The following is a 49,933-nucleotide window of genomic DNA, read 5'->3' as shown; positions in this document are numbered from 1 at the left end:
GGTTCGGAACGACGGCCGCCACACCGGGCGTGGCCGGGGCCACGGCAAGGCTCGGCGGCGCAAAGGGATTCGCCGACGGTGGAGTGGGGACGAACCGGTTGCCGCCGCCGGGGTTGGCGATGAAGTTCTGCGGCGCCTGCACCGGTGCGGCCGGAGCCGGCGCGGGAGGCGGTGCGGGCGCAACCGGATCGGCGGACGCCGTGCCGCTGGCAAAAATGGTGACGCCGATCGCGCCGGCGGCGAAGCCGCCTACGAATACACGCCACGGAACGGTGATCTCAATCATCTCCGTCGGTCCTTCCGAATGGCTGGGAGACCAGCACCCGTCGTACAGAGGCTGACTGTAACCACGGGTCAAAGCCGGTGGACAGGCTCGAAACCGACCTGGGATGAAGCTCTGATCGGCGCGCAACTCAACCTTTATCAACCTGTGGCCGACAAACCCGGCGAGGCGGTCCTTATACCCTGGTCACGTGACCGAACCCCCGACCACCGCGTCTCGGAGCAACTCCCCGGCCGCCCCGACGGACTCCGACGCTCCGCCGTACCGCTACACCGCGGAATTGGCCGGCCGTATCGAGGCCGATTGGCAGCAGAACTGGGCGCGGCTCGGGACGTTCAACGTGCCCAACCCGGTCGGGTCACTGGCTCCCGCGGACGGGGGCGCGGTCCCCGACGACAAGTTGTTCGTGCAGGACATGTTCCCGTACCCGTCGGGCGACGGCCTGCACGTCGGGCACCCGCTGGGCTACATCGCCACCGATGTCTATGCGCGTTACTTCCGCATGAACGGCCGGAACGTCTTGCATGCGCTCGGCTTTGATTCGTTCGGCCTGCCCGCCGAGCAGTATGCGGTGCAAACCGGCACCCACCCGCGCATCAGGACCGACGCCAACATCGTCAACTTCCGTCGGCAGCTGGGCCGGCTGGGCCTCGGGCACGACAGCCGGCGCAGCTTCTCGACCACCGATGTCGAGTTCTACAAATGGACGCAATGGATCTTCCTGCAGATCTACAACGCCTGGTTCGACACCGCGGCCTCCAAGGCGCGCCCGATCGCCGAGCTGATCGCCGAATTCGATTCCGGGCAGCGCCGAGTCGACGACGGCCGGGACTGGGCGACGTTGTCGGCGGGGGAGCGCGCCGACGTTATCGACGGTTTCCGCCTGGTGTACCGGGCCGACTCGATGGTGAACTGGTGTCCCGGGCTGGGCACGGTGCTGGCCAACGAAGAGGTCACCTCCGACGGCCGCAGCGATCGCGGCAACTTCCCGGTATTCCGAAAGCGGTTGCGGCAGTGGATGATGCGGATCACCCTCTACTCCGACCGGCTGCTCGACGACCTCGACCTGCTGGACTGGCCGGAGAAGGTCAAGACCATGCAGCGCAATTGGATCGGGCGTTCGACCGGTGCCGAGGCGTTGTTCTCGGCGCCACTGACCAACGGCGACCGGGCAGGTTCGACGGCCGACATCGAGGTGTTCACCACGCGCCCCGACACCCTGTTCGGCGCGACCTACCTGGTGCTGGCACCCGAACACGACCTGGTCGACGAGCTGGTCGCCGCGGCGTGGCCCGGCGACGTCGACTCCAGCTGGACCTATGGCGCGGCGACCCCCGCGGAAGCCGTCGCGGCCTACCGGGGCGCGATCGCGGCGAAGTCCGATTTGGAGCGCCAGGAGAGCAAGCAGAAGACCGGCGTCTTCCTGGGCAGCTACGCGATCAACCCGGCCAACGGGAAGCCGGTGCCGATCTTCATCGCCGACTACGTGTTGGCGGGATATGGCACCGGGGCGATCATGGCGGTGCCCGGCCATGATCAGCGGGACTGGGATTTCGCGACGGAATTCCACCTGCCCATCCTGGAAGTCATTGCCGGCGGCGATATTTCGGAGGCCGCCTACGCTGGCGACGGCGTCCTGGTGAACTCCGGATACCTCGACGGAATGGACGTGGCCGCGGCCAAGGAGGCGATCACCGCCCGCCTGGAGTCAGAGGGCCGGGGCCGGGCGCGCATCGAATTCAGGTTGCGCGACTGGCTTTTCGCCCGTCAGCGGTATTGGGGTGAGCCGTTCCCGATCGTCTACGACAGCGACGGCCGGGCGCGCGCCCTCGACGACGCCGCGCTGCCCGTCGAGCTGCCCGATGTGCGCGACTACTCGCCGGTGTCGTTCGACCCCGACGACGCGAGCAGCGAGCCGTCGCCTCCGCTGGCCAAGGCCACCGAGTGGGTGCACGTCGACCTGGACCTGGGCGACGGCCTGAAGCCCTACACGCGCGACACCAACGTGATGCCGCAATGGGCCGGCAGCTCCTGGTACGAACTGCGCTACACCGATCCGCACAACTCAGAACGGTTCTGCGCCAAGGAAAACGAGGCCTACTGGATGGGCCCGCGGCCCGCCGAGCACGGCCCACAGGACCCGGGCGGCGTCGACCTGTACGTCGGCGGTGCCGAACACGCGGTGCTACACCTGCTGTATTGCCGGTTCTGGCACAAGGTCCTGTACGACCTGGGTCATGTCACGTCGCGGGAGCCGTATCGCAAGCTGGTCAACCAGGGCTACATTCAGGCCTTCGCGTACACCGATGCGCGGGGTTCCTATGTGCCGGCCGAGGAAGTGGTCGAGCGCGGCGACGGATTCGTCTATCCGGGCCCCGACGGCGAGATCGAGGTCTTCCAGGAATTCGGGAAAATCGGTAAGAGCCTGAAGAATTCGATCTCGCCCGACACGATCTGCGACGAATATGGCGCGGACACGCTGCGGGTGTACGAGATGTCGATGGGACCGATGGAGGCGTCCCGCCCCTGGGCCACCAAAGACGTCGTCGGCGCGTATCGCTTCCTGCAGCGCGTGTGGCGGCTGGTGGTCGACGAGAACACCGGCGATCCCCGGGTGCAAGACGCCGGCGAGCAGGAACTGGACACCGAGACGCTGCGGGTGCTGCATCGCACTATCGCGGGAGCATCGGAAGACTATGCGGCGCTGCGCAATAACACCGCGGCGGCCAAGCTGATCGAGTACACCAACCATCTCACCAAGGCGCATCGCGACGCGGTGCCCCGCGCGGCGGTCGAGCCGCTGGTGCTGCTGCTGGCGCCGCTGGCCCCGCACCTGGCGGAGGAGTTGTGGCTGCGGCTGGGCCACAGCACGCCGTTGGCGCACGGCCCGTTCCCGAAGTCCGACCCCGCCTACCTCGTCGAGGACACCGTCGAGTTCCCGGTTCAGGTCAACGGCAAGGTGCGTGGCCGGGTGGTGGTGGCCGCCGACGCCGATGAGGAAACGGTGAAAGCCGCGGCGCTGGCGGACGTAAAGGTCCAGGCCTTCCTGGCCGGCGCCGCCCCGCGCAAGGTGATCGTGGTCGCGGGCCGGCTGGTCAACCTGGTCGTCTGAACACCAGGAGGCTAGCGCTTCCCGGGGCGGAGCATCACCTCGTGCACATGCCCGTCGCGGGGCGTGGCCACCACATTGGCGACCGCGGCCGCTACGGTTTCGGCTCGCAGGAAATTGTGCGGGTCGTATTCGCCGCCTTCGAACGCGACGAGTTCGCGCTGCATCTCGGTGTCGGTGCGGCCAGGGTAAACCGTGGTCACCCGCAGCCCCGGCTCGTCGCCGCGCAGCGAATCGGCGAACGCGCGCAACGCGAATTTGCTCGCCGAGTAGGAGGCCATGCCGGGGGAGGCGTTGCGCCCCGCCCCGGAATTGATGAATACCACTTGACCGCGGGCGGCCCGCAGGGCCGGCAGCAGTGCCAGTGTAAGAGCCACCGGCCCAAACACATTCACGCTGAAGGTGGCCCGCCACTCCTCGACGCTCGTCTCCTCGACCCGGCCGGGAATGGACAGCCCCGCGTTGTGCACCAGCACATCGAGTTCGTCGACGATTTCGCACGCGGACTCGATCGCTTCGGTGTCGGTGAGGTCCATCGGAAAGGTCGTGGCATCGAGCTCCAGCGCAACGGCGTCGAGCCGGGCGGAGGGCCGCCCGGCCAGCAACAGGTCGTGGGTCGGGGCCAGCGCCCTGGCGATGGCGGAGCCGATGCCGCCGCTGGCGCCCGTGATGAGTGCAGTTGGCATGCACCTAGTCTACGAGCATCACCAATGTCGTTGGAATCGAGCCGGTTTCACGCTTGCTTGCGCGCGGCCGACTCTCCGTTGGGGCCGGAGGCCGGTTTGTCCGACAGGCGTTCCAGCGGGGCCAGCGCCTCGGTCAGGGTCGCCAGGTCGGATCCGGACAGCTGGCTGAGCATCGCGGCCAGCGCGGCGTAGCGGTTGGCCAGCGACTCGGAATGAACCGCCCGGCCGCGCGGCGTGATGTCGACCAGCACGGCCCGCAGGTCGGACGGGTCGCGCGAGCGCTTCACCAGTCCGACCTTCTCCAGCCGGCGAATCGCCACCGTAGTAGTAGGGGTGCGCACCCGTTCGTGGGCGGCCAGGTCGGTCATCCGGATCGGCCCCTGATCGAGCAGGGTGATCAAGATCGACAGCTGCGCCAGGGTCAGTTCTCCGGCCACCACCCCGCTGGTGGGATCGCCACGACGCAGGATCGAAAACAGTTTGGACAGCGCACGGTGCAACCCTTCCGCAAGCTCGGTCACATCGGTTGCGGTGGAATCGCTGTCCGCCATAAGTCGGCAGTCTAACCCGATATGCGGGCCGTACAAGGGAGCTATCGGGGACTAGTTATTGGCCGTCACAGCACCTGGGACAGAAATCGCTGCAGGCGCTCGGTTTTAGCGGCTTCGAATATCTGCTCGGGGGGACCGCATTCCACGACTTTGCCTTGATCCATGAATACCACCGCGTCCGACGCCGACCGCGCGAATCCCATTTCATGCGTGACAACAACCATCGTCATGCCGCCCGCGCCGAGGTCCGCGATGAGTTCCAGCGCGCCTTTGACCATTTCCGGATCCAGCGCGGAGGTCGCCTCGTCGAAGAACATCACCTGCGGGGCCATGGCCAGGGCCCGGGCGATCGCGACCCGCTGTTGTTGGCCGCCGGACAGCATGCTGGGCCGGGCATCTGCCTTGTGTTTCAGCCCAACTCGGTCCAGCTGCCGCAGCGCGAGGTCGCGGGCCTCGTCGGTTGACAGGCCGCGCAGCTTGCGCGGCGCGAGCGCGACATTCTTGAGGATGCTCAGATGCGGGAACAGATTGAAATGCTGGAAGACCATGCCGATCCGCTGGCGGAGTTCGGCGGGATCGTCGTCCAGCACGGACCGTCCGTCGAGCAGAATGTCCCCGCTATCCGGCTCGTGCAAGCGGTTCAGGGTGCGCAGCAGTGTGGACTTCCCGGAGCCCGACGGTCCGATCACGGCCGCCGTCGTACCCGCGGGTACCTCGATATCCACCCCGCGCAGCACCTTCGTTCCGCCGAGGATCTGGTGGATGTCCTTGGCCTGCAACGAGACTGACGGTCGCGCGATACGGCTGTCCGTCACGTCATCCCCTGGCCCAGGGTGGAAGTGGTGATCTCGGCGGATTTGTCCGAATGCTCCGTCGGGCTGCCGCGGCGCAGTCGGTTGTCGATGTAATTCACCAAATGCGTTAACGGGATGGTCAATAACAGATAGAAGAGCCCCGCCGCGACGAGTGGTGACAGGTTACCGGTCTGCGCGTTGAGGTCGCGGCCCACTTGAAACAGCTCCCGCTCTTGGGCGACCAGCCCCAGGAAGTACACCAGGGCGGAGCCCTTCAGCAGGGCGATGAATTGGTTGACCAGCGCGGGCAGGACGCGCCGTATTCCCTGCGGTACCACCACCAGCCGCATCGCGGCCGGGTAGCTGAACCCGAGCGCGCGGGAGGCTTCCAGTTGGCCGGCGTCGACACTTTGAATTCCCGAGCGCAGAATCTCGCCGATGTAGGCGGCGGCCATCAATCCCAGCGCGGCGATGCCCAGCGGGTAGGGATTGTTATCCGTCAGCCCGCCCACCAGCGGCCCGATCCCCATCCCGATGATGAGGATGATCACCACCTCAGGAAGGCCGCGGAAGATGTCGGTATAGACGCGCGCCGGCCAGCGCAGCCAACGCGAATTCGACATTCCTGCCATCGCCAGCACCATGCCCAGCAGCAGCCCGATCACGATCGCGCTGTTGGTCAGGATCAACGTGTTGGGTAGGCCCGTCTTCAACAGAGTGGGAATGGCTTCGCGATAGAGATCCCAGTTGAAAAACTGGTCACGCAATTGCGCCAGAGTGGATTTCGGCGCGGCCGGTCCCAGCGAATGATGGTGGCGGCTCGCGGCGATCGCGGCGAAGTCCGGCAACGTCGGGGCCGGAGCGGCTTTCGATCCGGGCTTCCAGCCGGGTGGCAACGGCCGCGGGACCCACTCGCTGTACAGCCGCGCCCAGGTGCCGTCGGCGATTACCGCGTCCAGCCCGGAGTTCAGCACCGCGATCAACGGCCCGTTGTCCTTGGCGACCGCATACGCGACGAAGTCACCCGGGGTGAAGGCGTGCGCAACCACCACCGCCGGATCTCCCGGCTTCATCAGGTTGGCCGCCAAGGCCGCCGGCGCCACCCACGCGTCGAGCTGGTGTGTCTTGAGGCTGCCGTACACCGTGGAAAAGCCGGGGTACTTCACCGGTTGCAGGTGCAGGTCGTCGACGACGTAGGACTCCTCGACCGTGCCCTGCACGACCCCGATGCGCTGCCCCTGGGCCAGATCGCTGAAGTTCTTGATCGGCGACCCGGGCGGCACCACCAGCGAGTAGTAGCCGAAGTCGTAGCCGTTGGTGAACCCGACGGTGCGACGCCTGGGCTCGGTGGCTTTCACCGACGCCGAGCCGACGTCGAAACGATGCGAGGCAACCTGGGCGAGCAGCGCCGAGAAATCGGTGCTCATGAAACGGACTTGCAGCCCCAGCTTTTTCGCGATGGCCATCAGCAGCTGGTTGTCGAATCCGCTGAATTGGCCGGTGGTGTCGACGCAGATCGACGGCGGCGCATCCGACAGGGTGCCGACGGTCAGGACGCCACCCGTTCCAAGCCCCAGCGCGTTGACGTCGACGGCGCTGAGCGGCTCGACGGTCGGCGTCGTGTCGTCGTCGTCTCGACCGATGCCGCCGACGGTGGTCAGGTCTTTGGGCATAGCGCTCGCGCTGTCCGGGCCGCCCGGCGCGCATTGGTTTCGGTCGGCGCGCGCGGGCGCCGGGGGAGCAGCAAGAGTCAGGCCGCACACGATCAACATCGTCGCGGCCAGTCCGAGTAGCTTCGCCCCGCGGGTACCGCGCGGGCTGTTGCGCAAACTCATCACCGATACCGTATCGGCTCACCGGCGGCTCGGCTTGGTGAGAACTTTCCTCAGAGCGCGATCGCGGGCTCGCCGCGCGCGGCGTCGGCACCGGCGATTGCGTGCAGCGGGGGGACCACGTTGCGCGTGTCCGCGGGCGCGCTGAACACCCTGCGCCGGAACAGCTCGGCCAGCATGGTCTGGGCCATCAGCTCCGAGCGGCCCACGCACGCGGCCCGCGCCGCCTCCGGGTCGCGCCGGTGTATTGCGGACGTCTCGTCTTCGTAGAACGGCAACATGTCGTCGAGGCTGTGCTGGTAGGTCATCCAGAACATGCGAGGAATGAGGTTCTGCGATGCGCGCAGCAGGGCGTGCAGCCGCGGCCCCGCATACTCCTCGGTCACGGTGCGCCGGTATTCACCGGCGATCTCGGCGAAGGCCCGCGAGTCCTTCGCTGCCCGCAGCGAGCGCATCAGCGTATCGAGTTGACCCAGGATTCGTGGCGTCGGACTGGCGGCCGCACGCGCCGAGGCGACGCCGTTGAACATCCCGTCGAGCTCGTGGTGTTCGCGCACGGTGGCGGCGTCGAACCGCTCGACGAACGCGCCGCGGTGATAGCGGGTCGACACGATGCCGTCGTGTTCCAGCTGGACCAGCGCCTCTTGAATCGGGACGCGGCTGACGCCCAGGCCGATCGCAATCTCATTCCGGTCGACGCGGTCGCCGCTGCGCAGTTTGCCGGTCAGCACCAGGTTGAGAATGTGCGAAACAACCAGGTCCTTTTCCTTGACCCCGTATTTCTTGGGCATCTGCTCTTCAGTCTCTTTCAAAAACCGCTGCGGCCGGTTAGCGGTGTGAAGCCTCTCATGACTTCGGGCCTGCGTTCAGGTGTTTGACCGATGAAGCAAAGACTAACGCGAATTGACCGCCTCAGCGCCCGTCGCGCCATTTGCACAGAGCTTCGGCGGCGCTCAGGTCGTAGTTCGGACCGTTGACCCCGATGGTCAGCAGCGTGACGCCCAGTGCGGTGAGGCCTTCGGCGTTCGCGAGCAGGGCCTTGACGCCTTCGCCGCGCCGCACGCCGCTGTTGTCCTCGACACCGGCGGACCGTTCGATGGTGGCCGGGTCGCGCCCCACGGCGGCGCAGTGCTCGTCGAGCACGGCGGCCGCTTCCGGATAGGTGTCGACGGTGGTGAAACCGTGCCAGATGTCGCCGTACTCGGCGACCATGCGCAGCGTCTTGCGCGGGCCCTTGCCGCCGATCAGAATCGGGATGTCGCGGGTGGGCGCCGGGTTGAGCTTGGCCAGCCGCGAGGTGATCCGGGGGAACGCCGCGGCCAGGTCGTCCAGCCGGCTGCCCACCGTTCCGAACTCGTAGCCGTATTCGTCGTAGTCCTTGTGTTTCCAGCCGGATCCGATGCCCAGGATCAGCCGGCCGTCGGAGATGTGGTCGACGGTGCGGGCCATGTCGGCGAGCAATTCGGGGTTCCGGTACGAGTTGCACGTCACCAGCGCACCGATCTCGATGCGTGACGTCTGCTCGGCCCAGGCCGCCAGCACCGTCCAGCATTCGAAGTGCGGGCCGTCCGGATCGCCGTAGAGCGGAAAGAAGTGGTCCCAGGTGAAGGCGACGTCCACGCCGATGTCCTCGCAGCGGCGGACGGCGTCGCGGAGTTGGCGGTAGTGCGGGGCGTGCTGGGGCTGTAGCTGCACGCCGATGCGCACGGGAAAGTCGGGACGCGCTGGTGAGGTCATACACACACCGTAAGGCCGGGAACCGGTCGTCGAATCAGTGGCCGTGCAACTCGCCGCAGCAGTCAACGAAAAGGCCTCTGCCGCATCCGAAGTGCGCCCGGTTCAACCCGAGCGGCGCTCGGCGACCGCCGCGGTCAGTATCTGCCTGATTCGGTTGAGCAGCACCTCGGCGTCGTCCTCCACGGCGATCGTCGTCATCAGCCACGCGGCGCCCGCGGCCATCGCCAACGACGCCCGGGCGTCGATATCGGCTCGGCGTCGTTCGTCCGGTGTCGTCGCGTTGACGTCTTCGCCGAAGAGTTGCACCGCCGGGCCGGCGAACTCCTCCCACAAACTAATGCGCAGGTCCTCGTTTTCGCGCAGGGCAATCAGCAGCCCCGGCAAGGCCGCCCTGACGTCCGGCCTGCTGAACAGCTCATGACTGCCGCCGACGATAAATTCGATCCAGCCGGCCGCGTCGGTCACGGAAAGCGTTGACATATCGGGGGTTTCACCGAGGATGGCGTGCAGCACCAGATCGGCCTTCGACGACCAACGGCGATTCAGGCTGGACCGGCCGACCCCGGCGCGCGCCGCGACCAGCCGCACACTCAGCTCGTCCCAGCCGACCTCGACGAGCACCTCGCGCGTGACGGCCAGCACCCGGTCGTCGATCGAGTTGTCGCGCGGCCGCCCGGCGGGCCTGCCGGGGCGCTCGTCTGCCGTCATGTCCGACCGGGATGTCAGCGTGCCCGCAGCACGCCGCGCAGCAGCTCGGTCAGCACCAGCGGCTGGTCGCTTTGCACCGAATGCCCGGAATTCTCGACGATGTTCGCGCCGCGGAATTGCGTTGCGCGCTGGGCGAGTTCGGCCGCGTCCTCGTCGCTGACGAACGGCGACGAGCCGCCGCGGACCAGCGTGACGGGTGCGGTCAGCGCGTCGACGTCCTCCCACAGGTCACCGAATTCGGGGACCTTGCGGATGTTGTCGTAACGCCACGACCAGTTGCCGTTGTCCAGCCGGCGCGAGTTGTGGAACACCCCGCGGCGCAGCGCCTTGACCTCGCGATGCGGTGCCGCCGCGACGGTCAGGTCGAGCATGGCCTGGAAACTGGGGAATTCGCGCTCGCCGGAGACCAGCGCCACTGTGCCCTGCTGCTCGGTGGTCATCTCGGCATAGCGGTGCAGCGCCGACGGGGTGACGTCGACGAGCACGAGTTCGCGCACGAGTTCGGGCGCGATCGCGCCCACCCGGATGCCGGTCAGCCCGCCCAGCGACATGCCGACGATGAGTTCGGCTTCCGGGGCCAGCGCCCGGAGCACCGGCGCCACCGCGTCGGCGTTGTGTCGCGGCGAGTAGTCACCGTCCTCGCGCCAGCTCGAATGGCCGTGGCCCGGGAGGTCGACGGCCAGGGCCGGCTCGCCGAGGCCGACGATGACGGTGTCCCAGGTGTGCGCGTTCTGCCCGCCGCCGTGGAAAAACACGATCCGCGGGGGAGTTTGGAGGGAGGGTGCGCCCCAGCGCAGCGCGCTGATTCGGCCGTTCGGTATGTCGGTCTCGATGCGCTCGACCTCTGGCAGCGGGCCCGTGAAACCGGCCTGCTCGGCGTTCTCGGCCAGCAGCGAGAACTCGGATAACTCCGCCAGCCCGTCCTCAGATATCTCGGTCACGATCTTTGACACTAGAGGACGTAGCGGCGCCGAATACCGTGAAATCGTGCCCACATGGCGTCGCTGCGTTCCGCTGCGCTCACGGTGGCAGTGTCCGCGGGCAGCGCGCGCATGAGCTCGTCGTGCTTGACCACCCGGGTGTCGAGCACGGCGGGCTCGCCCTCGAGCATGTGGCGGTAGGTCAGGTTGCCGCGCGAAAAGCCCTGGGTGTCCAGCCAGTTGTGGACATTCGGATCACGATGCGCCATGACCAGGCGGATGCGGCCGTCGCGGTCGGCTTTGGTGCGGCTCGGCGTGTAGCTCACCGGCCGGTAGAGGTAGTCCATGCTGTTGAAGAAGACCCCCATGTTGGTGAACATCCACAGACCGTCATGGGCATCGAATTCGACGATCAGCGCCTCGTCTGGCGCCAGCTCCCAATACATGTTGGCAGCGGCACGTCCGCGCTTGCTGTCCGCCTCGGTCGCCCCTACTTGCGGAAAGGTGTTCGGATGCCCGGCATCGACACCGCCGTAGGTGAAGGGAAACTCCGGCCAATCCGACATCAGACCGGTGACGAACTCGCCGGCCCAGCCCATCGCCTCGACCAGGGTCTCCGGCGTGGGAAGCGGTTTCGGGTCGGACATGTCCACCCGCTCGATGCGCAGTTGTGCCGGCAGTTCGTCCCATCGGTCGAATCCCTGGCGGATGAACAACTTTCGCGACTGCGCGGTGGTGGGCAGCCAGTTTGGCCCACGCTCGGGGCCGCCGATGTAGATCTCGAAGCTCCCGTCGTCGTTGACGCTGAGCTGCTGGCCGAACAGGTTGGCCTCGGGCGTGTCGCCGAAGGGCTCGTGCAGCACGCCCGGCCCGGGCACCCGTGCGCCCTGCACCGTGACGTTGAAAAACCTTGCGGCGCCGCGGTTCCCGGCCAGCCGGTAGCTCGACTGCCCGTCGATCCAGGCCTGTTGGTAGGTGAAGTCGGCGCAGTCGCCGCCGAGCTTGCGGGTCGGCCCACAGAAGGTGTGCACCGCCGGGTAGCGGGTGTCGCGGGTCTCCAGCGACAGGTCGAACACCTGGCCCAGGTTCTGGGTCAGGAAGCGGAAGGCGTCGACCCGCTGCGCCCCGGAGGTGGCGTTGGCATCCTTGAAGACCCGATCGCCCGCGCTCTGAAGCTGCGCGCAGAAATCGGCCCACGCCGCGCGCAGCGCCGCGTCGTCCGCGCCGTCGCCGAAAGCCATTGTCAGCCGCCCAATCTGGCCAGCATCGCGCCGGCGACGTCGCATGCGCGCCGCGCGGCGGCCAGGCGGCCCTCCGCCTCGATGCGGGGGCCGATCAGCTCCAGGTCGAATCCGTGCGCATAGCCCCCGGCCAGCGCCTGGGCGACGAAGGGTTCGAGCGGAATCGCGCCGTCCCCGGGCACCGCCCGGCCCGGCAGCGCCCGGTCGCCCAGCACGTAGTCGCTGAGCTGGATGAGCTCCGTTCGTGGCAACGCACGCTGCACCATCGCTTCGAAATCGCCCTCCGCCCAACAGTGGAAAAGCTCAATGCAGACACCGAGCCCACTCATCTCCGCCAGCGTGATGGTATCGCGCAGGGTGTGGGCGAGATGAATGTCCACGTACAGGCTCGAGGCGTTTTCGATCGCCAGCGCCACGCCGGCCCGCTTCGCGTGCTCCACGCAGGGCGCGATCATGCCGGCGAACCGGTCGGCGGCCTGCGGCCAAGCGAGCGTGTCCCGGCCACCGGTGAGCATGTAGACCACTCGTGCGCCCACCCCGGCCGCCGCGTCGATGACGGCCAACAGCGCGTCCCGCGCCGCCTGCGTGTCGGTGGTCAGCCGCCCGCCGGCGAAGACGTGAGTAACCGCCTCGACGGTGTAGTCGTTGCGCTGCAACAGCTTTGGAAACTCCGGATCGAGAACCTGATCGTCGAGGATGCTCAGCCGCGATACGCCCAGGTCGGCCCAGTGCCCTTCCAGCTCGGCCAGCGCTGCGCCGTAGAAGGTGACGTTGTGCACGGACAGGCGCTGGTGGACCGGCATGGGATCAGCCACGGTTCTCGATCTCGACGCCGAATCGCTCACGGAAGGGCCGGAATTCGGCGTGCAGCGCGTCGAGGTCTTCGCCGATGTCGACGAGCAGCTGGGTGGAGTAGCGGAACTTGCCGTAGCGGTCACCACGGTTGTTGACCAGGTAGTCGCGCATGGCCGACTCGGCCTCGGGCGTGACCCGGCGGCCGGCGAATTCGTAGTAGCGCCGCACCGTGTCCACCTGGTCGGCAATGAAATCGGTGTAGCGGACGTGCAGGATGCGCGGGTCGTCCACCATGGGGTTGCTCATCGTGTTGGCGACGCCGGCGCGGGTCAACTCCAGATGCATCTTCGCCAGGGCGTGCAGGTCGACATCGCCGACCATGCCCTCGGCGATGTCGGCCATCATCATGGTGCGTGACGCGGCGACCTGCACCGGGTCGCGGTGCAGCCAGACCAGGGTGGCATCGGGGTAGGCGCCGAACATCTCCTTGAGCCGGAAGCCGTGAAAGCCCTTCAGTACCCAGTACTTTCGTGGCCGCTGGTATTGCAGCTGCTGCAGCATGGCCCTGTGCAAGCGGTACTGCGCCGCCGAGTCGGTGGCCAGGCCGCCGACCAGCGACTGCATCGGCACCCGCCACCACGCCGTCGGCGTCATCACGCGGAAATCGAACGCCCAGGTGCGTTCGTCCTCGGGCAGGCCGTCGCCCAGCATGTCGTTGTACGGATGGCTGTGCAGCCACTTGGGCATCTTCTGGTTGATCTCACGCCAGTCCGCGTCGGCCCGCTCGCGCCGGTCGTCGTCGGGGCCGGCCAGTCCCGGCGGCGGCGAGGGGTACATCACCTCCCAGAAACGCAGCGCGCGTCCGTGCGGATCGACCGACATCAGCGCGTGCATAAGCGTTGTGCCCGAACGTGGTTCGCCGGTGACGAACATCGGTGCGTCGACGACCTCGTCGCCGATGGGGTAGCGGTTGCGGTCCTCGATGAATTCCAGCCGCGACGTCAGCAACCAGCGGCATACCTGTTCGGCCTCGAATATGCCGTCGGCGTCCATGCCGAGGGAATTGAGGTGGTCGACGGCGATGGCGAAGCGCTCCGGCAACGTCGGGTCGCCGTAGTCGCGCAAGCCGGTCTCGGCCTGGGCGGCGGCCAGCATCTCCTCGGCGTCCAACCGCGTGCTCACGAGAGATCCCCGCACAGCCGCATCAGCTCGTCCTCTGTGGCAAGGACATTGGCGGCCGACGCCGCGGCGTACGACAGCCCGGCCATGGCGCCGTAGTCGAGGATCTTCGGCACCCGCAAGCCCGCGTCAACATAGCTCTTGATGATCTTGGCGACCTCTCGGGGTGTGCCGTGCGGGACGACGGCCAGCAGCATTTCGGGTTGGGCGTCGTCGAGGAACGCCAGTATTCGCTCGCGGGTGAGCACCGCCGGGTCGATGTCCTGGAAGCCGCGCCAATTCTCGCCCATGGGGTGCTCAAAGCCGAAGCCGCGTAACGTCTCCGCCGACACCTGCAGCAGGAATGCCTTGACCAGCGGGGCCCGCAGGATCTCGGCCAGGGCGCCCTCGTTCTCGCCGATCAGGCAGACCTGGATGAAGCAGGGCGTGATCGCCTGCGGATCGCGTCCGGCGCGCTCGGCCGAAGCCCTTACCGCAGAGAGCATTTCGGCGTAGTGCTCCGGGGTCCACGCGCCGGCGGGCCACCAGCCGTCGGCGTGCCGGCCGGCGATGTCGAGCATCCGGGGACCGCTGGCGCCGATCCAGATCGGCGGCGTGCTGCCCTGGTAGGGCTCGGTGTCCAGTCGCGCGTGATGCAGCGAGTAGAACTGGCCCTCGAAATCGACCGGCCCGTCGCTCTCCCACAACAGCCGGATCACCGTCAGCGCTTCCTCGAAACGGGCGACCGGCCGGGCGAAGTCGAAGCCGTACGGCAGGGTGTTCTCGCTCTCGCCGCTGCCCAGGCCGAGGATGAAACGCCCCTTCGCGAGGTGGTCGATCGTCAGCGCGGTCTGGGCGAGCAGCGACGGGTGGCGCCGCACGGTATCGACGACGGCGCTGACGAGCGGGACGCGTTCGGTCAGCACGGCGGCCGCGGCCGCGACGGCCAGCCCGTCGAGGTGGCGATGCGGCGAGGGCGAGGCGGTGGCCAGGTCGGTGAATTCCGGCGTCCAGATCGAGTCCGGCCAGAAGCTGACCATGTGATCGGGGAGCCAGATCGAGTGATAGCGACCGCTGTCGAGCTCAGGGAGCCGGGACAGGTCGAGGGGGAGCGTCGTTCGGAAGAACGCGGCGGGCTGAACCTTCATCAGTTAGTGATGCTAAGCGACTGCACAGCATCGTGTCGACGCGTTGTCCAGACAAAAAATCCGCGGACGTAACGCTGCGGCAAATTCCGGCCCTGGAATGGCCCCGAAGTCGCCCTGGCGTTACGCCCGCGGATCTGAAAGAGAGTGGATCAGCCTTCGATAATGAACTCTTCGAGCTGTGCCCGCGCGATGTCGTCGGGCAGCTGCTTCGGGGGGCTCTTCATCAGGTAGGCCGACGCCGGCACGACGGGCCCGCCGATGCCGCGGTCCTTGGCGATCTTGGCCGCGCGCACCGCGTCGATGATGACGCCGGCGGAGTTCGGCGAGTCCCAGACCTCGAGCTTGTACTCGAGATTCAGCGGCACGTCACCGAACGCACGACCTTCCAGCCGGACGTAGGCCCACTTGCGGTCGTCGAGCCAGCCGACGTGGTCGGACGGGCCGATGTGCACGTCGCGGGTCTTGAACTCGCGCTGCACGTTGGAGGTGACGGCCTGCGTCTTGGAGATCTTCTTGGACTCCAGCCGCTCGCGCTCGAGCATGTTGAGGAAGTCCATGTTGCCGCCGACGTTGAGCTGCATGGTGCGGTCCAGCTGCACGCCGCGGTCCTCGAACAGCTTGGCCATCACGCGATGCGTGATCGTCGCGCCGACCTGGCTCTTGATGTCGTCACCGACGATCGGCACGCCCGCGTCGACGAACTTCTTTGCCCACACCGGGTCCGAGGCGATGAACACCGGCAGCGCGTTGACGAACGCCACGCCGGCGTCGATCGCGCACTGGGCGTAGAACTTGTCGGCCTCTTCGGAGCCCACCGGTAGGTAGGACACCAGCACGTCGACGCTCGCGTCCTTGAGCGCCTGGACCACGTCGACGGCCTCGGTGTCGGAGATCTCGATCGTCTCGGCGTAGTACTTGCCGATGCCGTCGAGGGTCGGGCCGCGCTGCACGGTGACGTTGGTCGGCGGCACGTCGGCGATCTTGATCGTGTTGTTCTCCGACGCGAAGATCGCCTCCGAAAGGTCGAAGCCGACCTTCTTGGCGTCCACGTCGAACGCGGCGACGAACTTCACATCGCGGACGTGGTACTGACCGAACTTCACGTGCATCAGGCCGGGCACCGTGCTGTTCGCGTCGGCGTCGTAGTAATACTGAACGCCCTGAACCAGCGAGGACGCGCAGTTACCGACGCCGACAATGGCGACTCGTACTTCCGTCGACGCCTGCGGCGCGATCTGCTCACTCATAGGGCGTTCTCCTACTCTCATAACCTTTTTCGCGATGTCTGGCGACTGGTTGGGTGGTGCTGAACTTCGTGCGAGGGGGTCTACGTCTGCTCGGATAAGCCGGGCGCGGCCCGTTCCGCGGCGATGAGCTCGTTGAGCCATTTCACTTCTCGCTCGCTGGACTCGAGCCCAAGTTGATGGAGCTGGCGGGTGTAGCGGTCGAACGAATTGCTGGCCCGCGCTACTGCTTCACGCAGACCTTCCCGGCGTTCCTCCACCTGACGGCGGCGGCCCTCCAAAATGCGCATCCTGGCCTCGGCCGGAGTGCGATTGAAGAACGCCAGGTGAACCCCGAAGCCGTCGTCGGTGTAGTTGTGCGGGCCGGTGTCGGCCACCAACTCACCGAAACGGCGACGGCCGGAGTCGGTCAGTTCGTAGACCCGACGGGCCCGGCGAACTGGCGTACCGGCTGGCGCGGCGTTCTCGGCGATCAACCCGTCCGCCTGCATACGGCGCAACGCTGGGTACAGCGAGCCGTATGAAAACGCGCGGAACGCGCCGAGGAGGCCGGTCAGCCGCTTACGCAATTCGTAGCCATGCATTGGCGACTCGATCAGAAGACCCAGGATGGCGAGCTCCAGCATCGAGTGCACCTCCTTAAAAAGCTTTGCACGACTGGTTACGACGGTCCGACGCCTCGCGCAATCGTATCGTCCCGATATATTCGCCACAACACCACCAGTTGTTGGGCAAGTATTAGCTACGCCCGCCGATCGCCGCGCCGAGACCGGTTAACCGGCCTTGAGCTGCGGTTTCAGGACGGCAGGTTCAGGCGTTTGATGGTGCCGTCGCCCGCGAAGGCGATGTAGCCGCCGCCGTAGTCGCTGGAGACGTACACCGAGAGCGTCACGGCGTCCGGTGTGGTCGGATCAGTGGCCGGTTCCACCACCAGGTAGGTGGTTTTCACGTCGGCCGGCTTCATCCGCAGGGTCTGCGGGGCGCCGCGCAGGATGCCGACGGTCTTCGCGACGTCGAACTTGCTGAGATCGACGGCGACCGCCCCGTCGGCGGAGCTTTTGGCCGAGCTGGTCGGGTCGCCCCAGCCGCCGCGGTACGAGTAGGAGAGCACCCGCCGGTCGTCGGACGGGTCCGGGCGGTCGAGCACCGCGTAGTCCGGGTAGATCACCAGCCGGTACCCCACGACGTTTCCGAACTTCTTGCGGGTCTGCTCGATGAGGCCGGTGAGCCCGCCCAGCGAGTGCAGCTGGGTCGGCGGGGTCAGCACCACCGGGGCGATGCCGTCGGCCTCGGCGCCCGGGTCCGAGGTGAAGTCGATCGGCGAACTGGTGTTGCCGTAGACACCCCAACCGATCGCGACACCGATCAGCAGCGGCGCCAGGACCGCCGCGAGCCCGAAAAGCCAGCCCCGTGACTTCGCCGGTGGGTGGACCGTGGCCAGTTGCACGGTCGCGTTGTCGGTTTGCAGATCGGACACCAGGGAGTGCAGATCGCCCAGTGTGACGGCAGTGGTCGCGGTGCCGATCCGTTGCCGGTGCTCTTCCATCGACAGCTGTCCGTCGTTGAAGGCGCCGTCGAGAATTTGGCAGGCGTCCTGCCGATCACTGTCCTTGGCGCGGGTCGTCGTTGTCGTCCCACCACCGACAGGTGCCCCGAGCCACTTCGCCACGAAGATGATCGTAGAAGTCCGGCGTTGCGCGACGGCGACGGCCTTGCTTGCGTATCGACAGCGCGGATGGCGACGTACTCTGGTGAACGTGCGACTGCAGCGACAGGTAGTGGATTACGCGCTTCGGCGGCGCTCACTGCTGGCCCAGGTGTACTCGGGCCGCACGGGTGTGTCCGAAGTGTGTGACGCGAACCCGTATCTGCTGCGCGCAGCGAAGTTTCACGGGAAACCCAGCCAGGTGATGTGCCCGATCTGCCGAAAGGAACAGCTCACGCTGGTGTCCTGGGTGTTCGGCGATCACCTGGGCGCGGTCTCGGGGTCGGCGCGCACGGCCGAGGAACTGGTCCTGCTCGCCACCCGGTTCGCCGAGTTCTCCGTCCACGTGGTCGAGGTGTGCCGAACCTGCAGCTGGAACCACCTGGTCAAGTCGTATGTGCTCGGCGCGGCGCGCCCGGCACCTCCGCCCAGGGGCACCCGAGGCACGCGGACGGCGCGCAACGGCGCCCGCACGGCCATTGAATAACGAAGGGCGCCACGACCAGTCGCCTGATGACCGGAGCGGGTCCTCGACTGAGCGTAGGGGCGAGCACGCACGCGATGACCGCCCGGAAGGCACCGACCGATCGGACGACGGCCCGCGCCCGGAATCGCGCCCCGGCCATCGTCGTGAGGTTCGTCCCGACGACCGGATGACGACGATCCTGCCGCCGGTCGTCGACGATCGTTCCCCGCGGCGCTCCGACCCCATCGACGAGGTCAAGGCCGCCCTGGACGGCGCGTCGTCGGGACCGCAGCAGCGCGACGCGATCGAGGAGGTCCGGGCCGCGCTCGACAGCCGGTCGACCACCTCGCGGCGCCAGGCCCCGGGACGACGCCCACCGGACGAGCCGCCCCCGCCTCCACCGCCGCGTCCACCCGGCGGCGGCGACGGGCCGAGCCACCGCGCCCCGGGGTCGGGGCCGGACTGGCAGCGCTGGGTCGAGCAGATCAACTGGCGCTGGGTCCGGCGCGCGGCGTATCTGGGCGCGGCCGTGCTGGTGCTGCTGCCGATCGTCACGTTCGCGATGGCGTATTTCATCGTCGACATCCCCAAGCCGGGCAACATCCGGACCAACCAGGTGTCGACGATCCTGGCCAGCGACGGCTCGGAGCTGAGCAAAATCATTCCGCCCGAAGGCAATCGGGTCGACATCAACATCAGCCAGGTGCCGGTGCACGTGCGCCAGGCGGTGATCGCCGCCGAGGACCGCAACTTCTATTCCAACCCTGGGTTCGACTTCGGGGGCTTCGCGCGGGCGGTCGGCAACAACCTGTTCGGCAGCGGCGACCTGCAGGGCGGATCGACGATCACGCAGCAGTACGTGAAGAACGCGCTGGTGGGTTCGGCCCAGCACGGGTTCAGCGGGTTGATGCGCAAGGCCAAGGAACTGGTCATCGCCACCAAGATGTCGGGGGAGTGGTCGAAAGACGAAGTGCTGCAGGCCTATCTGAACATCATCTATTTCGGCCGCGGGGCCTATGGGATTTCGGCGGCGTCCAAGGCGTACTTCAACAAACCCGTCGAGCAACTGAACGTGTCCGAGGGCGCGCTGTTGGCGGCGCTGATCCGGCGCCCCTCGTCGCTGGACCCGGCGGTAGACCCTAAGGGCGCCGAGGCGCGGTGGAACTGGGTGCTCGACGGCATGGTGGAAACCAAGGCGCTGTCGTCCGGCGACCGTTCGGCCCAGGTGTTTCCCCCGACGGTCCCGCCCGATCAGGCCCGCGCGCAGAACCAGACGTCGGGCCCTAGCGGCCTGATCCAGCGCCAGGTCACCAAAGAGCTGATGGAGCTGTTCAACATCGACGAGCAGGCCCTCAACACGCAGGGCCTGCAGATCACCACCACGATCGACCCGAAGGCCCAGCAGGCCGCCGAGAAGGGCGTCTCGAAATACCTTGACGGCCAAGACCCCGACATGCGCGCCGCCGTGGTCTCGGTCGATCCGCACGACGGCGCGATACGCGCCTACTACGGCGGTTCGGATGCCAACGGTTTCGACTTCGCTCAGGCGGGCCTGCAGACGGGGTCGTCGTTCAAGGTGTTCGCGTTGGTAGCCGCCCTGCAGCAGGGCATCGGCCTGGGGTATCAGGTCGACAGCTCGCCGTTGACCGTCGACGGCATCAAGATCACCAACGTCGACGGCGAAAACTGCGGCACCTGCAATATCGCGCAGGCCCTCAAGATGTCGCTGAACACCGCCTACTACCGGCTGATGCTCAAGCTCAAGAACGGGCCGCAGGCCGTCGCCGACGCGGCGCACCAGGCCGGCATCGCGTCCAGCTTCCCCGGCGTCCCGCACACGCTGTCCGAGGACGGCAAGGGCGGACCGCCCAACAACGGAATTGTGCTGGGGCAGTACCAAACCCGGCCCATCGACATGGCCTCGGCATATGCCACGCTGGCCGCCTCCGGCGTCTACCACCCACCGCACCTGGTGCAGAAGGTCGTCAACGCGGACGGCCAGGTGCTCTTCGACGCCGCCAACTCGGACAAGGAAAAGGGCGAGCAGCGCATCGACAAGGGCGTCGCGGACAACACCACCGCGGCCATGGAGCCCATCGCCTCCTACTCGCGCGGCCACGCCCTGTCCGGTGGCCGGCAGTCGGCGTCCAAAACCGGCACTGTGCAACTGGGGGACACCCAAGCCAACAAGGACGCCTGGATGGTCGGCTACACGCCGTCGCTGTCGACGGCGGTGTGGGTGGGAACCGTTCAGGACAACGTTCCGCTGGTAACCGCTTCGGGCGCTGAGGTTTACGGGTCGGGCCTGCCGTCGGACATCTGGAAGTCGACGATGGACGGCGCGCTGAAGGGCAGCAGCAACGAGACCTTCCCCAAGCCGTCCGAGATCGGCGGCTACGCGGGTGTGCCCCCGCCGCCGCCGCCCCCGCCGCCGTCGGAGACCGTCATCCAGCCGTCCATCGAGGTGGCGCCGGGCATCACCATTCCCGTTGGCCCGCCGACGACGATCACCAACGCGCCGCCCCCGCCGCCGGGAGCTCCGCCGGGACAGTTCGGGGCGCCGCCCGCACCGCCGTTCGGTCAACCGCCACCGTGACCGGCGACGAGCAGAGCGGCCCCACCATTTCACCGCGGCCCCTGGCCGCCGACTTACGCAGCGTCGCCAACCGCGATTGCCCCAGCCACACCGACTCTTTGGGTGCCGCGTTCGCCGACGCCATCGGCGGACCGGTGGGACGGCACGCGCTGATCGGTCGGGCCCGGCTGCTGACGCCGCTGCGGGTGATGTTCATGATCGCGCTGGTGTTCATGGCACTGGGCTGGTCGACCAAGGCGGCCTGCCTGCAGAGCACCGGCAAGGGAACGGCCGATCAGCGGGTCGCCAACTGGGACAACCAGCGCGCCTACTACGAATTGTGCTACTCCGACACGGTGCCGCTGTACGGCGCGGAGTTGTTGAGCCAGGGGAAGTTTCCGTACAAGTCCAGCTGGATCGAGAGCGATTCCAGTGGGACACCGCAGCTGCGCTACGACGGCAAGCCCGCGGTGCGCTACATGGAGTATCCGGTGCTGACCGGCGTCTACCAGTACGCGTCGATGGCGGTGGCCAAGACCTACACCGCGCTGAGCAAGCTGGTGGCGCTGCCGGTGATCGCCGAGGTGGTGATGTTCTTCGACGTCGCCGCGTTCGGTCTGGCGCTGGCGTGGCTGGCGACGGTGTGGGCGACCGCCGGCCTGTCGGGCCGGAGAATCTGGGATGCCGCATTGGTGGCCGGGTCGCCGCTGCTGATCTTCCAGATATTCACCAATTTCGACGCGCTGGCAACGGCTTTCGCGATGGGCGGGCTGCTGGCCTGGGCGCGGCGTAAGCCGGTGCTGGCCGGCGTGCTCATCGGGCTGGGCGCCGCGGCCAAGCTGTATCCGCTGCTGTTCCTGGGCCCGATGCTGGTGCTGGGGATCCGGACCGGCCGGCTCCGTGCGCTGGCCCGCACGGCGGGGGTGGCCGCGCTGACCTGGCTGCTGGTGAATCTGCCTGTGCTGCTGCTCTTTCCGCGGGGGTGGTCGGAGTTCTTCCGGCTCAACACCCGCCGTGGCGACGACATGGACTCGGTGTACAACGTGGTGAAGTCGTTCACCGGCTGGCGCGGGTTCGATCCCACGCTAGGCTTCTGGGAGCCGCCGACGGTCCTGAACACCGTCGTCGCCGTGCTGTTCGTATTGTGTTGCGCGGCAATCACTTACATAGCGTTCACCGCTCCGCAGCGACCACGGGTGCCGCAGTTGCTGTTCTTGGTGGTGGCGGCGTTCCTGCTGACCAACAAGGTCTGGAGCCCGCAGTTCTCGCTGTGGCTGGTGCCGCTGGCGGTGCTGGCGTTGCCGCACCGCCGGATCCTGCTGGCGTGGATGACGATCGACGCGCTGGTGTGGGTGCCGCGGATGTACTTGCTGTACGGCAATCCGAACCGTTCGCTGCCCGAGCAGTTCTTCACCACGACCGTGCTGCTGCGCGACATCGCCGTCGTGGCGCTGTGCGCGTTGGTGATTCGGCAGATCTACCGGCCCGAGGAAGACCTGGTGCGCTGGGGCGGACGGGTGGACGACCCCGCCGGCGGGCCGTTCGACCGGGCCCCCGACGCGCCGCCGGACTGGCTGCCGGCGCGGCTGCATCCGGCCGGCTTCCGGCGACCCGCGCAGCGTTACGCCGACACCGAGGCCGACGACGACAGCGACGCCGAAGCCCTGACCGCGCCACGGCAGCCCTGATGCTCGTCGCCATCCCGCTGTTTGACCGCTTCACCGCACTCGACGCCGTCGGGCCCTACGAGGTGCTGCAGCGGGTGCCGACGATCGACGTGGTGTTCATCGGGCATCGCCGCGGTGAGGTCCGCACGGAGAACGGGATGCTCGGCGTCAGCTGCGACGCCACCTTCGACGAAGTCCGCGCACCGGATGTGGTCGTGTTCCCCGGCGGCATCGGCACGCGCCAGCTGATCCACGACGAACAGATCCGCGCCTGGCTGCAGTCGGTCCATCCGACGACCACGTTCACCACGTCGGTGTGTACCGGCGCGCTGCTGCTGGCCGCCGCGGGCCTGTTGGACGGGCTCACCGCGACGACGCATTGGTCGGCCGCGGAGTTGCTCAACGAATTGGGCGCACGCTACGTCCCCGACCGGGTCGTCGAGCACCTACCGCAGCGAATGGTCACCGCCGCGGGCGTCTCCAGCGGCATCGACATGGCGCTGCGGCTGGTGGAGCTGCTCGTCGACCGGGAGGCCGCAACGGCCGCCCAGCTGCTGATCGAATACGACCCGCAGCCGCCGTTCGATTCCGGCTCGCTCGCGAAGGCCGACGAGGCGACCAGGGCCAGGGCCGACGAATACCGGCGGGCCCGGCACTAGCGCGTCGTGCGCGTTTTGGGGTCCTGGCCAGGCGTCCGGTACCCTGGGGCGGTTGCCGACGCAGGCGACACTCCTGTCACGGAACGACCGTGGCCGCTTAGACCAGAGGAGGTGGTGAGGTTTCCATGCGTCCATACGAAATCATGGTCATTCTTGACCCCACGCTCGACGAACGTACCGTTGCTCCGTCATTGGAGACGTTCCTCAATGTCGTCCGTAAGGACGGCGGCAGTGTCGACAAGGTCGACATCTGGGGAAAGCGCCGGTTGGCTTACGAGATCGCCAAGCACGCCGAAGGCATCTACGTCGTCGTTGACCTGAAGGCGGAGCCGGCGACGGTGTCCGAGCTCGATCGACAGCTCAGCCTCAACGAGTCGGTTCTGCGCACCAAAGTGATGCGCACTGACAAGCACTGAGTTCCGGCCGTCGGCAAGGCTGCGTAGGCTCAGCAAAACCACGAGAACCGGAACCGACCCAGGAGGCACCAGTGGCTGGTGACACCACTATTACAGTCGTCGGAAATCTGACCGCCGACCCCGAACTGCGGTTCACCCCGTCGGGTGCTGCCGTCGCGAACTTCACCGTGGCGTCCACCCCCCGGATATATGACCGGCAGAGCGGGGAGTGGAAGGACGGCGAGGCGCTGTTCTTGCGGTGCAACATCTGGCGCGAGGCGGCCGAGAACGTCGCCGAGAGCCTGACCCGCGGCTCCCGGGTGCTCGTCACCGGGCGGCTCAAGCAGCGTTCCTTCGAGACCCGCGAGGGCGAGAAGCGCACGGTTTTCGAGGTCGAGGTCGACGAGATCGGGCCCTCGCTCAAGTACGCCACGGCGAAGGTCAACAAGGCCAGCCGCAGCTCCCGCCCGGCGGCCGCCGAGCAGGCGAGCAGCGCACCGGCGGACGACCCGTGGGGCAGCGCCCCAGCGTCGGGCTCCTTCGGCGGCGGTGACGAAGAACCGCCGTTCTGATCCCGCGAACCCTTTAACTCCAAAGACCAAGAACAAGAAAGAAAAATCGCATGGCCAAATCCACTAAGCGGCGCCCGGCTCCCGAAAAGCCGATCAAGGCACGCAAATGCGTGTTCTGCTCCAAGAAGGGGCAGGACATCGACTACAAGGACACGACGCTGCTGCGCACTTACATCAGTGAGCGCGGCAAGATCCGGGCGCGCCGCGTGACCGGTAACTGCGTGCAGCACCAGCGCGACATCGCGATCGCAGTCAAGAATGCCCGCGAGGTGGCGCTGCTGCCGTTCACCTCTTCGGCCCGATAACCGCCGAACGCTCAACCGAAAGTACGTAAAAGATGAAGCTGATTCTGACGGCTGACGTCGACCACCTCGGTGGCGTCGGCGACACGGTCGAGGTCAAGGACGGCTACGGCCGCAACTTCCTGCTGCCGCGCGGCCTGGCGATCGTCGCCTCGCGCGGCGCGCAGAAGCAGGCCGACGAGATCCGCCGGGCCCGCGAAACGAAGACGATCCGCGACCTCGAGCACGCCAACGAGATCAAAACGGCCATCCAGTCGCTTGGCCCGGTCGCGCTGCCGGTGAAAACCGCGGCCGACTCCGGCAAATTGTTCGGCTCGGTGACCAGCGCCGACGTGGTGGGCGCCATCAAGAAGGCCGGCGGCCCCAACCTCGACAAGCGGATCGTCCGACTGCCCAAGTCACACATCAAGGCGGTCGGCAAGCACCCGATTTCCGTTCATTTGCACCCGGAGGTCGACGTCGAGTTCTCGCTCGACGTCGTAGCGGACAGCTAACTCCGCAACATTTGCTCTCTTCCGGCGCCGCCCTCGACGGGTGGCGCCGGAATTCGTTGGGCCGCTATGCGCCCGCCCAGCGCCCGCTGTGCGCATCCCGCGGCCGCCTGAGCTGGCGAACTATTTCGGTGGTGTCGGCGCGGGGACCTCTTAACCACCCCGTAACGCAAGGAAAATCTGGCCGCAAGACAACACGCCCGACACAGTAACCTGGCCCGACACGCCGAAGAGATTCTTCTCCACACCAAATGTGCAGTGGTGTACTGCCCTTAACAGCAGTGATGTCGCAGCGTCGCGAATTAATCCACAGGTTCTCCACACCCCACTCAACACAGGTGTCGATGGATATGCACACACGATGCACAGTGTTATGAACAGCGGCCCTTTCACCTACCGGCCAGCAACGCTTACGGTCTTCGAGGCGCGAGGCTTATGGGTGTCACAGGCTGGGGGGTGACGGTGCCTTGACTTACGCTCGGAGTGTCAGTCATCGAATGTATGTTCGGGTACGTGTGTCAGAGGGAGGTGTGGGCTCATGGCGGTCGTCGACGATCTAGCGCCTGGCATGGATGCCTCGCCGCCCAGTGAGGATTTCGGTCGTCAGCCACCGCAGGACATGGCCGCCGAGCAGTCGGTGCTGGGCGGGATGCTGCTCAGCAAGGACGCGATCGCCGATGTGCTGGAGCGCGTGCGGCCCGGTGACTTCTACCGCCCGGCGCACCAGAACGTCTACGACTCGATCCTGGACCTGTACGGCCGAGGCGAGCCGGCCGACGCGGTGACGGTCGCCGCGGAGCTGGACCGCCGCGGGCTGCTCCGCAGGATCGGCGGGGCGCCGTATCTGCACACCTTGATCTCGACGGTGCCGACCGCCGCCAACGCGGGCTACTACGCTGACATCGTCGCCGAGAAGGCGCTGCTGCGCCGGCTCGTGGAGGCCGGCACGCGGGTCGTGCAGTACGGCTACGCGGGCGCCGAGGGTGCCGACGTAGCCGAGATCGTGGACCGCGCGCAGGCCGAGATCTACGAGGTCGCCGAGCGGCGAACCTCGGAGGATTTCGTCCCGCTGGAAGACCTGCTGCAGCCGACGATGGACGAGATCGATGCCATCGCCTCCAATGGTGGCGTCGCGCGCGGCGTGCCGACCGGTTTCACCGAACTCGACGAAGTGACCAACGGTCTGCACGCCGGGCAGATGATCATCGTGGCGGCTCGTCCTGGCGTGGGCAAAAGCACGCTTGGACTCGATTTTTTGCGCTCCTGCTCCATCAAGCACCGGATGGCCAGCGTCATCTTCTCGCTGGAAATGAGCAAGTCCGAGATCGTCATGCGGCTGCTGTCGGCCGAGGCGAAGATCAAGCTGGCCGACATGCGATCGGGCCGGATGAACGACGACGACTGGACGCGGCTGGCGCGGCGGATGAGCGAGATCAGCGAGGCGCCGCTGTACATCGACGACTCACCGAACCTGACCATGATGGAGATCCGCGCCAAGGCACGCCGGCTGAAGCAGAAGTCCGACCTGCGCCTGGTCGTGATCGACTATCTGCAGCTGATGTCGTCCGGCAAGAAGGTCGAGTCACGGCAGCTCGAGGTTTCCGAATTCTCTCGGCACCTCAAACTGTTGGCCAAAGAGCTTGAGGTCCCGGTGGTGGCGATCAGCCAGCTGAACCGTGGTCCCGAGCAGCGCACCGACAAGAAGCCGATGCTGTCCGACCTTCGTGAATCCGGATCGCTGGAGCAGGACGCCGACATGGTCATCCTGCTGAACCGCCCCGACGCCTTCGAGCGCGACGACCCGCGCGGGGGAGAGGCCGACTTCATCCTGGCCAAGCACCGCAACGGTCCGACCAAGACGGTCACCGTCGCGCACCAGCTGCACCTGTCGCGCTTCACCAACATGGCGCGCTAGGTGTAGGTGTCGAGATGCAGCGAAGATTGACAAAGTGAGCAGTCTTGTTTAACAAGCCCCACTCGACCCATGGCTTTGCTCAACGAACTTCAGGGCTTTGACGGAGACATCGAATTCCAGCCATGCTTCCAGTCAGAGTTGCACCGGTAGCGGGGGAAGCTGTTGATTCGTGGTTGGAAGCGGTAGCCCGAAGCTTGGATCTGTCTCTCTGCCAATTGTTCAGGCACCTCGGAATTTCACTGCGCAGACAGCAAGCTTTGATTCGTCGGCTGGTGCCGGCCGAGATTGCGCTTCTGGTCGATGCCACTCGTGTACCGGCGCCCGACCTTCTGGCGATGACGTTAAGCCGCTACGACGGGACCGCGACTGAACTCAATGAAAACACAGGGCTCGTAAACCAGTCCTTTCCATTTGCTGCGCGAGCGGGCTCCAGATACTGCCCCGAATGCCTCGCCGAGACCGTTGGCCGCTGGCAGTTGCAATGGCGACTTGGCTGGTCGTTTGTATGCGTGCGCCATCGCTGCTTGTTGGTCGACGTTTGCCCTGATTGTGCACGGCGTCCTAGGAGGGACCCGGCGCAGCGTTTCGCCGTGCCGAGCCTGTGCCCTTGCGGAGCTGATCTGGCTTCCAGCAGCGTAGTCAAATTTCCGGAAGCACACCCCGTCGTCGCGGCCCAACAAATCATTCTTGATTTGATCGAGCACAATCACGCGGACTTCGGAGTCTACGCGGGCAGTGGGCATCGGCAGAGCGCCCGCGAGACACTGCGCGACGTGATGATGTTGGCAAATCGCGCCCTGAGTTACGCCTCGATTTACGACTTTGGCGCAGTCAAGTTCGCGGACCTATCAACTGTGGCGGGTGCTGCTGACTTGGCTGTGACCGGTCCGGCAAGGCAGAGGAGGACAAAGAAGGCAAAGCCGCCCCTGCGTGCCGCTGATACGGCAGTCGGTGTCACAGCTGCAGTTGCGATTCTCCAAGCACCAAATTTGAACGAGGCCGGAGATCGTGCACGCTGGCTGGTCGAAAAACAGAGCGTCGACCGGGGTCCTGGTGAACTGCGGTCGTGCTTCGGCGAGGACTCGATCGCCGCTGCGATCGTGATCAAAGCGCACGCACCTAATATGTCAGCAATCGATCAGTTACGTTGGCGTACAGCATTATTGAAACCGTGTGCCCCCGATCGCCGGAAAGAGGCGCTTAAAAAAAGGGCAACCAGCTTGCCGGCAATGTTATGGCCAGCGTGGCAGGCACAGTTCCCCTCAATAACAGGTGTGCGTAGCTCGAAGCTCAGCCTCGTGGTCACAGCAGCCACGTTGATGGTAGGGGCGGACGCGAGCCCGTCAGATGTTTGTGAGTCGTTGGGAGGTTTCCTCTCCGGCGTTGGGCTCGGTCGCAGTCTTGTTGTGCTTGGCCAATCGCCTCAATGGCCTTCGATCAGGGCTGCGATTTGCCGGCTCCATGAGTATCTGGACAAGGAAGCTTCGCCAATTGACTACCAGCGCAGGCGACAGTTGAAGTACACAGCCTTGCTGACGCGGAGCCGTTGGCGAGCATTGTCTCGAGACCTCGGCATGGCTGCCACGACCGATGAGGAGTGGGCCGCTGCCCGCTACTACCTAATCGAGAAGCTCAGCGGTTCTCCCACTGCGAGGGAGGACCTCGTTGGCTACCGACTCAGTCTGAGCGATATGCGTTACGCCGTCCGAGACTTCCCTCGTCTTATGACGGCGCCTCTGGCGCGTCGATTAGATGGCGAAGCACGAGCGTTCCTCAACCGCAACAGGATCAAGGAGCCGCTCTCGTGGCATCCACCACTCGACCTTATCGCCGACCTCGGGTTGGTGGCGCAGAGTCCGGCTGCGATCGATGTCAACGAAGTCCATTGTCTCGCGGTGGATCGCAAAATGACCGTGAGGAAGCTAGCCAACCAGTTTGATGCTGCGCCGGCCGCCATCCGATATCTCTTTGAACAGCATCCGAGAGCGTCGAAGACCAAGTCGAGACCAGCCAAACCCATTTTGCGTCGACACCGAGCGGTGACGGAGATCGATCGACTCGGTCGCGAACTTGATGAGGCAACCCTGCGTGACCTCTACAGCCGCCAGCGGTTATCCGTGGATAGCATCGCCGACCGGTATGCGACAACGAGGTCCCAGATCGGCAGACTCCGAAGACGGTACGCGATTCCGAGTCGAGCCCGTCCAGGTTGGCCGACAGGTTCGCGCTCGGGTCGGGCGCGTATGCAACACTCGGGCGGGTAACCACGAATGTTGTTGAATAAGATAGCACTACAGAGTGTCCGAGCAGTTTTCTGCGATGTTTCGATTTGCAGATCTGGTGTAGAGCTAACTAAACCTCCTCGGAAGAGGATACCCAAAAATGGTTGAGCCACAGCCGATTTAACCAATGACGGTGTCAAGCCTTTGCCGTCAGCGGTAAACGTTACCGCTGACGGAAATCTGTTAAGTTGTTGCTGCATAACGGATCTTGACGACGCGCCGATCCACGAGCACTATGGCAACACATAACCAAATACATTAGGCCGCTCATCCGCGCGGGCTCATTGCGTATGCGGCAGAGGGGATCTCGCCGTGATCACTCAATGGCTCGTGAGACTATCGGGTTCGAACTCATTCGAGAACTGGGATTGGCGACAAAGGGGGGCGCCGCCGGTCGACGCCCTAGTGTCAGTGCGACGTCCGCATTCGTCGAAGCGGAACCGCCATATCCCTGTTACGGCCTATTCGATGACGAACGGCGATCACATCGTTCTGGAGTCCGGCCTCGAGCACGACCTTCTTCGTCGCGTTGACCGCGACCCTGCTGTCCGGCGAATCACTGCCCAACCCTTCCGGCTCGCGTGGGCGGGATCAACACCAGGGTTTCACATCCCGGATCTACTCACCCTGGATGTCGATGGCTCGGTAACGGTGTGGGACGCACGACCACCGGAAGGTCAGGACGACGAATTTCTCCGGGCCGTTGCGGAGACGCGCGAGGCATGCTCGGCCGTCGGCTGGGCCCACGAGATATTTTCGGGCCTAGAGCTTGTCGAGAGATTAAATCTACTGTGGCTTCATGGATTTCGACGCCCGCCACCATGGCTATGCCGCTATGAAAGACAAATACTGACCGCCGCGCAGGATGGGACGACGATCGAGCAGCTGTTCGCCCTCGATCAGGGTGACGGCGAAGTGATCTCGTGCATCTGGCATCTCGTCTGGACAGGAGCGCTCCGCGCGGACATCACGGCGGTACTCGATCCGAAGAGTTCGGTGGAATGCCCTGAGGCATATCATGTTTAATGCTGACGGCGGTGCGACATTCGGAAAATGTTCCCGCTTCCTCTGTAGCGAAGAAATATTCGTAGTAGTCGACATTCGCGCGACGGCCATCAAATTCAAAAACTCGGCTGGCGAAGTCTTCCAGCGCGCATGGCCAGGTCTGGTCGGGGACTGTCATGGATCCCGCTAGCGGGCGCGTGATCCTCGAAGAAGGGTCGAGGATACTCACCGCGAACGGAACGGCAGTCGTAGTCGCGATCTTGTTGACGGGAGTCACGCTGCAGAACTCGTTCGGTGATACCACTGAGGCCGCGTGGGCGGATCTGACGGAGGTGCGCGCGATCTACGACGGCAGCCCGACACCGGTCCTGGAGCCGCTGCGTCCGCTGTTAGATACGTTGAGCGCCAAAGCCAAAGTCATCGTGATGATGCGTTTAGAGGTGGTTCAAGAGGTGATCACCGGCTTTCGGGATGGGCATCCGCGGTTCCGTCGAGACGGTGAACCGCATCCACCGTTTGGAGAGGGCTTCGGTGTCGCGCTCTCTAAGCGCTGTGCGGCTATGGCGGATCTGCTGAGCCGTGAAAGACAGTGCGACCGCGCAACGCAGCGCCGCGTCCTTGAGGGGGAGCTGAAGCGGGCAACCATCAGCGCCAGCACGGTGCGCAATTGGGTGCGGTCGTTCCAAAGCGAGGGGCTCATTGGCCTGATCGATAAACGGAGTGTGCGCCAGAGCAAGTCGCTCGACAACCTCGATCTGCGGTACCAACAACAAGCCCGCGAAGAGGTCAATCTACTCGACGGCGATAGGTCCACGGTGTCGTTCAAAGAGATCGACCGCCGCGTACGCTACGCACTGCACACCCGCGGTTGCGTCGATCTCCACATCCCGGAGCGGAGTTCGAACGCATTCATCTCGATGCTGATGGGGCAGAGGGGTAAGACGACTCGGGCCCAGAGAAGTACGGCATTGCAAGGAGTCTCGGGGAAGCGCCACTATCCGGCCTTGAGACCCGGCCAAATCGTTGGCATCGACGTGACTCGCGCGGACAACCTCGTCTACGACCCGCTGAGCGGCGATGCTTTCAGCGTCGAGATCGTGACAGCAATTGACGTTGCGTGTCGTATCGTGCCCGCCGTGCGCGTCGTGCCGATGAGCGCTGACGGAATCGACGCGGGGTTGATGTTGTACGACATCTGCCGGCCCTTCTCGCTACGAGTCAGCGGCAATTCCTACGACAATTGGCGCTGGGTGGGAATTCCAGGCTGTGTGGATCTGTCAAACGTCGAAGTGAGGATGGGGCGTCGCCGGTTTGCACCCGACTTCTCTACGCTCCAGGGCGAACACCCAATCCCGTCGGTGTTGCCTGACGCGATGCACAGCGACCACGGGGCCATATTCCTCAGTGATCACGTCACGGCCATTTATCGCCAATTCGGGATCGATCTGCTGCTCACCCGCGGTGGTAAGCCGACCGACAATCCGCACGTGGAGCGGTGGCATGAGACGCTGCAGCGATGTCTGCAGCAGCTGCCGGGCTATAAGGGCCGCAACGTCGCTCAACGTGGGCGACTGGTCGCCGAAGAGCCGTTGCTGACCATCCAAGAACTCCAAGACTATGTCCGCGGCTTCGTTGTGCTGGATTACCACCGCAGCCCGCACTCGGGAATCACTTTGCCCGGCACGGAAAAGCTGCGTAAGTCGGCGCGGCCGGTTATATGTCCTCTCGAGGCGTGGGATGCGATGGTCGAAGCTACTGGTCGGATTGACGTTCCGCAGCGACCAGACCTGATCTACCAATTCCTACCTGTCAGGTGGCTCACTATCGGGCACGCCGGGATCGAGATGATGGATCTGGTTTACGACGCAGAAGCCCTCGACGATTACCGCCATTGCCCTAAGGGCACCTTCAGGAAGGATGACGGCGCAACGCCATTTTTTGTTGACCCGCATGATCTCTCGAGAATCTGGTTCCGGGACCCGACAACCGACCTGGTCAAACCGGTGCCTTGGCGTGGCGCCGACCTAGTCAAAGCTCCGATGGCGCAAAGCATGCTCGATATGGCTCGCCGCGGGGTACGTGAGCGCGGTGGCAACGATGTCCTCAAGCGCAATTCCGCGACGCGCCAGATCATCGACGAACTCGGTCAGTTGATGACGCCTTCGGCGCGAGGCAGGGACGTGCGTCGAAAGAAACGAGCCGCGTCGTGCCGAGTCGGACAGTCACAGATCGACCACAACGAAGCACAGCAGGCGCAGCAAGCGCAAAGAAAGGCAAGCCTTCAACTTTCCCAGGCGCCCGTCCAGGACGAGAGGGTCCCGGTTGACGTGAGGCGGCGGGAATGGCCAAACCTTCTCGATGGAGTTTGACGCATGGACTCGTCGATGTGGCATGAATACTGCATCGCTGCAGATCCTCTCGAGCCAGAGGCCCTGTCACTTAGACGGTGGCGCAGCCTCACCGATCGCGAACGACGTGAGCGGGCCCGCCAGCTAAACCGCTGGCTGGCACGCTTGTATCTGCGTACTCCCGAGCTTGACAAAATCGATGCTTGGCTGACGGAGCTAGTGGACGATAACGATGACGGCGGTCTCGGCGCGAAGCAAGTAGCGGCGCTCGATGGCGTCAATTTCGCGGGCAAGAGCACATTTCTAGTGCGCTGGGCGCGCCGGCATTACCTCAGTCGGATCACAGACTACGAGACCGATCGTCGGGGGCGACCGGTGAGCCACACAGTGCCGGGTATCGAGGAGGATGTCAGCCCAGTGGTTTGGACGAATCTGCAATCCAAATCAAAGCAAGCGAAGGTCGACTCAGCACACCTCAACTTCTTCGACCTTCCCGGCGACGGCCTGGAGCGTGAAGTCACCTATCGCGCGATAAAGACTCTGAAGCGGCACGGCGCCCGAGTTGTAATCATCGACGATATCCACTTCCTCAAGACGGCGAGAGCAGCAGATGCTCAAGAGGTACTGGATCACATCAAGCACATAATCACCGAAATCGGCAACTTCGGAGCAACGTTGATCATCGCCGGCGCCAATCTCAGAGATATCGATTTAATGGTCGACCCACAGATCCGGGGACGGTTAGAGAGCAGAACGATCCCCGTCTATGCAGCTGGGAGCGAGGCAGAGCAGCGCCAATGGCAAGGAATCGTAAGGGATTACGAGACTGCTCTCCTGCCTCATCTGCCAGCGGGTAAGCCTGGAATGCTATTTACAAAACTCGCTGGAGAGCTTCACTACCGCACCCAGGGTTATCTGGGTGATCTTCGGACGTTGGTTCGCAAGGCCGCCTTCGCCGCAACGCTCGATGGATCGCATGCCATTCGTCGAACCCACATCGACGAGGTAACCCTGGGCGATCGTGCAGAGGCTGACAAAACAGCCAAAAGCGCCAAGACAGCAGAACCGCGGCCCGTTTCGCCGTCGGCCGCCCGCAATTGATCCGTGGGGAGCAGAGCCCCGGGTTGTCGCTAACAACGAGCGGGCTGCGGAACCGCGGGGCGCGAGGTGGTTTGGATCCGTCAGGACAACAGAACCAGGCTACGCAAGCTTTCCTCCGCGTCTCGCGGCAATCTCGCACGAAAGGATTGGTAGGAGTCTCTGCGGCGTTGCCCCACCATTGTTGTCGACACCGGGCCGCTGGCCGGCCAACCCTGCGCAACCTCCCACCACAGCCACGTAATCGCATACGGCAGCGAGGTCGCGCGCCGAGGCGGAGAGACCGACATCCGCCATCGCTCGAACCAGACATCCGTGTGATCGGCAAGCCACGTGACTCGACGTTCCCGATGTCGGTAGTCGCGATCGGGAGGCAGAACTGTTAAGGCCGCACTCACCCTGCGCGCCAGATCGTCTGGAGCAATGCGCATGCGCTGGCTTGCAGCGCGAGCAGTTCGGATACCGAGAATCGACGGAAGGCCGATACCAGAAGCCGCCAGCGCCCACGTACTCCCCGGCCGCACCACCCTCGCTAAACACAGAGACACGTACAGACGAGCAGTCCACTCGTAGCTTCCTAACGTGCCCTTGAAGAAGTTGCGGTACACCTCGACGTCGATCATGTGTGGAATAGCTTCGAGGGGAATCGAATTCGAACGCGTGGAGTAGTCGACGCGGCGGCCTGCGCCGCGTCGATTAGCCAGCGTGGCCGCCACCAAGCGCCGCATGATGGGGGATCGGGAAGTGCGATTGTCGATCCAGTTGCTCGGGCCGCCCGGCGTATGAGCAATAAGCTCTAGCCACGGGGCCAGCAGTTCGGCACCTCGCTCGACTGTCGCTTGCTCGAAGATCTGCCCGGCCGCGCCAAGTGCCTTACCACGGGCGAGTGCGCTAAACGGTGGACTGAATCCCCAACGAGGACCGCGCAGTTCAGTGCGGCGCGTCGCAGCTTCAGCAGCGAGATGCTCTGTCCAATCGGACAAGCACGCACCACGGGGCGTGGTCGCAAGGTGCAGCAGCAAGGTAGCCAGATGCCGCAGCTCGGCTAGGTAGGTTTGAGGGCTGGTTGATTCACAGAAGATTGTATTGGGCCGGCTGCTCATAGCTCCCGAGATGGCCGAGGCGGTCGTCACCACATCCGGGGGAGCTGGCGACGCCACGTGCGCGAGCGCGGAGTGGCGGCAGTAGGCACGGAGTCCGATTTGGTTGCTGCAGGGCTCATCGGGTCCGATGACAGGACGTAGTGGTGAGTACCGCCGGAGACGGAATCGATTGCCACAGCCACGGCAGCTCTCTGTGAGGAGGGTCTTGTGAATGAGACAGGTCGTGACAACGGGCAGTCGCCAGCTCAGTTGCCAGACGTGGTCATGCGCGAGGCACTGTGGGCATATCTGCGATCCGGTGTTTGGAAACCAGCCTTGCGCGACGATCTGACGGAAGCTGTGCCGATCCAGGGGATCGAAACCATCGAGCCACAAAGGCAGACCGCCGCCGAAACGGTTCAGAGTGGTGGCGTCTAGCATCGCCGTTGTTGCACCGCTGATTTCGGCTACCCGGGTCACGAAGGAGTGTCCTGGTTCGATCAGCAGAAAGAGCGGAGACTTTCTCGGGCATTCATTCGCGCCGCGGAGGATCTTGAGGAGTTGAGAGGTCCGAAGGGCGTTCGCACCGGCTAGGCGCTCAAGGTACCCATCGAGCGCCTCTCCCGAGGCTGGCAGAACTCGACTAGGCAGCAACGAGATACTCCTGCCTGCTGGCGGCATTGACGACACGTGTTCGCACAGCTGCCGGACTTTGATCAGCACGGCGGCAAACTCAGCCCCGGGAGTGCTCCCAGGCTTCTCGGTGGGCCCCGGGAGGGCAAGTCGGGGCGACTCCTGCGCGGCAAACTGCGCTCCCAGCGCGGCCGGTCATTACCCGTCGAGCCGGCTCTTCGGTCAAGCCACTCCCGAGGCTTGAAATCTAATGTACTACTAGTAGTGAAAATGTCCAGTCGCCTCTGATGCGCGCTTCGAGCGCGTACCTGTTAGAGATATGTGCCAGTCGGAGTTTCAGGCCGGTAGCGGCCGCGTCCGATTTCGGCGAGGAGGGCTTCGGTACTGACATGTGGGTCGACGCCGGTGAGCACGGTCCGGCGCACCAGCTCGCGGATGTCGCTTCCGCTCGTGTGCTCCGGAAGTGCGGCAGCAACCGTGCCGGTGTCGACGTTCCCGCCGCCGGGGAGGTCGCGGAGCAGCGCGGCCAGGATGCGGGCCGAGGCGCTGCGGTCGGGGTGCCCGATCTCGATGACAGAGTCGAAGCGGCCGGTCCGTATCGCGGCTTTGTCCAAGGTTGCGGCGTCGTTGGTGGAGGCCAGGGTGAGGATTCGCGAGTCGGGCCGAATATCCATGGCGCCGAGTAGTTCTGATAAGCCGGCGCTGGGGCCGGTGGCGCGGTCTCGGCACCAGAGATCGAGATCCTCGAGAACGAGCAGTATTGGCCCACCGAGTTGCTGGGCTTCTTCGACGACGGCGGTCAGGAGCTGAACGCCGGCTTTGGCCTCGACGTAGATGACCGTGAATTCGCCGACGACTTCGTTCGCCACTACCGCGCTGACGGCGGATTTGCCGGTTCCCGGTGGGCCGCACAGCAGTACACCGCGCCGAGCTCCTAGCCCGGCGGCGTTGAGGAGCTCGTGGCGATCTCGCACTGCCGCGACGGCCAAATTGATTTCAGACCAGACTATTTCGGGCACGATGACGTGATCCCGGGTCGCTAGGGCGGGCAGATCAATCACGGTGAAGTTGAGGCCCTTGACCGCAGTGGCGCGGACCGTTCGGCCGCGAAAGGGATTGAAGTCCGCTGCGCGCGCGGTTAGCCGGTCCAGAATTCCGCGGGCAGCGGCTTGATCCCGCTGTAGCGTGCAGACGCTGACCTCGGGTGCCCGCAAAACACTGTCACGTGTTTCGATCCCAATGACGCATCCGATCGCAGCAATTGTTCCCGCGGGGAAGTGGATCTGGAGGCACTGGGGGTGGCGGTAGGTTCGCCGGCCGACCTTCGTCTGAGTCCATGACGGTGGCTGTGTGTGCTCACCGGAGCCGATCTCGCAGGATGCCCCGTGGTCTTCGATCCATTGCGCTAACACCAACGCGGTCGTCAGCCGTGATACCGCAGTGAGCGCGCACTGTTCATCGAGCAACTGGCTGCCGTCGTTGACGCACAAGCAACGCAATGCGAATTCTTCTGCTGTCTCGGTAGTTTCGGCATGGTCTCCGACCCCGATCAACAACTCCCCGAGGGCATGCAGTGCCTGGCCGACACCAGGGTCGAGACCACGCAGCCATTCAGCCACGTCGGTGACGGGCCGGCGCCGCTCTGACGAGTCGACTGGTGTATTGCCGGCCCCCGGGTCATAGTTCTGGGATTTCATGTGCTCCTTGAGATCGTGGGATCGGTTATGCGATAGGTCAGGGGTTCGCAGGGCATTTATTAGCAGATCGTTCAGTCTCCGGCTTTTACGAATCTGTCGGACAAGCGATCTCGGTTATCGACACGATGTGAGAGGAGCGACGCCAGTGCTCTGCTCGGTCAGGCTCGTTCGGATCGTCGAAGAAGACCAGTGAGGTGGAGCCGACGTGCGGCCAACGCTCGACACGGGTAATCGGCATTGGTTGGTTGTCGTAGTCGAATGATCCCGAACGACTGAGGGGCCGAGGCATACGCGTGTAGGTCATCGCATCGAGATCCCACACATGGGTGCTGCCTTGGGTCTCAACGAGCCAGCAACCGCCCATTCCGGGCGCCAGCGCAGCAACTTGCTGCAGCGCTGCCTGATCTGCCGGCGCTGGGATCTGACCAGGCCTAGGGCCGCTCACGAACGAACATGGTGATCGTTCGGTGGCCGGCTTGCTTTCTCAGGCAGGAAGGACCGCGGTGAGACGCCAAACAAACGGGCTAGCTGATCGACCATCACGATAGTCGGCGCCGCTTCGCCTCGATATAGGCGGTAAATCTGCGTCTGTGAGGGCGCAATTGAAGGAGATTGCTGTGCGAGCAGCTGCTGGACAGCGAGCGGGGTCAGTTTTCTGGGCTTTGTCTTTTTATCGACCCGCTGAATACGGTGCCGCGCAGTCAGCTCGTGGAGGCGATGAGCGAAGAACGTGACAACCGGAGAGCAAGACGATTGATTGGCGGCTGGTAATGGCGCTTTGTCCTTCTTAGGCAACTCGACTTCAACTCCTCCGGGTGGCAGTTGATCTATTACTACTAGTAGTGATTAGAAAATGCAATCGGGGCTTGGGCAGGCGGATGTTTTAGCTGGCTCAGGCGCCGCGGGTGACATAAAAAACCATGCGAGCTGGCATGAGACGGGCTGCGCGGCGACGCCGGTGTGGGTGCCAGAGAGAGTTCCCTGTGAGGGAAAACTTGCGACCGAACTAAGTGAACGCTCATTTTTAAAATGGGTGTAAAAATTTCCTGCTTCAACTTCAGGAATTTCTCCCTACCTTCGTGGTTACGAATGGCAGGGGAAGTTAATTGACTGCACTCCAGCAAACTTCTTGACCTAAACTAAGATTGAACAGCGCCAGCTAAAAGACTTGCAACCGTGCGCCATTAGACTTCGTAACGACGCTTTTCTGCTAGCTTTACCAGCAAAAGTTCAGCATAGCTACATAATTGAAAATGTCTAATTGCGATCGGCCATTTAACTTCGACAGAGGAGTTATTGCTTGCGTCGCCGCCGAGGGCGGGTCGCGTCTTCTGGCGGCAGTAGATCGCGGGCTTCGACGCCGAGTGCTTTGGCGATGTCGTAAAGCCGCTCGAACAGAAGGCCGCGGCGGCCGTGCTCGACATGGAGGATCACATTCAAGCTCACGCCGGAACTATGGGCGAGTTCCTCCAGCGTTAGGCCGCGCTCGTGGCGGAGGGCATGGATTTTCGCGCCGACCGAGGCCCTGTGACGAGCCCAATTCTCCGCCTTGGCGGGGTCAGTTTGGCTCGGACGGGTGGGCACTCAACAAGTACCCATGGCCACAGCAAAATAGTCATCGCTACTAGTAGTGAAAAATTCGAGGGCTAGAACGCCCGCGCATGCGGTCTTGGGAAACATAACTCCGGTTGTGCAGGTCTCTTGCCGCGGGAAACGTATTCTGCTGCAACGACTTTCCGTGGAGATGTCGCGGTACTGTGACATCACCGCCCCAGCATAGGTACCTAGGAGCGCATGCGACTGCAAAGAGTTGGATCGACGGCGGAACGATCGCGGTCCCGCGCGCCATGAACTAGCAACCCACGCGGGTGTCGATCGGCCGGGGCTCGGTGCGCGGTCTGAACCGCTTACGAGACTTGCCCGGCGCCCGGCGGAGATAGCCGCGTCAGGGCGCGGGCACGCAGCAGCAGCTGCGGGTCGCTCCTAGCTGGCGGCCCACCTACCGATCTCGACGAGCTGCAATACCGGCTCAACCGGGCCACCGCCACTGAGCCACTCCAACACCGCGCTCTCACGTCCGGAGATGACGAGGGCGTCTCTTGGAATCAGCAGGAAGCCCGCAACAGCCGCCGGTTGCAAATCGGCCGGCAACGCCGGGAGTACCCGGTCGAGGTGGGGGATCAGCGACAGCGAGGAGCTTCCCCCAACGCGCACCTCGATGAACTGAGCCGCCGGATAGATCCACGAACCGTCGGCCTCGATGGCCCATAGGGTCCGCTCTCTGCGCCGTTGTCGAATAGCGCACTCGCTGACGCCAAGGCCCAACGCGACTTCAGCATCTGAGTAACCGGTCCTGATTAGCCGCGCGATGCTGGCGGCTACCTCAACCACGGATTCGGCATCCGCCCCGGGAGCTGACACAAAGCCCACGCTGTCGAGCAACCGGGCCGCATCTCTAGTCAGAGAGGCAGACCCATGATCCCGCGTCGGCAGCGTTTTGAGCGCAGAAATGATCTCCGCTCGACTCAGATCGAAACGGTCCCGAAGCAGTGCATCAAGTTCGTCAGCCGACATGGGCTTTCCAGCGCTCGAGGGCAACACCCGCAAGCGTAGCCCCGACCGTGAACACTGAGCGGCTTGCTGGTTTGGTGCGCGAAATAACTCCATCTACCGTCGGATCGGTGGGAGAGAACGTGCCTGAGCTGGCGCAGCGCATCACCGACTACGCCGCGTCAGTACACGAGGCGAACAAGCGCACGCTAGACCCGATCATCGTCGAGTTGATGCCAGATCGCCAGCGGATAATTCTTCAAGATTCCGGTCAGCCCAGGCCTGACCAAACGTGACGGCATGGGGGTATTCCTGCAGCCACCGATGGTGCACGTTGCAGCGCCGACGCATGTCCTCAACATCCACGCAATCCATACCTCAGAAAGGATAGACCTGCGCCGGCCCGCACCGTCATTCTCGCGAAGAGCCGGAAAACGCTCGGCAACGCGTTCACGATGCCTTGGGACTTCGAAACGTTTGTGTGGGGCCTTATTCCGCGCCGCGGTTACACGGGATCGAACGACGCAATGAGCTAGGTGCCGTTACTCTCTTTCATGCCGACCTTGACGGCACTGGCCGCGAAGGCCCCCGCCGGGGTCTTCCTTGCCGACAGATCGCCCGGTTATTCGGCATCCAGTCGCACAGGTAATAGGGAGCAGCAAACATGGGGGCTACGCAGTCAGCCGCGTGGCTTAAACGACAACGGGGATGCGCCCCAGCCCAAACCTACGGAGGACGACATGAGCGGAACAGATCGTGAGGAGTGCAAGCCGTGTGAGCACACGTTGAACGTCCACGGGCCGAGCGGATGCCACAAGAAAGCCACCGGATTCGAGGGCGCATACCGATGCCTTGCACCTACTTTGAGCCGCGAAGAAGCCCTTAGGCCGGATACACCGAAGAACAACTCGATGAGAGTTAACGGTATGGGGTATTTCGGCTTTGAGGACGACCCGCGGAGGCGGTTCTCCGCTACGTCGCTATGCGACAGCGGCAAAGACAAACTCGCGGTTTAGTCACACCGGCGACCGGTTTCGCGTTGAAGCCGCTCGCTGCTGGGCATGGCCCTCCTCCATGCAGTCGAAGCAGTCCAAGCAGGTTCGGGAGTGCCCTACGATGGAACAGATATTTGGTTCAAAACGATAGGTTCAACATGCCATCGGTGTTAGCTTCAGAGCTCGTCAAACCCTCAGTCGCGGGGAGCCTCGGGTGTGTGCAAGAAGGGGCGGGTCAATGCCGCCGTTTGATCGTGGGATTCCGTATTCATCGGTGCTGCTCGACGGGCGTCGTGTGGCGTGTGGCGACATAGGTCCGCCCTGGTGTGGGATCACGGTGGATTGAGTTTCGGTCTAGATGCCACGGTGATGGACGATCAGATGCTGTCAACAGGACTGCCTTCTGTGACGTCAAACAAGGAGTTTCGATGACTGAGGACCCCACGGGTCTAGCTGAGATCGATCCATCGCTGCGCACCGTCGCTCGGTTTTTGCCATATAGGAAGGGTCTGTTCGCACGTCATCTCCGAGTCATGCGCACAGGAACGGCGTTGGCACGACGAGTGCTGGCGTGCCGTGATTGCGAGGTGGTCGCGGTGTCCTCGACGGCCAGCGTGCGAATTCGCCGGCCACCTGGCCTGGGGAAGATGCCGCCTGTGGTGCTGTGGATCCACGGCGGGGGTTACGTGGCGGGATCTGCGGTGTTGGAGGACCGTGCGGTTCGCGCGATGGCCGCAAGAGTTGATGCATTAGTGGTCAGCGTTGAGTACCGGCTGGCACCCGAACATCCCTACCCCGCTGCACTCGACGATTGCTACGCCGCACTGCAATGGGTGGTTGCGCGCGGCGACATCGATTCGCAGCGCATTGTTGTCGCCGGTGTGTCCGCGGGCGCAGGGCTCGCGGCCGCGCTGACACTGCGCTGTGTGGATTCCGGGCTGGTGGACTTGGCTGGGCAGGCCCTGATGTGTCCGATGCTCGACGATCGGACTGTCCACCGAACAACTGTGGCCGGCGCCCGAGGATGGACACCCGAAGATAACGCTTTCGGCTGGCGTTCATACCTGGGCAGCGAACCCGGAATCGAAGGCGTCAGCGCCTATGCTGCGCCGGCGCGACGCGAGAACCTTTCCGGTCTGCCACCCACATGGGTCTCCGTGGGCACCGCCGATCTATTTCATGACGAAGTCGTGCACTATGCCAACAGGCTTCAGTCAGCAGGAGTATCCACCCGACTGGAGATCATCCCCGGCGCATTTCACGGCTTTGAGATCGCCGCGTTCCACACCACCCTCGCACGACAGCTCACCGCAGCCCGCAACGCCGCGATATGTGGATTCTTCGCGATGCAACCGGCATAAAGGCCGTGACAGCGGCCACGAAATTTCCGAACGGCTAAATGTTGCCACTGGTGGCCGTCGATTCCCCGTAGGTGGCCAGATAGCTAAGCCGGCGGCCATCTGTCCATGCTGACCTACCGGACCGGTCCAGCGTCCACTTGCAATCGTGTCCTCGACGCACGTGCCGCAGACAAATACAACCGTCTCCCCGGATACCCGTCGCCTAGAGCGCGTGAACACCAGGCGGAAAGGTAGCGACGTCAGCCGCGCCGCATAGTTGACCAAATATATGTTCCGGCCTAGGTTGTGCTCGGACTCGATTGGTGCGGCCGACGTGTTGTCGTGCGACGACCAAACGGGAGTGCGACCTCCTCGATTTCGTGGTTGGTCACTTCCGACGATGAGCAGTACACGACCGCGAGAGGGAGGAATGGCTGAGTGATTGATTTCAAGGATCAAGTGGCGGTAGTCACGGGGGCGGGTCGCGGTCTTGGTCGGCTCTACGCCTTGGACTTGGCGCGGCGGGGAGCCTCAGTGGTGGTCAATGATCTCGGCGGCACGATGCGCGGCGAGGGAGCGGACTCCAAAGTCGCAGACGAGGTCGTCGCGGAGATCAGAGACGCAGGCGGTACGGCGGTAGCGTCGTACGTCTCGGTGGACAGCCCTGAGGGTGGTGAGGCGATTGTGCAGACCGCAGTCGAGCACTTCGGACGGCTCGACGCAGTGATAAGCAACGCCGGCATCTTCAACAGCATCGCGTTCGACGAGATGACGCCGGCTCAGTGGCGGCAGATGCTGGCGGTTCACTTGGACGGTGGGTTCTATTTGAGTCAGCCGGCTTTCAAGGTGATGAAGAAACAGGGATACGGCAGATTCGTGTTCATCTCATCGTCGGGCGGAATGTTCGGGCAGCATCTTGAAGCACATTACGGTGCCGCGAAGGCGGGACTGATGGGGCTGAGCAACATCATCGCCCTTGAGGGAGCCGACCACGGCATTCTTTCCAATACTGTGCTGCCCTTTGGGTTCTCGCGCATGGTCACCGAGACGGTGGACTCGAACACGCTTGAGAACTTGGGGCTTATGAACCTGATCGGCCCAGAGAAAGTCGTACCCATCGTGACCTACCTAGCTAGTCGCGCGTGTGAATCCAGCCATGAGAATTACTCGGCTTGCGCGGGCCGGTATGCGCGCGTCTTTGTCGGGCTAGGTGATGGCTGGTTACCCGACACCGAGTTCGCCGCAACAGCAGACGACATCGCCGCCAATTTCACCCAAGTCACAGGTACTGAACCGTTCACCATCCCCGGCAACATCTACGAGGAACTCTTCTCTGTCGTAGGTCGGCTCGGCGTTGACTTGTCGGGAGGCGCCACCGGAGACGAATAGCGAAGCGGCCGACCGATTAAAGTGAGGCTGGACGCCGGATCACTTCCGAATTGTTAGATTTGGAACAGCCGGGACATCAGGGCTCCGGGGCGTCGAGCAACGTCGGGTCGGCGCGCAGCTCCGCGCGGACCGTGGCCTCCCAGAATCCTCGGAAACCGTCGCCGTCGGATCTGCGGAACTGCTCACTGAACCAAGCCGGCAATGGCGAGTCCAAGACCCCACCGGCGGCGCGCACGTACCACGCGTTGCGGCAGCGCTGCTCGAGCGCGACCGCCCGCTGGTGGACAGCCCGAACGGTTGAGCCAAGCACGAATACGCCGTGCCCGGCGAGCAGCGCCAAGTCGGCATCTCCCAGAGCGGCAACGGTTTTGGCGGCCGCCTCGGAACTGTTCACCGATCCCGCGTACTCGTCGACGAGCACCAGTTGGCCGCCGCCGAGGCTCGAGCTCTGGTCCATTGCCGGTGGGATCTCGCGCATGTCTCCCCACACCGTGCCGTAGAGGGGGTGGTTGTGCATCGCCACCCGCACGTCGTCGCGGGCCCGGTGCAGTTCGAGATGAAGTGGAATCCCCAGTGGCACGGGCCAATCGCCCTCGATGAGGTTACCTTCGAGGTCAATGCGAATGATGTCGCACGGGCGGATCTCGTCCCAGGTCAACAACCACGGATTGCACAACAGCGTCCCGTCGCCGAGGCTGATGGTGATGTGCCCGGCAAGATGGTCGTTGTAACCCTCTCGCCACAGCGTGCGCGCCAGCAGTACGAGCTCCTCCTTCGGCTTCAGGTCAGGGATCAGCTTGTCCGCGGTCGGCGTGAAGGTCATGTCGGATGTCCGTACGTCTCGGCGTTAGAGGGGTAGAACGACGTCGGGCAGCGGGCAGCGATACAGATTGGCGGCATTCTCACTGCACATCATCCGAAGCTCGTCGGCGGGTATGTCTCCCCAGTGCTTCTCGATGATGGCCTGGGTATCGGGCCACGTGCCGTCGCCGTGAGGATAGTCGGTTTCGAGCATGATGTTTTCGACACCGATCACATGCCGCAGCGCGATGGTGGACGGATCGTCGATGGTGCAGAACCAGAAGTTTCTGCGCAGCACGTCTGCTGGGCGGATATCCCAGCCCAGCCCGTAGCCCGAACGGTCCACGATGTTGTCGAGGCGATCGACCAGCATCGGCACCCATCCGATTCCACCTTCGCTCATCGCGATCTTGAGAGTCGGGTGATCCAACGGATACCCCGACCACAGCCATTCAGCGCAGGCGCCCAGCGAGAGCTGACCGAACATGGTGGAGCCGAGTTGGAGCATGGGCGAACCCGGCGGCGATGGGTAACCACCCGAGCTGCCGACGTGTAACGAGATAACGGTGTCCGTTTCTACGCAGGCTTCGATGACCGGGTCCCAGTAGGCGCGCTCCCAGAGGCTCGGCAGTCCAACAGCGTGCGGACGCTCCGGCAGGGTCACCGACGTGAATCCGCGTGCGGCGTTGCGCCGGATCTCGTCGGCGGCTTCCAACGGATCGCTCAGATACACGATTCCGCAAGCGATAATCCGGTTGGGGTACGCCTGGAACCATTCGGTCCATAACCAGTCGTTCCACGCCTTCACCGCCGCTTTGCCGACTTCAACGTCCTTGGCGTGCGCGAACACTCGACCGCAGAACCCGGTGATCATCGAGGGAAAGTTGAGCATCGCCCAGATACCGCCGAGGTTCATGTCCGCGACTCGCGCGTGGATGTCGTAACAACCGGGGCGCATCTGGTCGAACCGGAACGGTTCAATGTTGACCGTCTCCTGCCGGCGCCCGGCCACGGCGTTCATCCCGACCTGGGAGTAGATCGCTCCTTCGAATTCCCACACCTGCGCCCCATTCGCGGCCTCGATGATCTGCGGGCCCCTGGATCGCAGCTTCGCGGGAAGGTACGTATCGAACAGGTGCGGGGGCTCGACGACGTGATCATCGACGGAGATGACGGTGTACTTCACCTCGCGCGGCTGAGGGTCCGGTAGGAACAATTCAGGATCGAGAACGGTCACTGCGGGTACCCCTATGTCAGATGTTGACGACTCGCCGAACCCAGCGACGGACACTCAAATGGGCTGAAAGTCGATGACGCCGCGGATGTTTCGGCCGTTGCGCATATCCCTGATCGCGTCGTTGATCTGCTCGAGCTGGTAGCGGTGGGTCACCATCTCGTCGAGTTTTAATCCGCCCGACTGGTAGATGGACAGCAATCGTGGGATGTCGGCTCGGGGGTTCATCCCGCCGTAGAGGCATCCCTTGAGTTGTTTGTTCGAGTAGATCATGTCGGTGAGGATCATCGGGACCGAGAACTCGGCCAACGGGACAATGCCAATGAGGACGCAGGTGCCCCCTTTGCGGGTCAACATCATGGCAACCGGGATCAGGTCGGTATGGACGACGCCGGCGGTGACGACGACTCTGTCGGCCATCAGACCGCGGGTGAGTTCGCGGACCAGTTCGATCGCCTCTGCCGCAGACGGGCTGGTGTGCGTCGCCCCGAACGACGGAGCGGCTGCGCGTTTGGATTCCACGGGGTCAACCGCGATCACCTGTCTGGCGCCCGCGGCGCGTGCCCCCTGGACTGCACTCATGCCCACACCACCGACGCCGATCACGACAACGGTGTCGCCCGACTCGGTTCCGGCGCTGACTGTGGCCGACCCCCACCCGGTCGTCGCGCCGCACGACACCAGCGCGCCGGCGTGAAACGGGATCGATTCATCGATCTTGACGACGGATCGCTCCGAGGCCACGACATATTCGGAGAACGTCCCGACCTGCATCATCGCCAGGAGGGCCTCATCGCCAAGGTGGCGCCGCACGGTGCCGTCGGTCATCTCCTTGTCGTTCAGGTGGGCCCCGGCGTCGCAAATATTGCTCTGGCCGGTTACGCACCATCGGCAGCTGCCGCACGCGGGGATGAACGACATGGCGACGTGGTCGCCCGGTTTGAGACTGTTGACACCCTCCCCGACTTCCACGACCACGCCGGCACCCTCATGCCCGCCGATCAACGGAAACGTGCTCGGCATCGGCGAACCGGCCGCACGCATCATCTCGACCATGTCCTCGCTGGGCACGGTGTCTCCGGTGGCGAAATGGTCATCGGAGTGGCAGACGCCCGCTACCGACATCTTCACCAGAACCTCACCGGCATGTGGCGGATCGAGGTCGACTTCGTGGATCTCCCAATCCTTGCCGACGCCTCGAAGTACGGCTGCCTGACACTTCATTGTGCTGCTCCTCGCCGGAGTTACCCAGATACCGTCACATGTAATATAGCGTCCGCAATGTAATATAGCGCCTGCAATATTCTCGGTGGGCGATCCTGTGCACACATCGTTAAGACGACTCGTCGTCGGTGGGTGCTGACACGTGCAGAGCGAGGAAGCGCGAGATGATGGGCACTACGGCGGGCCGGCACGGTCGAGTCGCAGTCGTCACCGGCGGTGCGAGCGGTATCGGACTAGCGTTCGCACGGGCCTACGCCGCGAAGGGTGCGCACGTGGTGATTGGCGACATCGACGAGGCGGCGATGGAGCAGGTGCGTGTTCAGCTGTCAGAATCTGGCGTCGCCGTGGACTGTGTCCCGGTTGATCTTCAAGTCGCCGCGTCGATAGCTCACCTCGCTGAGGTGGCTACCGGCTTTGGCGCGCTTGCCGCGGTTTGCCTCAACGCCGGCGTCGCTGCCAGCGGCACGCCTGTATGGGAAACCCCGGACGACATATATGAGTTCGTCGTCGGGGTGAATTTGGACGGACTCTTCCGCAGCATCAAGACGTTCGTCCCGATACTGGTGAACCAGGGCGTGGCCGCCGACCTGGTTATCACAGCATCCATGGGTGGCATGGTGGCGACGGCCTACGGCGGCGCGTACGCCGCCAGCAAGGCTGCCGCGATTGCCCTGGCGAAGTCCTTGCGCGTGGAACTGAGCACGTTGGCGCCCGCGATCAGGATCGCAGTGCTGAATCCGGGGGTGGTGGCGACCAACCTCATGCGAACGTCGGCGGCGCGGCTGCCTAGTGAAACCGCCGTGTCCGTCGAGCTGGTGGAGGGCTCGCATGACTTCCTCAACCAGACGGGGGTCGAGCCGGACGTGGCTGTCTCGTGGGCACTGCGCGCCTTGGAGGACGGCACCTTTTGGGCGCTGCCGCCTCCGGAGGACCCGTTCGCGCAGATGCTTGCCGCCGAACATGCCGAAATTCGCGGATTGAGTTCATCCTGACTAAGACGGCGTCTATCGAAGAAACGTTGATCCCCACTGCCTGTGAGCGGTTGATGCCGCAAACCCATGTGCGCGTTGGCGTTCGCGCGCATCTGATGCCGCGACGCCGCGGGTAGAGGGGAGTGGGCCGTGTCGAACACAACACTGATGGAGCTATTCGACCTCACCGGAAGGACGGCGATCGTGACCGGCGGTACCCGCGGCATCGGCCTCGCCATCGCCAAGGGTCTCGTTGCCGCCGGCGCCAACGTGGCGATCGCCAGCCGCAAGGCTGACGCCTGCGAACAGGCGGCGGCGCTTCTCAACTCGTCATCGACCGGAAACGCCATCGGGGTACCCACGCACATGGGCGACCTCGGGGCGATCGATGCCCTGGTGAACAGCGCTGTCGGTGAGTTTGGTGGGGTGGATATCGTTATCAACAATGCCGCCAATGCTTTAGCGCAGCCGATCGGCCAGATCACTCCGGCGGCCTGGGCGAAGTCGTTTGCGGTCAACCAACAGGGTCCGGTGTTTCTGGTTCAGTCCGCCTTGCCGCATTTGCAGCGCAGCGAGCATGCTGCGGTACTGAATATCGTTTCTGCGGGCGCGTTCATCTTCTCGCCCACCACGTCGATGTACGCAGCGGCCAAGGCGTCGATGGTGTCTTTTACTCGTTCCATGGCCGCCGAGTTCGCTGCCGAGGGCATCCGCGTCAACGCCTTGGCTCCAGGGGCTGTCGACACCGACATGGTGCGGGGTAATCCACCCGAGTTCGCGGCGGCGTTGGCCCGCCGCGCGCTGCTCAACAGGATCGCCACCGCCGACGAAATTGTCGCGCCAGCTTTGCTTTTGGTATCCGACGCGGGGAGCTTCATCACCGGTCAGACGCTGCTGGTCGATGGAGGCATGGTGGCGCGATGAGGCCCGTCTACCAGCATCCGTGTCGGACTATTAGTCCGTCATGGATGCTCGTCGCTTCGCTACATCGATGGTGGGCTTGATGACGGTGTTCGTTGTGTCCAGTGGCGGCGGCCCGCTGAAAAGCGTTCTTCGCGGCTCGTTTACGAGCTCGCATCGCCGGCTGGTGAAGGTTGCTGGACTGTCTTCGCTGCTGACCGCGTCATTGACGCAGTACGACAGCTATTGATCTAATAGTCCATCAACAGTTCGCTCATCGCGTCATAAGCACGATCGAGGAGGCGCAATGGATGCCGACGACCTGATCCTGATCAGCGTGGATGACCACATCGCCGAGCCCGCCGACATGTTCGAAGCGCACGTGCCTGCGGCGTTCAAGGAGTATGCGCCGCGGGTAGTCGTCGAAGAGAACGGCAAGGAACAGTGGTACTACGGCGATCTGCGCGGTCGCAATCTGGGACTCAACGCCGTCGCCGGAAAGCCGCGCGACATGTACAACATCGATGCCTCACGCTACGACGAGATGCGCCCCGGCTGCTTCAACGTCGATGAACGCGTCCGTGACATGAATGCCGGCGGGCTGCTGGCCGGTCTGAACTTCCCCAACTGGACTGGGTTCTCCGGTCAAGTCCTCAACCAAGGCCCAGACCGCGATGTCAATCTAGTGATGATCAAGGCTTATAACGACTGGCACGTAGACGAGTGGTGCGGCGCCTATCCTGGGCGGTTTATTCCGTGCGGCATCCTGCCGCTCTTCGACGTTGAAGAGGCGGTAAAAGAGATCAAGCGCTTGGCGGACAAGGGATGTCACGCCGTGACATTCTCGGAGAATCCGGAAGCGCTCCAGATGCCGAGTATCCACACCGACCACTGGTATCCGATGTTCGCGGCCGCGTGCGATAACAACACCGTGCTCTGCACCCACGTCGGTTCGTCATCGAGAACGCCTATGTTTTCCCTTGATGCCCCGCCATCGGTGATGATGACTGGCTCGTCGATTTCAAGCATGTACACGCTCATCGAACTGATCTGGGCCGAGTTCTGGACGGACTTCCCCGATTTGAGGTTCTCGTTGACCGAGGGCGATATCGGCTGGATCCCCTACTTCCTTTGGCGCAGTGAGCATGTGCTCAACCGACATTCGGGCTGGACGCAGCCGAAATTTCCGACGGGATACGACGGGCCGACAGATGTCTTCAGACGTCACATCTACACCTGTTTCATCAGTGACAAAGTGGGCGTGAAGAACATGGACTGGTTCAACGAGGACATGCTGTGCTGGGAATCAGACTTTCCGCACTCCGACAGCAACTGGCCGTTCGGTCCCGAGGACATCATCGAGACGATGGGACACCTCGACGATTCGGTGATCAACAAGATCACCCATGAGAACGCGATGAAGGCGTACTC

At 64.2% G+C, this 49,933-nt stretch carries 43 protein-coding genes and 2 pseudogenes (1 of these 45 only partly in view); 21 read left to right on the top strand and 24 right to left on the bottom strand.

Going from position 1 to position 49,933, the window contains the following annotated elements; genetic code table 11:
• Nucleotides 1-286 (bottom strand): annotated as a pseudogene (locus tag MRAB57_RS28760) (LpqN/LpqT family lipoprotein); the annotation flags it as partial.
• Nucleotides 287-473: 187 nt separating this feature from the next.
• Between MRAB57_RS28760 and leuS the strand changes: the two are divergent.
• Nucleotides 474-3,395 carry a leucine--tRNA ligase gene (gene leuS, locus MRAB57_RS08080; protein WP_077087105.1) on the top strand — a complete coding sequence of 974 codons (2,922 nt, stop codon included), beginning with the start codon at nucleotides 474-476 and terminating at the stop codon, nucleotides 3,393-3,395.
• 11 nt (nucleotides 3,396-3,406) lie between these two features.
• On the opposite strand, the gene MRAB57_RS08075 is transcribed toward leuS, so the two are convergent.
• The 15 genes from MRAB57_RS08075 to MRAB57_RS08005 all read right to left on the bottom strand — a co-directional run bounded on the left by MRAB57_RS08075 (nucleotide 3,407) and on the right by MRAB57_RS08005 (nucleotide 17,875).
• Complete coding sequence (locus MRAB57_RS08075; RefSeq protein WP_077087104.1) at nucleotides 3,407-4,078, bottom strand: SDR family oxidoreductase; 672 nt, start codon at nucleotides 4,076-4,078, stop codon at nucleotides 3,407-3,409.
• Between the two features lie 47 nt (nucleotides 4,079-4,125).
• A complete protein-coding gene (locus MRAB57_RS08070) occupies nucleotides 4,126-4,629 on the bottom strand; it encodes a MarR family winged helix-turn-helix transcriptional regulator (RefSeq protein ID WP_077087103.1) in 504 nt (167 codons plus the stop codon).
• Between the two features lie 65 nt (nucleotides 4,630-4,694).
• On the bottom strand, nucleotides 4,695-5,444 hold the full coding sequence (locus tag MRAB57_RS08065; RefSeq protein ID WP_077087102.1) for an amino acid ABC transporter ATP-binding protein: 750 nt from the start codon (nucleotides 5,442-5,444) through the stop codon (nucleotides 4,695-4,697).
• Nucleotides 5,441-7,258, bottom strand: a complete 1,818-nt coding sequence (locus MRAB57_RS08060) for an ABC transporter substrate-binding protein/permease (protein ID WP_077087101.1) — start codon at nucleotides 7,256-7,258, stop codon at nucleotides 5,441-5,443. The genes MRAB57_RS08065 and MRAB57_RS08060 overlap by 4 nt, the downstream gene beginning before the upstream one ends.
• A gap of 50 nt (nucleotides 7,259-7,308) precedes the next feature.
• Nucleotides 7,309-8,046, bottom strand: a complete 738-nt coding sequence (locus MRAB57_RS08055; RefSeq protein WP_077087100.1) for a GntR family transcriptional regulator — start codon at nucleotides 8,044-8,046, stop codon at nucleotides 7,309-7,311.
• A 121-nt stretch (nucleotides 8,047-8,167) separates the two neighbouring features.
• The gene (locus MRAB57_RS08050) at nucleotides 8,168-8,992 is read right to left on the bottom strand and encodes an LLM class F420-dependent oxidoreductase (protein WP_077087099.1); all 825 of its coding nucleotides are present in this window, start codon (nucleotides 8,990-8,992) and stop codon (nucleotides 8,168-8,170) included.
• A gap of 102 nt (nucleotides 8,993-9,094) precedes the next feature.
• Nucleotides 9,095-9,700: a helix-turn-helix domain-containing protein gene (locus MRAB57_RS08045; RefSeq protein ID WP_077087098.1), complete on the bottom strand. Its 606-nt coding sequence runs from the start codon at nucleotides 9,698-9,700 to the stop codon at nucleotides 9,095-9,097.
• A gap of 14 nt (nucleotides 9,701-9,714) precedes the next feature.
• Nucleotides 9,715-10,641: an alpha/beta fold hydrolase gene (locus tag MRAB57_RS08040; protein ID WP_077090467.1), complete on the bottom strand. Its 927-nt coding sequence runs from the start codon at nucleotides 10,639-10,641 to the stop codon at nucleotides 9,715-9,717.
• Between the two features lie 11 nt (nucleotides 10,642-10,652).
• A complete protein-coding gene (locus MRAB57_RS08035; protein ID WP_077087097.1) occupies nucleotides 10,653-11,861 on the bottom strand; it encodes a DUF1214 domain-containing protein in 1,209 nt (402 codons plus the stop codon).
• Between the two features lie 2 nt (nucleotides 11,862-11,863).
• A complete protein-coding gene (locus MRAB57_RS08030; protein WP_077087096.1) occupies nucleotides 11,864-12,664 on the bottom strand; it encodes a sugar phosphate isomerase/epimerase family protein in 801 nt (266 codons plus the stop codon).
• A gap of 4 nt (nucleotides 12,665-12,668) precedes the next feature.
• The gene (locus tag MRAB57_RS08025; RefSeq protein WP_077087095.1) at nucleotides 12,669-13,838 is read right to left on the bottom strand and encodes a sulfotransferase family protein; all 1,170 of its coding nucleotides are present in this window, start codon (nucleotides 13,836-13,838) and stop codon (nucleotides 12,669-12,671) included.
• On the bottom strand, nucleotides 13,835-14,962 hold the full coding sequence (locus MRAB57_RS08020; RefSeq protein ID WP_077087094.1) for an LLM class flavin-dependent oxidoreductase: 1,128 nt from the start codon (nucleotides 14,960-14,962) through the stop codon (nucleotides 13,835-13,837). The genes MRAB57_RS08025 and MRAB57_RS08020 overlap by 4 nt, the downstream gene beginning before the upstream one ends.
• Before the next feature lie 149 nt (nucleotides 14,963-15,111).
• On the bottom strand, nucleotides 15,112-16,209 hold the full coding sequence (locus MRAB57_RS08015; RefSeq protein ID WP_077087093.1) for an inositol-3-phosphate synthase: 1,098 nt from the start codon (nucleotides 16,207-16,209) through the stop codon (nucleotides 15,112-15,114).
• An 80-nt stretch (nucleotides 16,210-16,289) separates the two neighbouring features.
• On the bottom strand, nucleotides 16,290-16,832 hold the full coding sequence (locus tag MRAB57_RS08010) for a PadR family transcriptional regulator (protein WP_077090466.1): 543 nt from the start codon (nucleotides 16,830-16,832) through the stop codon (nucleotides 16,290-16,292).
• Between the two features lie 170 nt (nucleotides 16,833-17,002).
• Nucleotides 17,003-17,875, bottom strand: a complete 873-nt coding sequence (locus MRAB57_RS08005) for a DUF1707 SHOCT-like domain-containing protein (RefSeq protein ID WP_077087092.1) — start codon at nucleotides 17,873-17,875, stop codon at nucleotides 17,003-17,005.
• 88 nt (nucleotides 17,876-17,963) lie between these two features.
• Here MRAB57_RS08005 and MRAB57_RS08000 point away from each other — a divergent pair, with 88 nt between their 5' ends.
• From MRAB57_RS08000 to MRAB57_RS07940, 13 genes are all read left to right on the top strand, one after another.
• On the top strand, nucleotides 17,964-18,398 hold the full coding sequence (locus MRAB57_RS08000; RefSeq protein ID WP_077090465.1) for a DUF5318 domain-containing protein: 435 nt from the start codon (nucleotides 17,964-17,966) through the stop codon (nucleotides 18,396-18,398).
• On the top strand, nucleotides 18,391-20,973 hold the full coding sequence (locus MRAB57_RS07995) for a transglycosylase domain-containing protein (protein ID WP_077087091.1): 2,583 nt from the start codon (nucleotides 18,391-18,393) through the stop codon (nucleotides 20,971-20,973). Before MRAB57_RS08000 ends, MRAB57_RS07995 begins: the two co-directional genes overlap by 8 nt.
• Nucleotides 20,970-22,640 carry a glycosyltransferase family 87 protein gene (locus MRAB57_RS07990; RefSeq protein WP_083743338.1) on the top strand — a complete coding sequence of 557 codons (1,671 nt, stop codon included), beginning with the start codon at nucleotides 20,970-20,972 and terminating at the stop codon, nucleotides 22,638-22,640. Before MRAB57_RS07995 ends, MRAB57_RS07990 begins: the two co-directional genes overlap by 4 nt.
• Nucleotides 22,640-23,278, top strand: coding sequence for a DJ-1/PfpI family protein (locus tag MRAB57_RS07985; RefSeq protein WP_077087090.1), 639 nt, complete (start codon nucleotides 22,640-22,642; stop codon nucleotides 23,276-23,278). Before MRAB57_RS07990 ends, MRAB57_RS07985 begins: the two co-directional genes overlap by 1 nt.
• Before the next feature lie 125 nt (nucleotides 23,279-23,403).
• On the top strand, nucleotides 23,404-23,694 hold the full coding sequence (gene rpsF / locus MRAB57_RS07980) for a 30S ribosomal protein S6 (protein WP_061557737.1): 291 nt from the start codon (nucleotides 23,404-23,406) through the stop codon (nucleotides 23,692-23,694).
• 71 nt (nucleotides 23,695-23,765) lie between these two features.
• Nucleotides 23,766-24,245, top strand: coding sequence for a single-stranded DNA-binding protein (locus tag MRAB57_RS07975; protein WP_077087089.1), 480 nt, complete (start codon nucleotides 23,766-23,768; stop codon nucleotides 24,243-24,245).
• A gap of 50 nt (nucleotides 24,246-24,295) precedes the next feature.
• A complete protein-coding gene (rpsR, locus tag MRAB57_RS07970; protein ID WP_077087088.1) occupies nucleotides 24,296-24,550 on the top strand; it encodes a 30S ribosomal protein S18 in 255 nt (84 codons plus the stop codon).
• A gap of 32 nt (nucleotides 24,551-24,582) precedes the next feature.
• Nucleotides 24,583-25,041 (top strand): 50S ribosomal protein L9, encoded by a 459-nt coding sequence (gene rplI / locus MRAB57_RS07965; RefSeq protein WP_077087087.1) that lies wholly within the window; start codon nucleotides 24,583-24,585, stop codon nucleotides 25,039-25,041.
• Between the two features lie 535 nt (nucleotides 25,042-25,576).
• Nucleotides 25,577-26,953: a replicative DNA helicase gene (dnaB, locus tag MRAB57_RS07960; RefSeq protein ID WP_077087086.1), complete on the top strand. Its 1,377-nt coding sequence runs from the start codon at nucleotides 25,577-25,579 to the stop codon at nucleotides 26,951-26,953.
• A gap of 122 nt (nucleotides 26,954-27,075) precedes the next feature.
• On the top strand, nucleotides 27,076-29,217 hold the full coding sequence (locus MRAB57_RS07955) for a TniQ family protein (RefSeq protein ID WP_077087085.1): 2,142 nt from the start codon (nucleotides 27,076-27,078) through the stop codon (nucleotides 29,215-29,217).
• A 330-nt stretch (nucleotides 29,218-29,547) separates the two neighbouring features.
• Nucleotides 29,548-30,261 (top strand): TnsA-like heteromeric transposase endonuclease subunit, encoded by a 714-nt coding sequence (locus MRAB57_RS07950; RefSeq protein WP_083743337.1) that lies wholly within the window; start codon nucleotides 29,548-29,550, stop codon nucleotides 30,259-30,261.
• A gap of 155 nt (nucleotides 30,262-30,416) precedes the next feature.
• Complete coding sequence (locus MRAB57_RS07945; protein ID WP_216823731.1) at nucleotides 30,417-32,609, top strand: integrase; 2,193 nt, start codon at nucleotides 30,417-30,419, stop codon at nucleotides 32,607-32,609.
• Nucleotides 32,610-32,612: 3 nt separating this feature from the next.
• Nucleotides 32,613-33,689: a TniB family NTP-binding protein gene (locus MRAB57_RS07940; RefSeq protein ID WP_077087084.1), complete on the top strand. Its 1,077-nt coding sequence runs from the start codon at nucleotides 32,613-32,615 to the stop codon at nucleotides 33,687-33,689.
• An 80-nt stretch (nucleotides 33,690-33,769) separates the two neighbouring features.
• On the opposite strand, the gene MRAB57_RS29115 is transcribed toward MRAB57_RS07940, so the two are convergent.
• From MRAB57_RS29115 to MRAB57_RS07920, 5 genes and pseudogenes are all read right to left on the bottom strand, one after another.
• The gene (locus MRAB57_RS29115; RefSeq protein ID WP_245835872.1) at nucleotides 33,770-34,789 is read right to left on the bottom strand and encodes a hypothetical protein; all 1,020 of its coding nucleotides are present in this window, start codon (nucleotides 34,787-34,789) and stop codon (nucleotides 33,770-33,772) included.
• 255 nt (nucleotides 34,790-35,044) lie between these two features.
• Nucleotides 35,045-35,449, bottom strand: a pseudogene (locus MRAB57_RS29590) (TniQ family protein); the annotation flags it as partial.
• Between the two features lie 263 nt (nucleotides 35,450-35,712).
• Nucleotides 35,713-37,098, bottom strand: a complete 1,386-nt coding sequence (locus MRAB57_RS07930) for an AAA family ATPase (RefSeq protein ID WP_077087083.1) — start codon at nucleotides 37,096-37,098, stop codon at nucleotides 35,713-35,715.
• 1,293 nt (nucleotides 37,099-38,391) lie between these two features.
• Nucleotides 38,392-38,682: a helix-turn-helix domain-containing protein gene (locus tag MRAB57_RS07925; RefSeq protein WP_077087082.1), complete on the bottom strand. Its 291-nt coding sequence runs from the start codon at nucleotides 38,680-38,682 to the stop codon at nucleotides 38,392-38,394.
• A 399-nt stretch (nucleotides 38,683-39,081) separates the two neighbouring features.
• Nucleotides 39,082-39,672 carry a hypothetical protein gene (locus tag MRAB57_RS07920; RefSeq protein WP_077087081.1) on the bottom strand — a complete coding sequence of 197 codons (591 nt, stop codon included), beginning with the start codon at nucleotides 39,670-39,672 and terminating at the stop codon, nucleotides 39,082-39,084.
• Between the two features lie 107 nt (nucleotides 39,673-39,779).
• On the opposite strand from MRAB57_RS07920, the gene MRAB57_RS28505 reads away from it, so the two are divergent.
• The 3 genes from MRAB57_RS28505 (at nucleotide 39,780) to MRAB57_RS07910 (ending at nucleotide 43,372) form a co-directional block, all read left to right on the top strand.
• On the top strand, nucleotides 39,780-39,944 hold the full coding sequence (locus MRAB57_RS28505; RefSeq protein WP_157900579.1) for a hypothetical protein: 165 nt from the start codon (nucleotides 39,780-39,782) through the stop codon (nucleotides 39,942-39,944).
• Nucleotides 39,945-41,071: 1,127 nt separating this feature from the next.
• Nucleotides 41,072-42,004 carry an alpha/beta hydrolase gene (locus MRAB57_RS07915; protein ID WP_077087080.1) on the top strand — a complete coding sequence of 311 codons (933 nt, stop codon included), beginning with the start codon at nucleotides 41,072-41,074 and terminating at the stop codon, nucleotides 42,002-42,004.
• Nucleotides 42,005-42,421: 417 nt separating this feature from the next.
• Nucleotides 42,422-43,372 carry an SDR family NAD(P)-dependent oxidoreductase gene (locus MRAB57_RS07910; RefSeq protein ID WP_077087079.1) on the top strand — a complete coding sequence of 317 codons (951 nt, stop codon included), beginning with the start codon at nucleotides 42,422-42,424 and terminating at the stop codon, nucleotides 43,370-43,372.
• A gap of 76 nt (nucleotides 43,373-43,448) precedes the next feature.
• Here MRAB57_RS07910 and MRAB57_RS07905 read toward each other — a convergent pair whose 3' ends face one another.
• From MRAB57_RS07905 to MRAB57_RS07895, 3 genes are read right to left on the bottom strand one after another with little or no spacing between them, the layout of a single operon-like run.
• Nucleotides 43,449-44,195: a class II aldolase/adducin family protein gene (locus MRAB57_RS07905; protein WP_077087078.1), complete on the bottom strand. Its 747-nt coding sequence runs from the start codon at nucleotides 44,193-44,195 to the stop codon at nucleotides 43,449-43,451.
• A 24-nt stretch (nucleotides 44,196-44,219) separates the two neighbouring features.
• Nucleotides 44,220-45,410: an amidohydrolase family protein gene (locus MRAB57_RS07900; RefSeq protein WP_077087077.1), complete on the bottom strand. Its 1,191-nt coding sequence runs from the start codon at nucleotides 45,408-45,410 to the stop codon at nucleotides 44,220-44,222.
• 54 nt (nucleotides 45,411-45,464) lie between these two features.
• Nucleotides 45,465-46,631, bottom strand: coding sequence for an NDMA-dependent alcohol dehydrogenase (locus MRAB57_RS07895; RefSeq protein WP_077087076.1), 1,167 nt, complete (start codon nucleotides 46,629-46,631; stop codon nucleotides 45,465-45,467).
• 164 nt (nucleotides 46,632-46,795) lie between these two features.
• Between MRAB57_RS07895 and MRAB57_RS07890 the strand changes: the two genes are divergently transcribed.
• The 4 genes from MRAB57_RS07890 to MRAB57_RS07880 form a co-directional block, all read left to right on the top strand.
• A complete protein-coding gene (locus MRAB57_RS07890) occupies nucleotides 46,796-47,623 on the top strand; it encodes an SDR family NAD(P)-dependent oxidoreductase (RefSeq protein ID WP_077090460.1) in 828 nt (275 codons plus the stop codon).
• Between the two features lie 147 nt (nucleotides 47,624-47,770).
• Nucleotides 47,771-48,526, top strand: a complete 756-nt coding sequence (locus MRAB57_RS07885; RefSeq protein ID WP_077087075.1) for an SDR family NAD(P)-dependent oxidoreductase — start codon at nucleotides 47,771-47,773, stop codon at nucleotides 48,524-48,526.
• A gap of 79 nt (nucleotides 48,527-48,605) precedes the next feature.
• Nucleotides 48,606-48,752, top strand: a complete 147-nt coding sequence (locus tag MRAB57_RS28500; protein ID WP_157900578.1) for a hypothetical protein — start codon at nucleotides 48,606-48,608, stop codon at nucleotides 48,750-48,752.
• A gap of 57 nt (nucleotides 48,753-48,809) precedes the next feature.
• Nucleotides 48,810-49,933, top strand: partial view of an amidohydrolase family protein gene (locus MRAB57_RS07880; protein WP_077087074.1) — the 5' portion only. 223 nt of this gene lie beyond the right edge of the window; only the first 1,124 of its 1,347 coding nucleotides appear in the window; its start codon is at nucleotides 48,810-48,812; the stop codon falls past the right edge of the window.

It is taken from the genome of Mycobacterium rhizamassiliense (assembly GCF_900157375.1).
GTDB lineage: Bacteria > Actinomycetota > Actinomycetes > Mycobacteriales > Mycobacteriaceae > Mycobacterium > Mycobacterium rhizamassiliense.
Note: the sequence above shows the minus strand (reverse complement) of the source record. Positions and strands in the feature narration are given on the sequence as shown.

What these genes read in the sequence shown, in the direction of transcription:
- MRAB57_RS08075 (WP_077087104.1), bottom strand. Translation starts at nt 4,078, where the DNA reads ATGCCAACTGCACTCATCACGGGCGCCAGCGGCGGCATCGGCTCCGCC.
- MRAB57_RS08070 (WP_077087103.1), bottom strand. Translation starts at nt 4,629, where the DNA reads ATGGCGGACAGCGATTCCACCGCAACCGATGTGACCGAGCTTGCGGAA.
- MRAB57_RS08060 (WP_077087101.1), bottom strand. Translation starts at nt 7,258, where the DNA reads ATGAGTTTGCGCAACAGCCCGCGCGGTACCCGCGGGGCGAAGCTACTC.
- MRAB57_RS08055 (WP_077087100.1), bottom strand. Translation starts at nt 8,046, where the DNA reads ATGCCCAAGAAATACGGGGTCAAGGAAAAGGACCTGGTTGTTTCGCAC.
- MRAB57_RS08050 (WP_077087099.1), bottom strand. Translation starts at nt 8,992, where the DNA reads ATGACCTCACCAGCGCGTCCCGACTTTCCCGTGCGCATCGGCGTGCAG.
- MRAB57_RS08045 (WP_077087098.1), bottom strand. Translation starts at nt 9,700, where the DNA reads ATGACGGCAGACGAGCGCCCCGGCAGGCCCGCCGGGCGGCCGCGCGAC.
- MRAB57_RS08035 (WP_077087097.1), bottom strand. Translation starts at nt 11,861, where the DNA reads ATGGCTTTCGGCGACGGCGCGGACGACGCGGCGCTGCGCGCGGCGTGG.
- MRAB57_RS08030 (WP_077087096.1), bottom strand. Translation starts at nt 12,664, where the DNA reads ATGCCGGTCCACCAGCGCCTGTCCGTGCACAACGTCACCTTCTACGGC.
- MRAB57_RS08020 (WP_077087094.1), bottom strand. Translation starts at nt 14,962, where the DNA reads ATGAAGGTTCAGCCCGCCGCGTTCTTCCGAACGACGCTCCCCCTCGAC.
- MRAB57_RS08015 (WP_077087093.1), bottom strand. Translation starts at nt 16,209, where the DNA reads ATGAGTGAGCAGATCGCGCCGCAGGCGTCGACGGAAGTACGAGTCGCC.
- MRAB57_RS08010 (WP_077090466.1), bottom strand. Translation starts at nt 16,832, where the DNA reads ATGCTGGAGCTCGCCATCCTGGGTCTTCTGATCGAGTCGCCAATGCAT.
- MRAB57_RS07985 (WP_077087090.1), top strand. Translation starts at nt 22,640, where the DNA reads ATGCTCGTCGCCATCCCGCTGTTTGACCGCTTCACCGCACTCGACGCC.
- rpsF (WP_061557737.1), top strand. Translation starts at nt 23,404, where the DNA reads ATGCGTCCATACGAAATCATGGTCATTCTTGACCCCACGCTCGACGAA.
- rpsR (WP_077087088.1), top strand. Translation starts at nt 24,296, where the DNA reads ATGGCCAAATCCACTAAGCGGCGCCCGGCTCCCGAAAAGCCGATCAAG.
- rplI (WP_077087087.1), top strand. Translation starts at nt 24,583, where the DNA reads ATGAAGCTGATTCTGACGGCTGACGTCGACCACCTCGGTGGCGTCGGC.
- dnaB (WP_077087086.1), top strand. Translation starts at nt 25,577, where the DNA reads ATGGCGGTCGTCGACGATCTAGCGCCTGGCATGGATGCCTCGCCGCCC.
- MRAB57_RS07955 (WP_077087085.1), top strand. Translation starts at nt 27,076, where the DNA reads ATGCTTCCAGTCAGAGTTGCACCGGTAGCGGGGGAAGCTGTTGATTCG.
- MRAB57_RS07945 (WP_216823731.1), top strand. Translation starts at nt 30,417, where the DNA reads ATGGATCCCGCTAGCGGGCGCGTGATCCTCGAAGAAGGGTCGAGGATA.
- MRAB57_RS07940 (WP_077087084.1), top strand. Translation starts at nt 32,613, where the DNA reads ATGGACTCGTCGATGTGGCATGAATACTGCATCGCTGCAGATCCTCTC.
- MRAB57_RS29115 (WP_245835872.1), bottom strand. Translation starts at nt 34,789, where the DNA reads ATGAGCAGCCGGCCCAATACAATCTTCTGTGAATCAACCAGCCCTCAA.
- MRAB57_RS07930 (WP_077087083.1), bottom strand. Translation starts at nt 37,098, where the DNA reads ATGAAATCCCAGAACTATGACCCGGGGGCCGGCAATACACCAGTCGAC.
- MRAB57_RS07920 (WP_077087081.1), bottom strand. Translation starts at nt 39,672, where the DNA reads ATGTCGGCTGACGAACTTGATGCACTGCTTCGGGACCGTTTCGATCTG.
- MRAB57_RS07915 (WP_077087080.1), top strand. Translation starts at nt 41,072, where the DNA reads ATGACTGAGGACCCCACGGGTCTAGCTGAGATCGATCCATCGCTGCGC.
- MRAB57_RS07905 (WP_077087078.1), bottom strand. Translation starts at nt 44,195, where the DNA reads ATGACCTTCACGCCGACCGCGGACAAGCTGATCCCTGACCTGAAGCCG.
- MRAB57_RS07895 (WP_077087076.1), bottom strand. Translation starts at nt 46,631, where the DNA reads ATGAAGTGTCAGGCAGCCGTACTTCGAGGCGTCGGCAAGGATTGGGAG.
- MRAB57_RS07890 (WP_077090460.1), top strand. Translation starts at nt 46,796, where the DNA reads ATGATGGGCACTACGGCGGGCCGGCACGGTCGAGTCGCAGTCGTCACC.
- MRAB57_RS07885 (WP_077087075.1), top strand. Translation starts at nt 47,771, where the DNA reads ATGGAGCTATTCGACCTCACCGGAAGGACGGCGATCGTGACCGGCGGT.
- MRAB57_RS28500 (WP_157900578.1), top strand. Translation starts at nt 48,606, where the DNA reads ATGACGGTGTTCGTTGTGTCCAGTGGCGGCGGCCCGCTGAAAAGCGTT.